The sequence below is a fragment of the Polaromonas sp. YR568 genome, assembly GCF_900116715.1.
In the GTDB taxonomy this organism is placed as follows: Bacteria; Pseudomonadota; Gammaproteobacteria; order Burkholderiales; family Burkholderiaceae_C; genus Polaromonas.
Map to the genome: position 1 here is coordinate 793577 of NZ_FPBM01000001.1, position 53361 is coordinate 846937.

Below are 53361 nucleotides of genomic sequence, written 5' to 3' on the forward strand. Positions count from 1 at the left end.
GCTTCACCGCCCTCCGTCCAGTTGATGATGGCGGGCGTGACAGACGAAGGAGCGGAAGCGGCGGGTGAAACAGGCATCAGGGGCAAACAGGTAAAAGAATAGGAAAACAAGACACAGCCGACTGTTTTAACAGATGGCGTACGCCGGCGCCCCACCTTGCGGCCATTTCAAGACCCCACTACGCCCCAAACGCCACCAAAAAGAAGAAAACGGCCATAAAGGCCGCTTTTCGCGTGTGAGAGATAACTCCAGGGGGGCCGGGGTCCGGCTCCGCCGGCCCCAAGGCGCCCGTCTCCTGCAAGGGGAAAGGAGGCTACACGCAGTGAGCCTCAAGAGGGGTATTCAAACTGTCCATCCGCCACCCAGCGCCCGGATCAATCCCACCGTCGCCAGGTACTGCGAAGTCTTCACCTGCAGCGCCTGCCGCCTGTTGCGCAGTTCGCTGCGCTGGGCGTCCAGCAGCTCCAGTTGGCTCACAAAACCGTTGCGGTAGCGTGAATCCGACAGCACCGTGGCGCGGGTGGCGGAAGCCACCGAGCGCGACTGCGCTTCAGACTGCTCAGCCAACAGGCGCAAAGCCGAGAGCTGGTCTTCCACGTCCTTGAAGGCGACAAGGATCTGCTCGCGGTAGTTGGCCAGTGCGATGTCGAGTTCGGCATTCGCGTTCTGCACACCGGCCTTGCGGCGGCCGCCGTCAAAGATCGGCAGCGACAGCAGTGCGCCCACACCCCAGGCCTGGCTGGATACCTTGAACAGGTCCTTGATCTCGGGCGCGGCATAACCACCGTTGGCCGTGAGCGAGAAGGTCGGGAACCAGGCGGCCTCGGCCACACCCACGCGGGCCTGTGCGGCCTGCATGGTGCTTTGCGCGGCCGACACGTCGGGGCGGCGCTCCAGCACCGTGCTGGGCACACCGGCCGGGATCACCGGCAGCGCGGTCGACCACTCGGTGGGCGCGACGGCAAAGTTCGAAGCCACTTCACCGACCAGCACGGCCAGCGCGTGTTCCAGCTCGGCGCGGCGGCGGTCCAGCGCCAGCGCTTCCGATTCAGTGGCCGCCACCTCGGTGCGCACACGGGCCACGTCCAATTCGGCCACATCGCCTTCCTTGAAGCGGACTTCCGTCAGGCGCAGGGTGTTGCGGTAAGCCTGCAGCGTGTCGCGCACCAACGCGCGCTCGGTGTCTAGCGAGCGCAGGTTCAGGTAGGTCTGCGCCACGTCGGCCTGCACCAGCAGCTGGGTGCTGCGCAGCAGGGCTTCACGCGACTTCGCGTCCAGCGACGCGGCGTCGGAGTTGAGCGACAGCTTGCCGATCAGGTCAACTTCATACGAGAAGTTGGCAGCGGCCGTGACCGTGGTCTGCGCCACGCGGTTGGTGGTGATGTTGCTCTGGCGCACCGCGCCGCCGCTCAGGCCCACTTGCGGCAGACGGTCGGCGTCGGTGGCGCGCAAGATGGCGCGCGCCTGGGCCAGCCGGCCGGCGGCCACTTTCACGCTGTTGTTGTTATTGCCGGCCTGCTCGACCAGTTGGTCGAGCACGGGGTCGGCAAACACCTTCCACCAGGTGCCTTGGGATTGCGGGGCAGTCGGTGTCGCTGCAACGGTGGCGACGTTTTCTTTGTACGCCGCCGGCGCAGCAGGGATGCTGGCCGGGTCAACCGATGCGCTGGTGGCGCAACCGGCCAGCACCAGGGCGGCCAAGAGCGGCAGCAGTGCGGTGCGCAGTTTCGATGTTGTGCGGTTCATGATGAACTCCTGTAACTTGATGCTTGTTGTTATTCGTGAAGCTTGAGGGGCGCTGCGGGCTGTGCATGCGCACCTGCACCACCGGCGCCTGCGAAGGCTTCGATGTGCGGCACTTCGCCATGCAGCTTGAGCGGTCGGTTGCCCGTGAGGCGGCGCAGCGTGACGTAGAACACCGGCGTGAGGAAGAGGCCGAAAGCCGTCACGCCAATCATTCCGGAGAACACGGCCACACCCATGGCGTGGCGCATTTCGGCGCCGGCGCCGGTCGACAGCACCAGGGGCAGCACGCCCATGATGAAGGCCAGCGAGGTCATCAGGATGGGGCGCAGGCGCAGGCGGCTGGCTTCAATCGCGGCCTGCAGCGGCGTACGCCCGGCAAACTCCAGCTCTCGCGCAAACTCCACAATCAGGATGGCGTTCTTCGCCGACAGCCCCACCAGCACAATCAAGCCGATCTGCGTGAAGATGTTGTTGTCGCCTCCGGTCAGCTTCACGCCCAGCATCGCGGCCAGCAGGCCCATGGGAACGATCAGCACGATGGCGATCGGCAAGGTCAGGCTTTCATACTGCGCGGCCAGCACCAGGAAGACCAGCAGCAGGGCCAGCGGGAACACCCACATGGCGGAGTTACCGGCAATGATTTCCTGATACGTCAGGTCCGTCCACTCATAGCTGATGCCGGGCGGCAGGGTTTCGGCAGCGATGCGGGCAACCGCATCCTGCGCCTGGCCCGACGAATAGCCGGGTGCGGCGCCGCCGTTGATGTCGGCCGAGAGGAAGCCGTTGTAGCGCATGGCGCGTTCAGGGCCAAAGCTCGGCGTGACCTTCATCAACGCTGACAGCGGCACCATTTCGCCGGTGGTCGAACGTACTTTCAGCAGGCCGATGTCTTCAGCACGGGCGCGGTAAGGCGCATCGGCCTGGACACGCACGCTGTAAGTGCGGCCGAACTTGTTGAAGTCGTTGGCATACAGGCTGCCCAGGTAGATCTGCATGGTGTCGAACACGTCGGTCACCGGCACGCCAAGCTGGCGCGCCTTGGTGCGGTCGATGTCGGCGTAGAGCTGCGGCACATTGACCTGGAAGCTCGAGAACATGCCGGCCAGCTCAGGCGTCTGGTAAGCCTTGGCCATGAAGGCCTTGGTGGCGGCGTCCAGCGCTGCATAACCGAGCGAGCCACGGTCTTCCAGCTGCAGCTTGAAGCCGCCGGTGGTGCCCAGGCCCTGCACAGGCGGCGGCGGGAACATCGCAATAAACGCTTCCTGGATGCCGCCAAACTGGCCGTTGAGTTGGCCGGCGATGGCGCCCGCGCTCAGGTCTGCGGTCTTGCGCTGGTCAAACGGTTTGAGCGACAGGAACACAATGCCCGAGTTGGAGCTGTTGGTGAAGCCGTTGATCGACAGGCCGGGGAAAGCAATCGCGTGTTCCACGCCGGGCTGCTTCATGGCGATGTCGCTGATGCGGCGGATCACGTCTTCGGTGCGGTCCAGCGTGGCGCCGTCAGGCAGCTGGGCAAAACCGATCAGGTACTGCTTGTCCTGGCCGGGAACAAAACCGCTGGGCACAGCCTTGAAGAGGCCGGTGGTGGCCAGCACCAGCACCAGGTACACGCCCAGCATCACGGCCTTGCGCGAGATCGCACCCTTGACGCCACGGCTGTAATTTTCAGAACCGCGGTGAAAGGCCTTGTTGAAGGCCCTGAAGAAGGGGCCGAAGACCTTGTCCATGCCGCGGGTCAGCGAGTCCTTGGGTGCGTCGTGGCCCTTGAGCAGCAATGCTGCGAGGGCTGGAGACAGCGTCAGCGAGTTGACAGCCGAGATCACGGTCGAGATCGCAATCGTCAGTGCGAACTGCTTATAGAACTGGCCCGACAGGCCGGTGATGAAAGCCAGTGGCACGAACACAGCGATCAGCACCAGCGCAATCGCGATAATGGGCCCGGAGACCTCTCGCATGGCGCGGTAGGTCGCGTCTCGCGGACTCAAGCCCGCTTCGATATTCCGTTCCACGTTCTCCACCACCACGATGGCGTCGTCCACCACAATGCCGATGGCCAGCACCAGCCCGAACAGGCTGAGCGCGTTGATCGAGAAGCCGAAGAGATGCATCACCGCAAAAGTGCCGATGACAGAAATGGGCACGGCCAGCAGCGGGATGATGGAGGCGCGCCAGGTTTGCAAGAAGATGATCACGACCAGCACGACCAACGCCACGGCTTCCAGCAGCGTGTGCACCACGGCTTCGATGGACGAACGTACAAACTGCGTGGTGTCGTAGACGATTTCGTAGTCCACGCCTTCGGGCATGTTCTTTTTGAGCTCTTTCATGACGGCTTGCACGTCATCCGAGATCTGGATGGCGTTGGAGCCCGGCGCGGCAAACACCGGCACGGCCACAGCCTGTTTGTTGTCCAGCAAGGAGCGCAAGGCGTAGTCCGAAGCGCCCAGTTCCAGGCGGGAGATATCGCGCAGGCGCGTCACGGCGCCGCCCTTGTCGGTCTTGACGATGATGTCACCGAACTCTTCTTCGCTTTGCAGGCGGCCCTGGGCATTGATAGACAGTTGCATGTCCACGCCAGGCAGGCCGGGCGAAGCACCCACTACACCAGCAGCGGCCTGGATGTTCTGCTCGCGGATCGCACGCACCACGTCACCGGCGGACAAGCCGCGCTCAGCCACTTTTTGCGGGTCCAGCCAGACGCGCATCGAATAGTCGCCGGAGCCGAACAGCTGCACCTGGCCCACGCCGTTGATGCGCGCCAGGCGGTCCTTGACATTAAGCACCGCGTAGTTGCGCAGGTAGGTCATGTCGTAGCGGTCGTTGGGCGAGAGCAAGTGCACCACCATCGTGAGGTCGGGTGAGCTCTTGATGGTCGTGATACCCAGGCGGCGCACTTCTTCGGGCAGGCGCGGCTCGGCTTGCGAGACGCGGTTTTGCACGAGCTGCTGTGCCTTGTCAGGGTCGGTGCCCAGCTTGAAGGTGACATTGAGCGTCATCAGGCCGTCGGTGGTGGCCTGGCTGCTCATGTAGAGCATGCCGTCCACGCCGTTGATGGATTCCTCCAGCGGCGTAGCCACAGTCTCTGCAATCACCTTGGGGTTGGCGCCGGGGTAGTTGGCGCGCACCACCACGGTGGGCGGCACCACGTCGGGGTACTCGGCGATAGGCAGCGAGCGCAGCGCGATCAGTCCGGCAATGAACATCAGCAGCGACAGCACGCCGGCAAAAATCGGCCGGTCAATAAAAAACTTGGATAAATTCATGGCAATTCTTCTTGTTCAGGTGTGAAGCCGGCTCAGGACTTGGCCGCGACCTTCACGGCTTTTTCGGTGAGCTCGGCCTTGGCGGACATTTCCACCGGCTGCGGCGCCACCAGCGCACCGGGGCGGATGCGTTGCAGGCCGTTGACGACGATGCGTTCGTTGGCGGCCAGGCCAGCCTTGACGACGCGCAGGCCGTTGATGTTGGCGCCCAGCGTGACTTCACGGTAGACGGCCTTGTTGTCGGCGCCCACCACCAGCACAAACTTCTTGTTCTGGTCGGTGCCGACGGCACGCTCATTGATCAGCAGCGCCGTGCCTTTGGTGGCCTGGCCCATGCGGATGCGTGCGAACTGGCCGGGCATCAGCTGGCCATCCTTGTTGTCGAACACGGCGCGGGCGCGCACGGTGCCGCTTCGGGCATCGACCTGGTTGTCGACGAGCTGCAGCTTGCCTTCGAACGGCGTGTCGGTGCTGGCGGCGGTTCCCATCTGCACCGGGATGCGTTCGAGGTTGCGGCTGCCTGAGCCACCATTTCCGCCATTACCGCCTGCGTCTTTCAGGGCCTTGGTCACGACTTGTTCGTCGGCATCAAAGCTTGCGTAGATCGGGCTCACCGACACCAGCGTGGTCAGCACCGGTGCGCCCGGGCCTGCGGCCACCAGGTTGCCCACGGTCACTTCCAGCTTGCCGACACGGCCGGACACCGGTGCGCGCACCTGGGTATAGCCCAGGCTCAGTTGCGCTGTCTGCAAGGCTGCTTGCGCGGCGCGCAGGTTGGCGTCGGCTTCGCCCTTGCCGTTGGTGCGCTCGTCAAACTCGCGTTTGGAAATGGCTTGCTCGCTCCAGAGGCGCTGTGAGCGCTCTTGCTCGCCCTTGGCCTGGGTCACGCGGGCCTGGGCCGCGGCAACCTGCGCGTCGGCGCGCTCGACATCGGCGGCGTAAGGCGCCGGGTCGATGGTCAGCAGCAGGTCGCCTTTCTTGACGAGTGCGCCTTCGCGGAAATGCACGGACTGGATGTTGCCAGCCACACGCGAGCGGATGTCCACCCGCTCTACCGCTTCAAGCCGGCCCGAGAACTCGTCCCAGGCGGAGACGTCGCTTTGCACCACGGTGGCGACCGACACGGGCGTGGCTTGCGGCTCGCCGGGTGCGCCCGACTGGGCACGCGTGCCGGACACACCGAAGATGGCGGCGGTCACGCCGGTCAGCGCCAGCACGGCCAGCGCAATCGCCAGTACACGGCGTTGGGGGGTATGAAGTTTGATCGATGACATGTGAGTTCTCTTGAAAAGTGAATTGACGGATTGATAAAACGAAAAAGAAAAAACGGATTGAAAAAATTAAACGGATCGGCGTAGCTGATAGGGGCGCTGAAACAGGGACTCTAAAACCTCAACTTAAGTTGAGGTCAAGCACCGCCTCAAAAAGCACCAGAACACAAAGGGCTTCTGCCCTGCGGCCCTGCATGGCCGCTGCGACAACGGCTAACGGCCGGGTAAATGGATTGCATAAAACTCCCTCCAGAAAAAAATAGTTGATCGTTATGTGTGTTCAGGAAATGCTCTCAACCTGCGGCGCCAGCGCGCCATTCAAAAAGCCGCTGAACTGTTCGTGCAGGATCGGTCCCCAGGCGGTTTTGCGGCCGGCGGGCTCCAGGTAGCTGCAAGGCCAGCCGGTGGGCACGGGCAGCACGACGTCGCGCGCGGCCAGCCCGGCGGCACGCAACCGCGCGGCATAGGCCAGGGTTTCGTCGCGCAGCGGGTCGTCTTGCGCAGTAATCAGCAGCGTGGGCGGCAGGCCGGCCAGGCGGTAGGCCGAGCCCGGGGCCGCATAAGGGTGGCCGGCATCTTCCAGGCGCGGCAGGTAGTTGTGCCAGCCGTCGGCCCAGGTGCAGCCCACCGGGCCGGCTTCGGCATCGCGCAGCGACGCGGTGGCCAGGCAAGGGTCCAGCATGGGCGACAGCAAAATCTGCCCGGCCAGTGCAGGTTCATGCAGGTCGCGCGCCATCAGCGCCACGGCGGCGGCGATATTGCCGCCGGCTTCTTCACCGGCCACAAACACGGGCGCACCGGCGCCGGCCAGCTTGTGGCGGGACTTGAAGGCCCAGACCAAAGCGGCGTAACCCATTTCAACGGCATTGGGGAAGGGATGCTCGGGCGCCAGCGGATAGTCCAGCGACATCACCACCGCGCCGGCATCGGCCAGCAGCCCGGCCACGCAGGAGCCGCCTTCCAGCGAGCCGCCCACAAAGGCGCCGGCGTGGAAGTGCACCACCAGGGGAGAGGTGCCCTTGCTGCTGCGGCGGCCGTAAAAACGCACGTCCAGCGGCTTTTTCAGCGCCAGCTGGATCTGTTTGTCCACCCAGGGGGGTGTTGTGGCTTTGGCAGCGCCTGAAAGGGCTGGCTGGTGGCTTTTCATCATGATGAACCGCGCGGGGCTCCTGTTTGTTGCAATGCAGCAGAAGATACGCGCCAGCCATCACTTAATAAATAGCCATTCCGTTCATACTTTATTTCACGGGTGCAACAATCGGGGTATGTCGAGGCCCTGAAAGGCAATCTGCAGGGCAAACCACGGCTCCAGCTCATGAAGACTCTTTTGAATGGCATAGGCACGCAGCTTCGGCCTTCCCTGCGGGGCAGGGTCAATGGCCTGCGGGTAATCCCTGACGCGCGTCAGGGCTATTTGGCGCCGGCCGCAGAATGTGTCCAGGCTCGTCACAATCGCCCCTCGCCTTCAGCCCATGCCTGCCTGATGAGGCTGCGTTTACAGACCTTTCGAGCCTTCTGCCGCACCATGGCCAACACAGCCAGGGGGCGAGGCAGGCGGATCACTTAACGCGACACCCGCTGACAACCTTCACCAGGACAGGACTTCCCATGGACAAGTTTTCCGCAATGCAGGCCTTTGTACGGGTCGTGGAAGCCGGCACCTTCACCAAGGCGGCCGACTCCATGGGCATGCCCAAGCCGACCGTGACGCGGCTGATCCAGACGCTGGAGCTGTCGCTGGACACCAAACTCCTGAACCGCACCACACGCAAAGTCACCGTCACCGCCGACGGCGCCGCCTATTACGAGCGCGCCGGCCGCCTGCTGGGCGAGATGGAAGAGCTGGAGTCCAGCATGTCGCGCGCCAAGGCAAGTCCGCGCGGCCGGCTCAAGGTGGACATTCCCTCATCGCTGGGCATGGCGGTGGTGATCCCCGCTCTGCCGGACTTTTATGCACGCTACCCCGACATCCAGCTGGAGCTGGGTGTGAGCGACCGGCCCATCGACATCCTGGCGGAAAACGTCGACTGCGTGATCCGCGGCGGCGAGATCACCGACCAGTCGCTGGTGGCGCGCCGCATCGGCGAGTTCTATTTAATGTCTTGCGCCTCGCCGGCCTACCTCAAACGCCACGGCACGCCTGAGCACCCGAAGCAGCTGGTCGACGGGCATCGGCTGATCCGCTACTTTTCACCGCGCGACGGCAAGCTCTACAACGTGACGCTGCACAAAGACGGCGAGATAGTGGAGATCGAAGGCCACCACCAACTGTCGGTCAATGATTCGAATGCCGGGGTGGCGGCCGCGCTGGCCGGCCTGGGTGTGTTGCAGACGCTGACTTTCCTCGTGCAGCACCACATCAGCAGCGGCGCGCTGGAGCCGCTCTTCAACGGCTGGTGCACCGAGGCCAAGCCCATCCACGTGGTCTACCCGCCCAACCGCCACCTGAGCAACAAGGTGCGCGTGTTTGTGGACTGGATCGCTGAGCTCTTTGCCAAGCATGACCTGATCCAGCGCAAGAGCAGCTTGCCCGCGGCACCGGGCACGAGATCCGGCGCATCCCGCGGCCCGGACTCTCCTACAGCCGCCGTCACCGCCAGCCTACAGCCGCCCGCCCCTGCAAGGGTTAAGGTGAAGGCATGAATTGAAAGCGTTGACCGCTTTCTTTTGATCGCCTTCTTTATCTTGAGAAAGACCTTCAATGCCCAGACTGAAAGCACCCGCGCCCGACGCCGAAAGCCGCAAGGCACTGGAGCAGCGAGCACGGGAAGCCGCCAAGCCCGCGCCGCCGGCGCAAAAAGGCCGCTGGCCCTTTTCTGTGCAAGACAACGAACCCACCGGTGAGGCTGGCGAGGCCGACAGTGATCACGCAAAGCCGGATCAACCCGCGCGGCCGGGCAAACCCAGAAGCTGATGCCTGGGTATATGCAGGTCTAGCGCTTGGGCCAGGCCTTTTTAGCCAGCGTCACTGCCAGCAACACCAAAGCCCCGGCAACCAGGCCCACGACAGCGTCCATCAACAGCGGCGTCAGGGCCGCCACAAACCCGCCGACACCACCCAGCGCTGCCGCTTGTTGCGCCAGCGCCTCGATGGCATGGTGCAAAGGCGCGATGCCGTGCGTCAAAATACCGCCGCCCACCAGGAACATCGCGGCCGTACCGGCCACTGAGAGCCCCTTCATCAGCCAGGGCGCCGTCAGCAAAATGCCGCGCCCCGCACTTCGCTGAAGCCGCTGCAAAGCGCCGCTGCCCTCACGCTGGCTGAGGTACAAACCGCCGTCGTCAAGCTTGACGATGCCGGCCACCAGGCCGTAAACCCCCACCGTCATCAGAAGCGCGATGCCGCACAGCACGGCGACCTGCGTGATGAAAGGGCTGGCCTGCACCGTGCCCAGCGTGATCGCAATGATTTCAGCCGAAAGAATGAAGTCGGTGCGTACCGCGCCTTTGATCTTGTCTTTCTCCAGCGCCAGCAAATCAACCGCCGGATTGGCCAGTGCGGCCGTCAGCGCCTCATGTTCGGTGGCGCGCTCGTGCGCGCTGTGCATGAACTTGTGCGCCAGCTTTTCAAAACCCTCGTAGCAAAGAAAGGCGCCGCCCACCATCAGCAGCGGCGTGACCGCCCAGGGCGCAAAAGCGCTGATCGCCAGCGCCGCCGGCACCAGGATGGCCTTGTTGACAAAAGAGCCTTTGGCCACAGCCCAGACAACCGGCAGTTCGCGGTCGGCTTTGACGCCCGAGACCTGCTGGGCATTGAGCGCCAGGTCGTCGCCCAGCACACCGGCGGTTTTCTTGGCGGCTACTTTGGAGAGTATTGCCACGTCGTCGAGCACGGTGGCGATGTCGTCAATTAATGCAAGGAGACTGCTGGCCATAATTTTTATGAGAGGTAGGAAGACATGCAAGGCTTGCCTTGCAAGATCCGGCGCTGAGCTGTTGTCGTTGTGGCGCACCGGGAAAGGTCGCCTACTGTACCCAAATTTGATGTCGCTCCGCCCACAGAAGCACAGTGCAGCAAAAAGCCGCCCCAAGGCGGCTTTGACCGAACAGGAGCTGAGACGGCTTAGCGCGCCGTCAATCGGCCCAGAATGAACCCGAGCGCCAGCGCTACACCAACCGCCTCAAGCGGTTTTTCCTGCACCCACGATTTCGACGCTTCAAGCACGCGGCCGGGCGCCTCGCTCACCAGGCGCGTCTGGTCGGCAAAACGGTCCGCCACATGGCTGGCGCTGCCGGCCAGCTTGTCGACACCCTGGTGCGCCGCCGAGGAGGCGCGCTCCACCGCGTTGCGTGCCGGCTCGGCGACCTTGTCAATGCCGCTGTGAAGCGCCGCGCCTGCGGATTCGACGCTGCGCTGGATGGGGTTGTCGTTGGCTGGAGATGCTGTGGTTTTGTCCATGATGCTTCTTTCAAAAAAATTCCACACAATGCTGATGTGGCACCCGCGATCAGATTCGGGGCCATCGGGTGTAGTCAACCACTGTAGGCACAAGCGAAGCTGCGGCCTGTGCGCAGCAAGACAGCTTGCATGTAGGACAAGAGAGTGTTGCAAAGGCCGGCCGGTTGTCGGCCCGCACTGACAAAAGAACAGCCGCTTGGCTTGGCGGGCTGCGCTGCATGAGTCCCCATCATCAAGCCTTCACGCCCAAGGAGAATTTCATGCACAGGACTGCCAAACGCACCCCCAAGGCCCCGGTCACCGACAACGGCCAGCCCCGCTATGGCCCGCCCGAAGAGGCCGGGGATGATGATGATGCGCTGGAGTTGCCGGTGGAGCCGGATGAAGGGATGCCTTTGATTCCGGATGATGATGAACGGGTAGTGAATGTTCCGTCTTGATTTGGCTGGGTCTTGTTCCAGCCTGCGCGCTTGTGCCCTTTGCTGAGGACAGCTGGCCGGGGGTTGCCCGGCGGCAACTCACTTTTCTTTGCTTCGCCAAAGAAAAGTAAGCAAAAGAAAGGCGACCCTACTGTCTGCGTCCCTTCGCTTCGCTACGGGCAACCTGCGGTGCTCGGTTCAGGCGGGGTCTCGCTCGAACTCGCCTTCGGCTCAGACAGTCGCGATCCCTGATCCGCCTGAACCTGCGCTCCTCGGCGCAGACAGAAGGGGTGGGGAGATGGAATACCAATACCGAATACCAAACAGCCGAAGAAAGAAACCTGAATACCTGAAGAAACAAGGACTCGCCACGGCGAGTCCTTGTTGGTATTTGTCTTTGGTATTTGGTCCCCGTGCCCGATTGCCCCTTCTGTCTGCGCCGAGGAGCACAGGGCCAGACGGATAAGGGCAAAAACTTGTTTGAGCGAAGCGAGTTGTTTTTGACCCCGTCTGGACCGAGCACCGCAGGTTGCCCGCAGCGAAGCGGAGGGACGCAGACAGTAGGGTCGCCTTTTCTTTGGTGACTTTCTTTTGGCGAAGCAAAAGAAAGTTACTTGCCGCCGGGCAACCCCCGGCCAACAGCCTCAGCAAAGGGCAAGAGCGCGAGAGACCGGAGCAAGACCCGGCAAAAAACTAGTCCACTACCCTCTTAAGCCGAATCTCTTCAAGCTTGGCACTACCAAACGCCACAGTCTTAAGCGAAGGCATCTCCCGCTTGAACCCCGCAGCATGCTCATAAAACCGCAGCGCACGTTCATTGCGCAACAACACCCACAACGTGACCTGCGTGCAGCCTTCTTCCTTCAGGCCTTCGCGCGCGCCATCCCACAGGGCCAGCCCAGCGCCCTTGCCCCAGTGCGCCGGCGCCACATACATGGCCCAGACTTCGCCCACGGTGGACTTGGTACCCGCATCACGCGAACGGTCAAAACCGACAAAACCCACGATCTCGTCGCCGTCGGTGGCTACCAGCAGTTGCGGTTCGCTGAACTCGATGGCTTCGCGCCAGTAGGCCAGGCGTTTTTCGACGGAGATCTTGTTCAGGTAGTCCTCGGGCATGAGGTCTTTGTAGGCGGCTTGCCAGGTGGCGACATGAATCTCTGCGATGGCTTTGGCATCGCGGGGCGTGGCGTGGCGGACGGAATAGCTGGACATGAAAATCTGGGAGTTGGTGCTTGAGGTCGGAAAAAATCCGGCGGAGCGGAATTGTCGCCCAAATCCGCCCCCGGCTGGCAAGACATTTGATCTGTGTCCGCCCGGCGGCAGGCCGATGCCCGAAAGCGGTGCGGGCGTCGGTTACATTCGGCGCACCCTTACATTTACAAGCGCTTGCACACCATGGCCCAACGCCTTCAGTTTCCTTTGCGGATGTCTTTCAAGCTCATTGCCTTCGCACCCCAGTTTCTGGTCGCAGACGCCCACAGCCGGCCCGTTGCCTATGTGCGGCAAAAGCTCTTCAAGCTCAAGGAAGCGATCACGGTTTTCACCAATGAGAAGCAGGACCAGCAGCTCTACCAGATCAAGGCCGACCGCATCATTGATTTTTCGCCGCTTTACCACTTCACCGATTCGCAAGGCATCGCGCTGGGCGGCATCAAGCGGCACGGTGTGCGTTCCATGTGGAGAGCCGGCTTTGACGTGCTGGACAACGGCGTGACGCTCTTCAGCATTAACGAAAAAAGCGTGATGACGCGCTTTCTGGACGGCCTCTTTGGCCAGCTTCCGCTGATCGGGCTGCTGTCGGGTTACCTGTTCCACCCCGCTTACCAGGTGAAACGGCCCGACGGCACCCTGGTGGCCGAGTTGACCAAACAGCCCGCCCTGTTTGAGGGCCTGTTCACCGCCGAGCAGATGGCGCCCGTCAACGAGCGCGAAGAGCAGCAACTGTTGCTGGCGCTGATGACCGTGCTGCTGCTGGAGCGCATGCGCGGCTAACGCTGGCAGCGCAATCCGAAATACCGATGAACGACCCGGCCCAGTTCAGCGTCCGGCTGGCCCCTGAGGGCACGCAGTTCAGCGCCTCGCCCTCCTTGCCTATCCTGCAGTCGGCGCTTTTGGCTGGGGTGGTGATGGACAGCTCTTGCCGCAACGGCACCTGCCGGACCTGCATTTGCCGGCTGGCCAGCGGCGAGGTGGCTTACCGCATTGAATGGCCGGGCCTGAGCGCCGAGGAAAAGCGCGAGGGATACATCCTGCCCTGCGTGGCCTACCCGCTCTCGGACCTGGTGATTCAGCCGGCCGATTGAGCCACAGCCAAACCGGCCGGCGTTGAGGCGCCCTCGCCCAGCGTCCGCTGCATCAACACCGTGTCGACCCACTGGCCGAACTTGTAGCCGACAGCGGCCAGCGTGCCGACCCGCGTAAAACCCAGCGCCTCATGCACACGCAACGAGCCGGTGTTGGCGCTGTTGCCGACCACACCCACCATTTGCCGGAAGCCCAGCGCTTCGCAGTCCTCAATCAAGGCCCGCAGCAAGGCGCTGCCGATGCCGGCCTGGCGGTGGCCGGGCGAGACATAAATCGAGTCTTCCACCGTGTGGCGATACGCCGGCCGCAAGCGGTAAGCGCTGGCATAGGCATAACCCACTACCTCACCCCCCAGCCGCGCCACCAGGTAGGGATAACCGCCGCGAAGGATATCGGCGCGGCGCGACAGCATCTGGTGCGCTGTGGGCGGCTCCAGCTCGAAGGTGGCGAGGTTGGTCGCCACGTAATGCGCATAGATGGCCTGGATCGCCGCGATATCGCCCTCGGAACAAGGGTGGATGGAGACCGCGGTACCGGGGGAGCAGAGAGTGTTTGAAACTTGCATGCCTTGATGGTTGCCCAAGGCCATGCATAAGTAAATATGTCAAATCTTATGATTTTCATTAGAATTTCTTTGTATGCCAACCACCAGCCCCTCCCTCGGCCTGACGCTCAACCTCGACCACCTGCGCACCTACGCGCTCATCATCGAGACCGGCAGCTTCTCGGGCGCGGCTGAAAGGCTGGGCTTGTCGCAGCCGGCTGTGAGCCTGCAGATACGCCAGCTTGAGCAGCGCCTGCGCGTGCGCCTGATCGAGCGCGTCGCGCGCCGGGCCGCGCCCACACCGGCGGGCATTGACCTGCTGGAGCAGATCAGGCATGTGGATTCGGCAGTCGAGGGCGTGATGACGGCCATGGCCGCGCACTCGGCCAACGTCGCGGGCCGGGTCACGCTGGGCACCGGCGCCACGGCCTGCCTGTATTTATTGCCGCACATCCTGCGCTCCCTGCGCGTGCGCTTTCCCAATTTGAGCGTGCTGGTCAACACCGGCAACACGGCCGACTTCGTCAAGGCGGTGGAAGGCAACACGCTGGACATGGCGCTGGTGACCCTGCCCGTGCAGCGCCGCGCGCTGGTGGCCACACCGGTGCTCAATGACGAGTTTGTGGCCGTGATTCCCCAGCGCGAAACCGGCCTGCCCGCCCGCATCACGCCGGCCTTTTTGGCCAAACGCGAGCTGGTGCTCTTTGAGCCGGCCGCCAACACGCGCGTGATCATTGATCAGTGGTTTGCTGCGGCGGGCCACGCGCCCAAACCGGTGATGGAGCTGGGCAGCGTGGAAGCCATCAAGGAAATGGTGGCCGCGGGCCTGGGCTGCAGCATCCTGCCGGCCATGGCCGTCACCGGCCCCGGGCAACACCCCGGGCTGGCGGTGCACCCGCTTTACCCCAAGCTGCAAAGAACGCTGGCGCTCATCATGCGCAGCGACAAGCCGGTCAACAAGGCCATGCGCCAGGTGATATCGGCGATCGAGCAGCGAACGGGAAACTGAGCCGCCAGGCGGTCAACGTACCAGCGTGTCCCAGCTGGCCATGGCGCAGTCGACGATGGCCTGCAGCTCCTGGGCCGAAGCGCCGTCCAGTGCCTGGATAGACAGCCCGTGAATCACCGTCGTGTAGTAGGCCGCGAGCTTCGCCGCGTCCGCCTTGGCAGGCACGTCTTTGTCACGGATGCCGCGCTCTATACGCTGGGCCAGCCCCAGCTGCCCGTCCTTGCGCATCTTCATCAGAAAGCTGCGCACCTCGGCGTTTTCTTCGGCGCCCCGCATGGAGGCCACCACGATCATGCAGCCGGGCGGCGTGCCTGAGCTCACATAGGTGCCGGCATTGATGCGCAGCACCGCCTCGATCGCCGCGCGGGCCGTGGGCTCGTTTTGCAAAGCCTGCGAAAGCGCGATGCACTCCACGCTGTTGTAGTACTGCACCGCTTCCCGGAAGAGCGCCTCTTTGCAGCCAAAGGCCGCATACAGGCTGGGCTTGTTGATGCCCATGGCCTCGGTGAGCTCGCCCATGGACGCGCCCTCATAGCCTTGCGACCAGAAGACCTGCATGGCTTTGCCCAGGGCTTCTTCGCGGTCGAATGCGCGGGGTCTTCCTCGTTCAGTCATGAATATGCGGATTTCGCTGGAAATGTGGTTTTTGTACCAACAGGTAAATAATTATTGAGACTCGGCTTTTTAAAGGCTTTTGGAGGTTACCATGCCAATTTTATACCAATCGGTATAAATTAAATCCACTGAACTCCAACCCCTTCAAACCTCTCTGAAAAAGGAAGCAACATGCAGGATCTCAAAGGCAAGGCCGCCCTGGTCACCGGCGCAAGCCGCGGCATAGGCGCCGCTATCGCAAGGCGCCTGGCGGAACGCGGCGCCGACGTCGCCATCACCTATGTCAACTCGGCAGGCCGCGCAGCGGAAGTCGTCAAACAGATCGAGGCTGCGGGCAGCCGCGGCCTGGCCATCCAGGCCGACAGCGCCGACGTGGCGCCCCTGGTGGCGGCCGTCAACCAGGCCGCCGCGGCCTTCGGCCGGCTCGACATCCTGGTCAACAACGCCGGGATCTTTCCCTACGGCCCGCCTGAAGACGTGACGCTGGCGCAGATCGACCAGACCCTGGCCATCCATGTGCGCGGGGTGTTTGTCGCCTCGCAGGCCGCGCTCAAACACATGGGTGCGGGCGGGCGCATCATTTCCATCGGCTCCTGCTTTGCGCAGCGTGTGCCCCACGGCGGCGTCACCCTGTATTCAATGAGCAAGTCGGCCCTGATCGGCTTTACCAAAGGCCTGGCGCGCGACGTGGGCGCACGCGGCATCACCGTCAATGTGATTGACCCAGGCTCTACCGACACCGACATGAACCCCGCCACAGCCGCCGGCGCCGACGGCCAGCGCGCCCTCACCGCGCTGGGCCATTTCGGCAAACCGGAAGACGTCGCCTCCATGGCCGCTTACCTGGCGAGCGACGAGGCCCGCGTGGTCACCGGCGCCTCGATTGCTGTTGACGGTGGCGCGAATGCATAACGAAAGCGTCTTCGCATGACGGCCGGCTGGGCGTGGCTGCTGGCCGCGGGCCTGTTTGAAATCGTCTGGGCCAGCGCGCTCAAGCACGCCGACGGCTTCAGCCGGCCCTGGCCCACGGCGCTGGGCATTGGGGCGGCCATCGCCAGCTTCTGGATGTTGGCCCTGGCGCTGCGGGTGCTGCCCATGGGCGTGGCCTACGCCGCCTGGACGGGCATAGGCATCATGGGCACCGCCGTGGTGGGCGCGGCGATCTTTCATGAAGCCCTCTCGGCCGGGCAGGTGGCGTCACTGGTGCTGATTCTTGCGGGGGTTGCCGGGCTCAAGCTGTTTTCAGGCTGAACCGGCCCGCCGCACACTTTGTAGTGCGCTTGTCAAACAAATGTGCAAGGATGGCCGGATGCACGACCTGCCTCCGAGCACCGGCGCGGAAAGCCCTCGCAGCCTTCACAGCCCCTACAGCCTCACCCCGGCGCGGGACGCGGCCGCCAGCTTTGCCGAGCTGGAGGAGCTGAAAGCCATTCTGCTGGCCGGCAGCGCGCACTTCGATGTCGCTGTCGTTGCCGAGGCGCACACGCTTTCGCCCTCCTTTCCGCTCTACACCGCCAGCATCGGCTCGGCCGACCCGCTGGCGCCCGCGGTGGGTTTTTTCGGCGGCATCCATGGGCTGGAGCGCATCGGCACGCAGCTCATCCTGCACTACATGCGCGCATTGCTGCACCGCCTGGAGTGGGACGAGCTGCTGCACCGCCAGCTTGAAAAAATACGCCTGGTGTTCATGCCCATCGTCAACCCCGGCGGCATGTGGGCGCACAAGCGCGCCAACCCGCAAGGCGTTGATTTGATGCGCAATGCGCCGCAGCGCGCCGACAGCCGCGTGCCCTGGTTGGCGGGCGGGCAGACGCTGAGCGCGCTGCTGCCCTGGTATTGCGGCCGGCCCGGCACGCCCATGGAAGTCGAAAGCGCCGCGCTGCTACAGGTGGTGCGCGAGCAGCTCGCCACCCGCCCCTTCAGCCTGGCGCTGGACTGCCATTCGGGCTACGGCTTTCAGGACAGCATCTGGTTTCCGTATGCGCGCACACGCAAGCTGCTGGGCCACCTGCCTGAGATGTTTGCGCTGCGGACCATGCTGGAGCAATCTCACCCGCACCATGCCTACAGCTTCGAGCCGCAAAGCAACCAGTACCTGCTGCACGGCGACCTGTGGGACCACGCGTACGACCACGCGCCGGCGGGCAACGTCTTTTTGCCGATGACGCTGGAGCTCGGCTCCTGGCTGTGGATACGCAAGAACCCGCGCCAGCTGTTCTCGCGGCACGGCATCTTCAACCCCATGAAGGCGCACCGCACCAAGCGCGTGCTGCGCCGCCATGCCGACCTGCTGGACTTCCTCACGCGCGCCGCCTTTGCCGTGCCGCGCTGGCTGCCCGAGGGCGAGCAGCGCGCGCAGCTCGCGCGGCAAGCCACGGCCTATTGGCGGCCAAGGCGGGTGCTCTGATGAGCTGGGTGCTGCTCAGGGGCCTGACACGCGAAGCGCGCCACTGGGGCGACTTCGCCGGCCAGCTCGAACGCGCGCTGCCGGGCTCGGCGCAAGAAACCACCCGTGTGCTGGCGCTGGACCTACCGGGCAACGGCGTGTTCCACAAAGAAGCCTCGCCGCCATCAGTGGCCGCGATGGCGGACTTCGCACGTGCGCAGTTGCTGGCGCAGGGCCTGCCCCCGCCCTACCAGTTGGTCGCAATGTCGCTGGGCGGCATGGTCGCGGCCGACTGGGCGCTGCGCTTTCCGGGTGAAGTCGACCGGCTGGTGCTAATCAACACCAGCATGCGGCCGCTGGGCAGCGTCACCGAACGCCTGCGCCCGGGCAACTGGCTGCCGCTGGCCATGGTGGCCGCGCGCTGGAGCGATGCGCCCTACGCCGAGAGCACCATCCACCGGCTGACCTGCAACCGCGCATCACAGCAGGGCGCCGACATCGCGGCATGGACGCACATCCGCAAAGATGCACCCGTGAGCGCCGCCAACGCCACGCGCCAGCTAAGGGCCGCCGCCGCATTCACGATGGCAGCGCCACCACCCTGCCCCACGCTTGTGCTCTCATCCGCCGCCGACCACCTGGTGCACCCGCGCTGCTCCGCCCGGCTGGCCCAGGCCTGGCAGGCCGTGCACCATGTCCACCCCTGGGCCGGGCATGACCTGCCGCATGACGACGCCGAGTGGGTTTGCCGGCGCATTGCGGGCTGGATGGAAGGCATTTGAAAGCTTCTTGAGCGGCTTTTGAGATTGCTCTGTTTTTAATAGCTGCTTACGCCCATGTCTAAAGGGTTGCGGGCATTTTTCCTTGGCAGAAACCGGGTTTTACGGCCAGCCGCTCGCCGCCGGGGCGCGGCTCAGGCAAAATCATTCCTTGTCTATACAAGACATGCTCCATGAACAATCCGCCCATCCCTGCGCCCCAAGCCGCGTTTGAAACCGCGCCTGAGCACACGCAAGCCGCCTCACCCGAAGCGCAAGCCGTGACCGCCAAGGCCAGCGCCGCGCCCACGCGCAACAAACGCATGTGGGCGCTCGCGCTGGGCACGGCCGCCGTCTGGCACCTGGACCCGGCCCTGGGCGAAATGGCCGAGATGATCGGCATGATTGCCTGCGCCGGCAACAAGACCATGGCCAAAGACGCCATCACCGAGATGCGCAACAAGGCCGAAAACTTGCGCGGGCAGATTCCGCCGCTGCCGGCCAGCGCGCTGCTGAAAGTGGTGCGGCGCGCCGAAGCCGCCTGCGGCGCGGTGCTCGACAAAGGCGTGCGCATGAAAGAAGTGCAGGCCAGCTGGGACCAGTTCCTCACCTGCGTGCGCGCGCTGCAAGACACGCGCAAATAGCAAGACGAGCGCTAGCGGTACGGGCTTTGCCGCCGCGCCAGCCCGCCCAGCGTTTGCATCGCGGCTTCGTAGCCATCACTCCACGGGTAACCGTAGTTCAGCCGCAGGCAGTGCCTGAAGTTGCGCCGCGCTGAAAAGATGGGCCCCGGCGCCACGCTGATGCCCTGCGCCAGCGCTGCCTGGTGCAAGGCCAGCGCATCAAAACCTTCGGCAAACTCCACCCACACAAAATAGCCGCCCGCCGGCCGCGACACACGCACGCCCGCCGGGAAGTGGCGGGCCAACGCCGCCAGCAAACTGGAAAGCTGCGACTCCATCGCATGGCGCAACTTGCGCAAATGTTTGTCGTAACCGCCGTACTGCAAATAGTCCGCCACCGCCAGTTGCGCCGGCAGGCTGGCCGACAGCGTGGTCATCAGCCGGAGCCTTTCAATCTGCTGGCCGAAGCGCCCGGGCGACACCCAACCCACGCGGTAGCCGGGCGCCAGCGTCTTGCTGAAAGAGCTGCAATGCATCACCAGCCCCTTGCGGTCAAACGCCTTGGCGGGCAGAAAACCCCGGCTGCCGAAATACAGCTCGGCATACACATCGTCTTCAATCAGCGGAATGTCGTGGCTGGCCAGCAGTGCGACCAGCGCCTTCTTTTTCTCCAGTGGCAAACTGGCGCCCGTGGGGTTTTGAAACGAGGTCATGAACCAGCAGGCCTTGACGGGCCGGCGCTTGAGCGCATCGGCCAGCGCGGCCAGATCCAGGCCGTCTTGCGGATGCACCGGAATCTCCAGCGCCTTCATCTTGAGGCGCTCCAGTGCCTGCAGGCTGGCGTAAAAACCGGGCGACTCCACCGCAATCAGGTCACCGGGTTGCGCCACCGCCGCCAGGCACAGGTTCAGCGCCTCCAGCGCGCCGTGCGTCACGATGAGCTCTTCAGCCGGCTGCGCCATGCCCATGCCCAGGTAGCGCTGCGCGATCTGCCGGCGCAAAGCCTCATCGCCGCGCGGCAGGCTCGCCACTGTGTCGGGCCCCTGCAAAAAGCGCGAGGTGCGCGCCAGCGACTTGCCCAGGCGCTGTAAGGGAAACAGCCCCGGCGATGCAAAGGCCGAACCCAGCGGCACCATGCCCGGCTCTTGCGCCGCGCCCAGCACCGAGAACACCAGCTCACTCACATCGGGCCGTTGCGCCACCGTGGCGGCTGCGCGGGCGGATGCCTTGCCGGGCTTGCCATCCGCCGCGCCGCGCGCCGGCGCCGCCAGTTGCTGCGCGGCCAGGGCCGTCACGTAATAACCTGAGCGCGTCTGCGCCCGCACCAGGCCTTTTTCTTCCAGCTGGTAATAGGCCTTGAAAGCCGTCGATGCGCTCAGCCCGTGCTGGGCCGTGATGGTGCGAATAGAGGGCAGGCGCGTGCCGGGGGCCAGGCGCCCGGTGCGTATGTCGGCGGCCAGCAGCTCGGCCAGTTGTTCGTAGCGCTTCATGAGAATCCGGATGGAAAAATGCGCAGATGGAAGAAACTCATCTGATACTGCAATTTTCTCTGATTTTTCATCTGATACGCTTTTTCTGTCGGCATCTGAGCCTTACGCCAAACGCCCGGCTGGGGCATGATGGCCCCATGCAAAAGCCCCGTTCTGCACAGCCATTGCAGTGCCTTCTCCATCTGCCCCGCCTGTTCGTTGCGCTCGCCACCGCAGCCTGGCTGGCCGCCAGCCCCGCCGCAGCCGCCCCGCCGCCGTTTGAAGACACCATCGCCCAGCGCACCATGGCCTGCACCGCCTGCCACGGCCCGCAAGGCCGCGCCGCACCCGACGGCTACTACCCGCGCCTGGCCGGCAAACCTGCGGGCTACCTCTACAACCAGTTGCTGAACTTTCGCGACGGGCGCCGCCACTACGGCCTGATGACGCAGCTCATCGCGCCGCTCAGTGACGCCTACCTGATGGAGATCGCGCAATATTTCTCCAAACTCGAAGTACCCTACCCCGCGCCCTTGCCCGCCACGGTTGCGCCCGAAGTTGTGAACCACGGCAAGCAACTGGTCATGCAAGGCGACGCCGCACGCCAGGTGCCCGCCTGCGTGCAATGCCACGGCCAGGCCATGACGGGCGTGGCGCCCGGCATCCCGGGCCTGCTGGGCCTGCCGCGCGACTACCTCAATGCCCAGCTGGGCGCATGGAAGGCCGGCCAGCGCCGCGCGCATGCGCCTGACTGCATGAAAGAAGTGGTGTCTCGCCTCACGCTGGAAGACATCAACGCCGTCGCCAGCTGGCTGGCCGCGCAGCCGCTGCCGGCCAGCACCAAGCCGGCCACCTCGCTGCCGCCACTGGCAGCGGGCGCGCAAGGCATTACCTGCGGCAGCGCGCCTGAAGTGCCACTGACTCCAGCCACCACCACAGCACCCGCGAAAGCCCAAAAATGAAAAAGGCTTTCCAAATCCTGCTGGCCCTGGTGCTGCTCACCGTCGCTTTGGGCGCCCTGGTCTGGGCCCTCAATGTGCGCGGCGAGGTCGATGTGAAAACCCCGGTGGCCGCCGCCTCGCCCAGCGACGGCATGGTGGCGCGCGGCGCCTACCTGGCGCGCGCCGGCAACTGCCAGACCTGCCACACCGCGCAGGGCGGGCAGCCCTATGCGGGCGGCCTGGGCATCGCCACGCCCTTCGGCACCGTGTTCACCTCCAACCTCACGCCCGACGACAAGACCGGCATAGGCACGTGGTCGTCATCGCACTTCTGGCGGGCCATGCACAACGGCCGCTCCAAAGACGGGCGTCTGCTGTACCCGGCTTTTCCGTACACCAGCTACACCCAGGTCACGCGTGAAGATTCCGACGCCATCTTTGCCTACCTGCAAAGCCTGCCCGCCGTGGTGCAAGCCAACCAACCGCATGCGCTGCGCTTTCCTTATCAGTCACAAGCGGCGCTGGCCGTGTGGCGCGCGCTTTACTTCAGCCCCGGCGTGTATGAGCCAGACACCGCACGCAACGCCGAGTGGAACCGCGGCGCCTATCTGGTCAAGGGCCTGGGCCACTGCGCGGCCTGCCACACCGCGCGCAATGCACTGGGCGCCAGCGACGAAGGCCTGGACCTGGCCGGCGGCCTGATCCCGATGCAGAACTGGTATGCGCCCTCGCTCACCTCGCCGTACGAAGCCGGCGTGAGCGACTGGGACAAGCAGCACATCGTGAGCCTGCTGAAAAACGGCGTGTCGCCTCGCGCATCTGTCACCGGCCCGATGGCTGAAGTCGTGCAGCGCAGCACCCAGTACTTGAGCGACGCCGACCTGGGCGCGATGGCGCAGTTCTTAAAAGAGCTGCCCGCCTCGCACACCACACCGCCCGAGCCGGCCTCCATCAAGACCCAAGGCGAGTCGGTGGAACGCGCCGCCAAGCTCTACGAACAAAACTGCGCGCAATGCCACGGCGCCAAAGGCGAAGGCATTGCCAACGCCTACCCGGCCCTCGCCGGCAACCGCGCAGTGACCATGGGTCAGGCCTCCAACCTGGTGCAGATCGTTCTCAACGGCGGCTACGCACCCGCCACACAAGGCAACCCCCGGCCCTTCGGCATGCCGCCCTTTGTATTGGTGCTCAACGACACAGACATGGCGCTGATGCTCACGCACATCCGCCAGTCGTGGGGCAACCGCGCGAGCGAAATCACGCCGCTCGAAGTGAACCGCATCCGCGCCAGCACGGGGCGGTAGCCGGGTGCGGGGCGCGCCGCAAGCGCGCCGCTTCTTTCGACTCTTTCATTTCAGACCACGCTGATAACCCACGGTTATGGCTGACGCAGGGTATGTGGGGCTGCCTACCCGCGGCGTTTGCACGTCAAATTTGCCCAGCCCGTTGTGACACCGGCAAGCCCCGCATCAAGACGGGGCCTGGACCGCACGCAACGGGCCGGGTCTGCCGGCCGCAATGCTTTGAAGGCATGTGCCGTCATCACCCCCTTACAACCAGACAACGAGGGAGATGGCCATGCATGCTGCAAGCCGGTTGGGTGGAGGAGACGGAAAACGAGGAGAGCGAGGGGAAAGAGGGGCCGCAAGGCGACGGCCTCACTTCAGGCGGCGCGCAGTGGCGCAGGCCGCGGCCGCCTGGCTGGTGGCCGCCACGCAGGCGCCGGCCATGGCGCAATCGGTGTACTGGCCGCTGCATGTCAACGTCGTGCCCTCAGTTGCGCCCACCACGGGCACGCCGCTGCCGGTGATCTCCAACACCGGCACGGCCACCAGCGCGAAGGACGCGGTCACCGTCCGCTACTCGCTGGCGCCGCGCAAGCTAGGCAGCAGCTTTGACGTGCATGCGGGCCTGGACATCAACAAACTAGGCAACGCCAGCGAGCTGGGCAACACCATGGGCGTGGAGTACGCCTATGCGGTGATGGACGGCCGCGTGGTCTTCATACGCCGGCCCCGCAGCAACCCGTCGGACCCGGCCACCGGCTGCGACGGCATCCTGCCGCCGGGCGGCAGCGCCACCTCCAACGACTACGGCGCCGGCCACCCCTGCGCGCCCAGCGGCGTCGGCGGCGCGCTGGAGAACCAGGTCATCCTGCGGCACGACAACGGCACGGCCACCTTTATGCACCCGGTGCTGGGCGCGTCGCGGCGCTACACCGTCTACAACCACCTCTACTCCATAGGCTCGGCCACCGACGGCGGCGCCACGCTGACCGCCGCCACCAACCTGAACGGCAGCAATGGCACGCTGGTCAGCGGCGGCTCTACCGTGCTGGGGCGCATGGGTTTGTCAGGCGCCAACAATGTGCACCTGCACCTGACCTACCTGGTGGTGCCGACCAGCGTCAGCGAGTCTGCCTACAACGCCGACAACGGCGCCAACGAGCGCTTTGCGCGCAACCCGCTGGAGTTTTTGCCGCACAGCGCGCCGCGCACCGAGAACCTGCGCGCCAATTTCAGCGGCAAAACCGTGCAGCTCGATGTGGCCCAGCAAAACAACGTCTTCATGCGCGCCACCGTGAGCAGCGGCAACATCTACAGCGCGCCGGCCGGCAGCGGCCTGAGCGCGGCCGACCAGAACCTGGTGCGCGCCGGCGACTGCCGCGACCTGGGCATGGCCAGCGCCAGCGCGGGTGGCGCGGCCAGCAGCTTCAAATGCCGCACTGTGGACACGCACGACCTGCTGGCGCAAGGCAGCACGCAGCGCGACACGCAAGAGCAGTACGGCCTGCAGCTCGATGTCTCCAAGCCCTTCTACCAGTCGCCGATGACATCGTCCACGGCCTACAGCTCAGCGCCTTCGGTGTTCCCCAACTCTTATGCGGGCATGGAAGCGGGCGGCGTCTCGGGCGACTATGCCAACACCACCGACGACGTGCTGAAGTCGCGCATGTCCTGGACGGTGATGGACAGCAGCATCAACGGCGGCGTGGCCAACAGCACGACCTTTGCCAACAACGCCACGCGCCAGGCCAATATCTCGGGCACCGGTAACACCACGCGCACCTATGCCAGCGGCTTCACGCCCGACCGGCTGCAGATGTTCGACTACTTCAACAACCGGCTCTATGACGCTGTCGCGGCCGACGACATCCTGGACACCAGCGGCGTTTATTCGCAGTACCTGGCCAACCCGACCTCGGGCCACTACGCCACGCTGCACCTGCTCAATTCGAGCCAGCGCATGCGCGGCATCACCGGCCCTTCGGATTCCATCGTGCGCATCACCGGCTCGACCAGCGTGCTGACCCTGCAGCCGGCCGCCGCGACCACCAACACCTACTACGGCAGCGTCATAGGCGGCGGCGACGTACGCATCGACGGCGCCGGCACCCAGGTGTTTGACGGCGGCACGCACACCTATTCCGGCGGCACCACGGTGGCCGCCGGCGGCTTCACGCTGAAGGGCGCATCGCTGGCCTCGGGCGTGAGCGTGAGCGCCGGCGGCACACAGGCCAGCCCGGCCGCCGTCTTCAAAATGGCCAGCGGCACCGGCGGCAACGCGTCCGTCACCGGCAATGTCACGCTGGCCGCGCAGACCGCCTCGGGCCTGGGCAACGGCGGGCGGCTGGGCCTGGACAGCACCACCCATTCGGTCACCGGCAACTTCACCATGGGCACAGGCTCATCGCTGCTGAGCACGGTCGACGCAGCGGCCAACTTCGGCCGCCTCAATGTCTCCGGCACCGCGCAACTGAGCGGCAAGCTCATCATCCAGGCGGGCAGCGGCGCCGGCAGCGCCGTCACCGCCGGCATGACGCGCACTCTGGTGCAGGCCGGCACACGCACCGGCACTTTCAGCGGCGGCGTGCAGCATGACTACGCCTACCTGGTTCCCACGCTGAGTTACACCGCCAGCTCCGCCATCGTGACCTTCGCGGCGGCCTCTGGCATGGCCGTGCCCAGCTACGCACAGGTGGCCGCCACGCCCAACCAGGCCGGCGCGGGCAATGCCCTCACCGCGCTGGCGCTGTCCGGCTCCAGCGCGCCGCAAAAACTCGACGCACTCACGGCCAGCCAGGCGCGCGAGGCGCTCACGGCCGTCAGCGGCAGCGCGCACGCCACGGCGGCGCGGCAGATGTACCGCATGAACGACTCGCTGGACGAGCTGCTGATGTCGCACGTGCACCAGGGCGGCGCCGGCGGCGCGGAAGCCGTGCGCACATCCGGCCAGCTGAAGTTTTACAGCCGCCTCAAGCCGCCGTCCGCCGCGCCGGTCTCGGCCATGCAGTCGGGTCTGCGCCTGGGCCTGGATGCATCCAGCGCCGCGCCTGCGCTCGACGGCTGGATGGCGGTGGTCAATGCGCGCAACCGCATCAGCGGCGACACCGCCCAAGGCATTGCCGGCGGCGACGTGGACGGGCGCATGCTGCAGCTGGGCATGGACTGGCGCCCGCAGCAGTCCTTGGGCGGCGGTGACCTGTCGCTGGGCCTGTCGGCCGGGAGCGGCCGCGAAAACGGCATGCTGGGTGTCGATACGCTGGACACGAGTTCCTTCAACCTCGCCGGCTACGCACGCTGGTCGCATGACAGCTGGTACGCCGGCGGTTATGCCAACATCGCCTGGCGCAGGCACCGCGTGGACCGCCGCATTGTGTTTGCGGGTGTCGACACAATGGCGCAAAGCCGCTTTTCCAGCTTCACGCCCAGCCTGCGCCTGGAGGCCGGCCGCAGCCTCAGCCTGTCGCCGGCCTGGCGCGTCGAGCCCTATGCCAGCCTGCGCCAGACGGTGATCCGCCAGGACGCGTATGTAGAGCAAGGCGGCGGCGGTTTCTCACTGGCGGTGGACGGCCGCACCGACAAGCCGCTGGAGCTTTCCGCCGGCGTGCGCACCGAGTACAAGCTGCACGATTCCCCGCGCAAAAAGACCACGCTGGATGCCGGTCTGGCCGTGTCCCAGCTCAAAGGCGGAAACCCCGGCAGCCTGGGCCTGTCTTTCGCCGATGCGCAAGGGGCGGCCGCCTTCACGGTGCAGGGTGCACCCACCGCCAACACCGCGCTGGAGCTGAACCTGGGCATGAAGATGCAATGGACGAACAGCCTGACAGGCAGCGTGGGCTACTACCGCAAATGGGTCACGGGCAACAATGCCAGCTCGCTGATGTTCAAGCTCAACCGGAGTTGGTAGCGGCAAAGGGAAAGAACTAAGGGGGTAGAGGCCGGTCAGCCGCCCTCCCCGCCCTGATCCTCATCATCGCGCCTGTCCAGCAACTCGCGCAGCATGCGCTCCGGGTTCTGCAGAAAATCGCTCATCACCTGGTAATGCTCCGTGTCGCGGTACGCGATACGCGCCAGGCCGTCCTTGGTGCAGGCATAAATCCAGGCATCCGGGTAGGCCATCAGGATGGGCGAATGCGTGGCGATCACGAACTGCGACCTTTCCCGCACCAGGTCGTGCATGCGTGATAACACGGCCAGCTGGCGCTGCGGCGACAGCGCGGCTTCGGGCTCATCAAGGATGTACAGGCCGTCCGGCCCGAAGCGGTGCGTCAGCAGCGACATGAACGATTCGCCATGCGACTGCTCGTGTAGTGAGCGTGAACCGTAAAAAGTGATGACAGGCGGGCCGAAGGACGGCTCCGCGTCCAGGTTCTCGATCTCGGTTGCCACATTAAAAAAGCTTTCGGCGCGCAGGAAGAACCCGGTCTTGGGCCGCTTGAAGCCCTTGGCGATGCGAAGGTATTCATGCAGCACCGAATGCGACACCCGCGTATCGAAGCGGAAGTTCTTCGTGCCGCCTTCGGCATTAAAGCCCAGCGAGATCGCAATGGCCTCCAGCAGGGTGGACTTGCCCGAGCCGTTCTCCCCCACCAGAAACGTCACCTTGGGATGCAGGTCGATCTGCTCAAGCGTGCGCACGGCCGGCAGACAAAACGGGTATGCGGCGAAAGACTCGACCTTGTCACGCAACAGGGTGACGCGGCTGGCGAACTGGCTGGAGATAACGGTCGGCATGACGGAAGTTTAGAGGCACAAAGCGCTATCCGTATGCGTTCCGAAAGTCCTCCCGGCATCTAATCGCCATTCGGATTTTTTTGGTCTGTTTACCGCAATCGCGGTTTGCAGTTTTTTTGTGCTGATGAACCCAAAGATGAACAACAAGGTAATCAACAAACTGTCAATAGAAAACCGCTTCATCGTCAATGCTGAACAGGTTCGAAGAATAGCGTGCGGCCAACTGGGCTGGGTCGTTGAATACGACGACGCCGGAGTGCGCTGGCTCAACAAGTACATCAATACTCTGAGAGGAATCGCCAGCGAGGAGAGCAAGGAAAAACTGACAGACAGCCTGGGCGCGTTTCTGGGTGAATGTATTTGCCGCACATTCAACGGGCAGTGGGTCGAATATCCAAAAGGCGAATGGATGGTCCGCGTTGACCCAGGCGTGTCGGTCTATCCGTTTAGAAAGGCGAGAAAACAACTGGCCGGCGAAGAGACAAACTCCGTTGCCGATCTTTTCGACGCCATACCGGCCATGCGGACGAAACTCACCGCTTCACAGAACGCAGACGACGAAACCAGGGGCAAGGCGCGCAGCCAGCCCTGGTGGAAGTTCTGGTAAGAACGCCTGCACGCCAATCTTTTCATCGAGGCAGGATGCCCCGGCCGGCCCCGGCCATGGCATCGGCCCCTTCAAACCAGCGACATGAATGTCAACAGAACAATCGATCAGCCTGCTATCGCAGTTGTGCGAAGAACTGGGCTTTTGCTCCGCCTTGCGCACGATTTCAAGATTTCCCCCGGACGCCATGGCCGGCCCCGGCGAGTTCGTCGATGCGGTGTTTGCCGCTGAAAACCTGAGCAAGGAAGCCGACGAGCGCCTGGCCGGACAAGTTCGCGCCGTGGTGGACAAGTATTTTGTGATGTGGCAAAAAGCTGAGGAGGTTTCATCTGTCGATCCGGCGAGCTAGCATCACTACATCATGGCTGCCGCTATTGCATAAAGACAGTTACACGCCGCTCTACACCTATGTTCACATGACCCCACAACAAAAGAAGCGCCTCAGCTACGCGAAAGATCGCCGCAATACCTTCGGTGAAAACAGCAAAGCCTCGCGCAAGGGAATTCCGCTTTCCAAGGCAAGAGGCATTCGCTCTGAGCGTCACGCGCAAGACCACACACTGGCGCAAGCGCTACGGACGGTCGATCCAGACCAACTTGATGCGCTTGAGAACAAGGTGCGGTCGACCGGGCCGCGTGATTGGCGCAAGTCGGCGGATCAGCCCTTGGGTGAAGTGCTGGCTCGCCGCAAGAGCCGACGGAGCGAGAATGAAGCCTGACAGATTAATCGCCACAGTTGTTCAATCGAGTGGCAGTCACATCAAACCTTAAACATCATGGGTCACTTTGTCACCGGCCTCGTCGCCAAACCTGAAAAGCTTGAGTCCTTCGCTCGCAAGCACTCATTGCATGCCCCTATCACCTTGACTCAGAGCCTTGCCATCTTGCCGCTTCGGCCCGAAGACATAGACTCAATTCTTCCGCCCCCGCTCACGGCTCACCCTGATGGATTCAATTACCTTTGTGAGCAACTGGTTCGCGAGCTAAGTATGGCTTCGAGCCGCGGTTCTCTTATGTACTTCGAAACCGAGTACTTTGGTGGGGAGGGTGCGCAAGGCGCCACAGTATTTCGCGACGGCACGATCGTGCTTGGCCCTAAGTCGGCAGAAACAGGCCCCATCAACGAAGCCCTGGCTTTACTTGGTGTTCGAGTAATAGCCCCTGCGCGTGACGAATTCGAGACGCTTGGTCTTGATCGTCACCGCCATACCGAAGATTGGCTGGGGTCTGACGCGTGAAAACGGCTGTGAACTTTTCCATTGACAGACCTTACCGTCGCCATTGAACCGATTACCGCCTATGCGACCACTCACGCGCGCCGCCACCCTGTTCCTGACCGCCATCCTATTGGCCGGCTGCGCAACCTTGTCCGAGCCACGCTGCGCCAGCAATGAGCAGCGCCTGGTCAGTGATCTTTTGTATTTCGGCACCGCCAAGCCGGGCGGCATCGTGAGCTCTGAAGAGTGGTCTGAGTTTCTGCGCGGCACAGTCACACCGAAGTTCCCCGAGGGCCTGTCGGCGTGGCAGGCGTCCGGCCAGTGGCGGTCTGCGGCCACCGGGGCGATCGTCAGTGAGGCCTCGCATGTGCTCAACCTGGTTCACCCTGAAACGCCGGCGGCCGAGGCGGCTGTTCAGGCCGTCGTGGCCGATTACAAATCGCGCTTTCAGCAGGAGGCGGTTTTGCGGGTCAAGAACACGGCCTGCGTTTCTTTCTAGCGGGGTTGCCAGGCCACGCTGCTTCAAGACGCGGAACCCGAAGGCGGCGTGACCATCCGGTCCCGCCGCGACAGCGACGGAAACAACCTGAACCACGCCGCAGCCACCAGCAACGTGCCCACCCCGCCCGCCACCACCGAGCCCACAGGCCCCAGCAGCGCAGCCGTGGCGCCGGATTCGAATTCGCCCAGCTGGTTGGAGGCGCCGATAAACACCGAGTTGACGGCGCTGACGCGGCCGCGCATCTCATTCGGGGTTTCGATCTGCACCAGGGTCTGGCGCACGACGACGCTCACCATGTCGGCGCCGCCGGAAATCGCCAGCACCAGCAGCGACAGCACAAAGCTGGTCGACAGGCCGAACACCATCATGCAGACGCCGTAAAGGGCGACGGCCGACAGCATGGTGGGGCCGACGCGGCGCTCCAGCGGCCAGCGGGTGAGCAGCGCCGACATCAGCAAAGCGCCGGCGGCGGGCGCGGCGCGCAGCAGGCCCAGGCCCCAGGGCCCGACATGCAGGATGTCTTTGGCAAACATGGGCAGCAGCGCGGTGGCGCCGCCCAGCAGCACGGCAAACAAATCGAGCGATACGGCGCCCAGCAGGGCTTTGCGTTGCCAGACAAACTCGACACCGGCCAGCAGCGTGCGCAGCGTCACCGGCTCGCGCGGCGGCGGCACGTGGTCGTAGCGCAGCACGGCAATCAGCACGCAGCCTGTGGCAAAAAGAAATGCGCAGCTCGCGTAGACCGCGGTGGCGCCGGCGACAAAGATCACGCCGCCCAGCGCCGGCCCGCCAATCACGGCAGTCTGCATGCCGGCAGAACTGAAGGCCATGGCGCGCGGCAGCATGGCGGGCGGCACCAGCACGGGTGTGAGCGCCTGCTGCGCCGGCATCTGGAAGGCGCGGGCCACGCCCAGCATGACGGACACCCCCAGCAGCAGCTCGCGCGAGGCCCAGCTGTGGTGGGCGCCCCAGCCTTCGGTGGCGGCAACGAGGATCATCGCCACCGTGGCCTGGGTGACAAGGCAGCCGGCGATGATGCGGCCGCGGTGCACCCGGTCGGCCACATGGCCGGCCACCAGCGTCAGCAGAAGCGCCGGCGCGAACTGGTAAAGGCCTACCAGGCCCAGGTCCCAGGCGCTGCCGGTCAACTCATACATATGCCAGCCGACGGCCACCATCAACATCTGGTTGCCGGTGGTGCCGAAAATCCGGGCGAACCACATGCGCATGTAGGCGCGCTGGCGGGTGAGTTCTTTGAAAGAGTGTGTCGGCATGCGGGGTGTGAAGCTTAACAGCGGCATGTCAACGCAATGCTTCTGGGGCCTTGCGGCGGTGCCTGCGAGCGTTTTGAGCGTGTCTTGAGGGTGTTTGCAGGCGTTTTGGGGTGCTTCTCGCGCTATTAATTCAGGAGCTGCTTGCGCTAGTTCCATATGGCTTTGATGCCGATTTGATGCCGATTTGATGCCATTTTTGGCCGATTTTTTCCTCTTTTTTTGACCTGAAAGGCCGTCAGCAAGCCTTCAGCCATCTTTTTTGCCACTTAGTTTCTTTTACGAACCAAATAAGTTGCTTAAAGAAACTTAATTCACTATCATTCGGCCACAGGCCCGACGCTCCAGGGGGCTGTTTTCAACGGTCTTTCAAGGTTTTTCAAAGTTTTTGATTCCTCTTTTTGAGCCTCTTATGCCCCGTTTCAAGCCGTCCGAATCCCTCTGCTCCGTCGTCCGCTCGCTCGATTTGCTGGGCGACCGCTGGACCTTGCTGCTGATCCGCGAAGTCGTGTTCGGCACGCGCCGCTTTGACGACTTTGCCGCGCACCTGGGCATTGCCCGCAATGTGCTGTCGACCCGGCTGGCCAAGCTGGTCGAGGCCGGCGTGCTGATGCAGGAGCCGTTGCAGGCTGAAGGCCGCCGCCAAGGCTACCGGCTGACGGAAATGGGCGAAGACCTGCTGCCGGTGCTGATGTCGCTGATGCAGTGGGGCGACCGCTGGCTGCAAACGCCCGAGACCATTCCCATCCGCATCGTGGAGCGCGCCACCGGCAAGCCCCTGCCCGCGCTGCGCGTACGTAACGCGGCGGGCCAGGTGCTGGCCCTGGCCGACCTGGACTGGGAGCCGGGCCCGGGCGCCGGCAACCCGCTGATGGCGCCGCTGGTAGCCGCGTACGAAGCCCAGCGCCGCACCGGGCCCAGGCCTGTGCCAGAAGCCGTTGATGAAGATACCCCCACTCCTGTACGCCGCAAAAAGGCCGTCAAGCTATGAACCTCTACTTCCGACTGATCTGGACCTGGCTGCGCGCGCGCATGAAGCCCGCCATCACCATGGGCGACACCATCACCATGCGGCTGCGCGTCTGGCCCAACGACCTGGACGTGAACGGCCACATGAACAACGGCCGCTACATGACCATCGTCGACCTGGCGCTGATCGAGTACTTCACCCGCGCGGGTTTTTTGCCGGTGGCGCTCAAGCGCGGCTGGCGGCCCATGCTGGGCGGCAGCATGATTTCCTTTCGCCGTGGGCTCAAGCCTTTTACCGTCTACACGCTGCGCTTTTCGATGGAATGCTGGGACGAGCGCTGGAACTACATGCGCTTTGAGTTCGAGCGCCAGGGCCAAAGCATGGCGGTGGGCTACACCAAGGGCGCCATTGTCGGCAAAGACGGCATCGTCAGCAGCCACGACACCCACGGTGCGCTGGGCGAGCGGCAGGCTTCGCCGGCGTTTCCGGCGACCGTCAGCGCGTGGATAGAGGCTGACCGGCTGATCAGGGGCTGAGCCTCGTGAACGCATCCCCACTCGCCTTGGCCGTCGCTGTCATCTTCACCTTCCTCGGCCTGGTGCACGTGTACTGGGCGCTGGGCGGGCGTTTGGGCCTGCAGGCGGCGTTGCCGCAGCTGCCGGTGCAGCCGGGCAAGCCACAAATGGCGAATGCCTTTGACCCCCGGCGCGGCACCACGCTGGCGGTGGCGGCAGTGCTGATCAGTGTAGGCGCGGCCGTCGGCCTGCGCGGCGGGCTGTTCAGCGCGCCTGTGCAGCATGGCGCGCTGCAGGCCGTGCTGGCGGGCGTGGCGCTGGTGATGTTCGCCCGCGCCGTCGGCGACTTCCGGCTGGTGGGCTTTTTCAAGCGCGTCAAGGGCTCTGCCTTTGCGCGCATGGACAGCTGGGTGTATTCGCCCCTGTGTGTGGCGCTGGGCCTGGGTGTAGGCTGGACGGCGATCTCCTGATATCCCTTATTAGGGTGGGCTGCCCAAGGAGGGCGCGCCTTGCCTGGCATGACAGCTACGCCAGTTAACATGGCGGCATAACAACAGCCAACCCACTGGAGGATTTATGCACCGCATCGTCATCGTCGGAGGGGGCGCCGGAGGCCTCGCGCTGGCCACGCAGCTGGGCAAGCGCATGGGCAAAAAAGGCCTGGCCGAAATCACCCTGGTCGACGCCGCCCGCACCCATGTCTGGAAGCCGCTGCTGCACCAGCTGGCCGCCGGCAGCTATGACACCCACGCCGAAGAAATCGAATACCTCGCGCAGGCCCGCTGGAACGGCTTCAAGTTCCGCCTGGGCAGCCTCACCGGTGTAGACCGCCAGAACAAAACCCTGCAACTGGCCGCCAGCCACGACGAAGCCGGCCGCGAAATCACACCCGCCCAGCAGCTCGGCTACGACACGCTGATCATTGCCGTCGGCAGCCAGACCAATGACTTCGGCACGCCCGGCGCGGCCGAGCACACCATCAAGCTCGACAGCCCGCAGGCGGCCAAGCGCTTTAACGACCGCCTCATCAACGCCTGCATACGGGCGCAGACCGTGCCGCGCGTGGCCGGCAGCGGGCGCCTCACCGTCGCCATCGTGGGCGGCGGCGCCACCGGCGTCGAGCTGGCCGCCGAGCTGCATGCCGCCGCGCGCGTGCTGGCCAATTACGGCTTTGACCACATTCACCCCGAAAAAGACCTGCAGATCGTGCTGGTCGAAGCGGCGCCGCGCCTGCTGGCCCAGTTGCCCGAGCGCCTGAGCGAATCCGCCATGCGCGAGCTGCGCAAGCTGGCCATCGAGGTTCACACCAATGAAAAAGTGATTGAAGTCACCGCCGACAGCCTGAAAATGGCCAGCGGCAAGGTGGTTTCGTCCAGCATCACCGTTTGGGCCGCCGGCGTGAAGGCCGCCGACTTTTTGCGCACCCTGGGCGGCACGCCCGAGGGCGGCGAGGCGCTGGAGACCAGCAAGCTCAACCAGCTGGTCGTCAACGGCAACCTGCAAACCACGCGCGACGCCAGCATTTACGCCTTTGGCGACTGCGCCGCCTGCCAGCAGCCCGACGGCACCTGGGTGCCGCCGCGCGCGCAGGCCGCCTATCAGCAGGCCATGTACCTGGCGCGCTCGCTGCCCGACCTGATCGCCGGCAAAACCGTCACGCCCTTTGTCTTCAAGGACCAGGGTTCGCTGGTGTCGCTGTCGGAATATTCATCGGTCGGCAGCCTGATGGGCAGCCTGACCAAGGGCAGCTTTTTTATCGAAGGCCAGCTGGCCAAGTTCATGTACTGGGGCCTGCACAAGCAGCACCAGCTGGCGCTGGGCGGCTTCAAGAAGACGGCGCTCATCACGCTGTCTGAAATGCTGGACCGCACCTATCGCCCGCGCATCAAGTTGCACTGATAATCAGCATTCATACCTTATCAACTCACTGGAGGAACCATGGCAAAAGGACAGCAAAACAGCAACAAGATGGTCAAGAAGCCCAAGAAGGACACCTCGCCGCCCAAGACGGTGTCGCCCGACGCGGTGCGCCCGACCATCGTCACGCAGGTGATCCCGCGCGGCAAGATCAAGGACAAATAAAGTCTTGATGGCCGACTCCGGCGACTTGCCTGAAAAGCTTTCTGTGGAAACCCCGGCTGGCGCTCCCGCGCAGCCGGGTAATCCGCTGCACGGCGTCAAGCTCGAGGCCATCGTCACGGCCCTCTCAGACCACTACGGCTGGGAAGAGCTGGGCCGGCGCATCAACATCCGCTGCTTCACCAGCGACCCCAGCGTCGCCTCCAGCCTGAAGTTTTTACGCAAAACGCCCTGGGCACGCGAGAAGGTGGAAAGCCTGTACCTCTTCATGCTGCGCGAAGTCAAACGCAACAGCCCGCCGGTTCATAACTTTCCACCGCCCAAGCCCAAGGCTTGATCCGCTTGAGTCCTAGAGAGGATTCGCGAACAAGAGCATCATGGCGATTCCTACTCCGATCAGGAAGTTGGCATCGATCAGCCCCGCCAGCAGAAACATCTTGACCTGCAGCGGCTCCATCAACTCGGGCTGGCGCACAGCGCCCTCCAGAAACCGCCCTCCCATCGCTCCGATACCCATACAGGCGCCGATAGCGCCCAGGCCGATGATCAGTCCACATGCAATGGCAATGGCACCTGCGTCAGTCATGATGTTTTCTCCTTTGGTTTAAAACTTGTTGCGATGACTGAATCATGAAGGCAGGCCCGCCGCAGAACAATTACCCCGCAGGTAATGTCGTCGCTACTTCGCTTACCCCGGTTATTGCGGGTGTAAAGCTGCTGCACGCCGATGAATCCCTGCTGGTGCTGGACAAGCCCGCCGGCCTGCTCTCGGTGCCAGGGCGTGGTGAAGACAAGCAGGACTGCCTGAGCGCCCGTGTGCAGGCAGTCTTTCCTGACGCGCTGATCGTGCACCGGCTCGACCAGGCCACCTCAGGCCTGACGCTGATGGCCCGCGGCGCAGCCATGCAGCGCGCGCTCAGCCGGTCGTTTGAAACACGTGAAGTCAGCAAGCGTTATGTGGCGGTGGTGAGCGGCCACTTGCCTCCGTCAGATGATGAAAACGGCTGGGGCTTGATAGACCTGCCCATCATCGTCGACTGGCCAAACCGCCCGCTGCGCATCATCAACACCGAACGCGGCAAACCCAGCCAGACCCGCTGGCGCGTGCACTCGCACGATGCTGCCGCCAACACCACGCGCGTAGAGCTTGAGCCCATCACCGGGCGCTCACATCAACTGCGTGTGCACCTCAAGGCATTGGGCCATCCGATTTTGGGCGATGCGATGTACGCCCCTGAAGCGGTGCAGGCTGCCGCACCGCGGCTGCTGCTGCACGCCGCGGTGCTGCGATTCACACATCCGGCCAGCGGCGTGACCATGTCGTTTGAAAGCAAATCGGGGTTTTGATTCGGGCGTGGGGCTATGAGCGCTGCCGCACTTCAATAGCCCAGCGGAAACCACACCCCACGTTGCGTCACGAGGCCCATGTTAGGCAGCACATGGTTCTCATCCAGCGTACGAACATCGATGTCTTCAATGACCGAGCAGGCGGGCAACGCTTGATTGAAGACGCGCTCTTTGAGTAGATGAAGCGCATCGTCATGGCTATACGCCGTGACGCCACAGCCTGCCGCCAACACGGAAAAAGGCGGGAGGCTGTCGAAAGAGAACCAGAAAAGGTGAAGAAGGCGACTCACGAGAATTAGTTTTTGATTGAAGGCGTCATTGAACCGCCGGCCACACCGTTGCCCGCCTGTCGTCCCGTTTATTGAATCAAGCTGGCCGCCTCTTTGGCCGCCTTCAATACGGCATCCCACTCAGGGAGTTGAATGTATTCAGCGTCAGACAGCTTCGTTCCATACTTCTGAAAAATCATGTCTATCGCATCCACCAGCTTTGACACCGTGCCGGCCTCCTCATCGCTGCGCAGTATCGTTCCTATAGTTGATGCCGGGTCCGTGGCCAGCCGGGTGTCGTCATAGATATAGTGAACAGCATAGTCAAACTCGTCGTGCTCCGTTGCTCCGTCCGACTCTCCAAGAACCCAGACCCTTTGTTGGTATTCAACATCGGAAAGTGCTTGCAAATGCTGGATCAGTTCAGTCCGCATTTCCGGGTACTTCACGTCAGCCATGGTTTCTCCAACTCCTTTTTGAGATTCATAGCCTCCGTCCCCAAGGGCAATCAAAACGCCCGCTTCCATCCCATTTCTCAGCGCCGCCTCGGCTTCAGTAAATGTCAGCTCGCCACCTATCGATTCAACATACTGCTGCAAGCGCCAGGCATCAAGACGATTGGGGTTCTCTATGTCGACGTGCACATCAACAACCAGGTTCGGTTCCGGGCTTCGACGCCGGAACATCACGCCAACGCCATGTCTGAGGCCATCCCACATCTGGCCATCTACAGAGAGCTCCACCTTAAACGGAGTACCCACTAAAGATCTGTTCCTGGAAAATTCAGGATGCAACGATAAAAGACGCTCGACCAGCCGACGCTGCAAAGCCACCAGTCCAGAGACAGTTGTCAGTTCAACCATATTTTTTATTAGCGATGTAGCAGGGTTCGGTGCAATTCAACAAACCTTGATCACTTCTTGCGCGTCCCTTCCAAAGCCTTGCCCAGCATGGGAACCAGGAGCCAAAAAACCCCAAAAAATAGCAACTGCAAGGCAACGGAATGGACCCAGACGTCAATAAAGTCAAACCCGGGAATGACTCCCTGAAGAATTGAAAAAATCAACATGAAGGCCGCATACAAAACGGCCACTGCCTGGAGTCTTTGATAGGTAGACATACCTGCTTATTGTTGAATGCCACTGCAATGGACTGAGTTGGACCAGCAATCTCTATCGCGACCTGCCTCACGGAAGCCACGCCTTGGCCCATAAGTTTCACATAAAGAACAACCCGATCGCCACGACAGCTGCAGCACCTAAGAGCAACACGGCGCCAACAATGATCAACCCATCTTGCGCACTCAATTCACGCCAGCCTGATTTTTTGACCCTCGCGATGGACTCATCGACAGCTTGAACCAGAACATCAATCATTGCTTTTCGTCCAACTCTGACACCCATTCACCGAGGAGCGAGCTCAATCGCCTCCGGATCAACAGCAATGGAATGTATTTCCGAAGTTCCGTCTGACCGAACCCAAGTCAGGCTGACCCAGACCAGTCCATCATCGTAAACGTCAAACACCTCGACCGTCTTTCCAAGCATCGATGACACATCAGCAAGCGCTTCCTCCGCGAGTCTTTGGAGTATGGAGGGACGAATGGCCAGGAGACGAACCCAATCCCCCTGCTTGACGACTTGATGGTTGCGGTCTAAACCAGGCTTATTCATTTTTTCTACGTTGGATTGCGGGGAGGCATATCGCGAGATTTCTATCAATGACCGACAACTGAGCAACATCATTTTGATCGCCATCTCTCATGAAAAGATTGCCATCAAGATGACGACCCCTATTCCGACAACGATATCAATGACCAACCAGGTTCCCCATCCCCACTTCGGCGAATCACTCATCTTTTTATCCTCACCCATTAGTCGTCAGCCTTCCAAACGATCAGCTACCTGGGCCACCTTCTTGACACACAAGGCAAATACTCCTTGCGTCCGCCCTCAACGAAATCTGACATCTATGGTGCATGCGCCCCGAAGCTCCACAGTGCCAGCGTCATCAATCGCTTCACGCACCAGAACTGGCCGCATAGCAAGCCCAGACCAACCATCACTATTGGCCCACGTTTCATGCCGGTTTGGAGGAGGATGATTCCCGCAACAGCAACGCTCACAATGCAAAGCAAAGATAAGTAGTGATAGTACCAATGGCTTGACCAAAGCGCCTCGTAGACCACGGCGGTGAGTATTGAAGACGCGGCAAAAGGTCCCCATAGAATTAAAGCGGCTCGGAGCTTATTCACTTTTCAGTCGGTTTATGTGAGGCAGGTGTTTGCGGCTTCGGTAATCAGGAGTAGTTCCCGCGTTATGAGCCCCCTCTTCTCAGAAGGTGTGGACATATGGCAGGCAGCCGCAATTAGTCTCTTGTGCTGGGCAAAGTTTGCCACCGCTCAAAGGTACTCTTGAGATCCGCAAGAATAACTTCCAGGAAAGCTATGTCGTTACTCATGTCGGCGATCTCATCTTCTGTCAAGATTGATCTGTCATTGGCTTCAGCCAGAGACAACTTCAGCTTCAACTCCAGAGCAGAAATGATCTCGTAAAGCTGCTTGTATGAAACAGCGATTGTTTTCATAGTTGAATGCCGTTGAAATTTGATGCGTTTACCATGCACCCATGATACAAACCACTCACCTCACCCTCATCACAGGCGCCTCGCGCGGCATGGGCTTTTCCATGGCGCGTCAGTTGCTCACCGCCGGCCACACGGTGCTTGGCATTTCGCGCACTGCCGTGCCCGAGTTGGACGAACATGCGCGGCATGTGGGCGCAAACGTGCTGCAATGGGAGCACGATCTTTCGGACAGCGGCTCACTGAATGACAAGCTCGAACACTGGCTGAAGGATTCGCAGGCCAAGGCGCCGTGGGCCAGCGTGACGCTGATCAACAACGCGGGCGTGATCCCACAGATCGGCTCACTGGACCAGATTGGTGAAGACGACCTTGCGCGGGCGTTGCGCGTCGGGCTGGAAGCACCCATGCAAATCACCGCCGCCTTTTTGCGCGCCACCGATGGCTGGCAGGCGCCGCGCAGGGTGCTCAATATTTCGTCCGGCCTGGGCCGCCGCGCGATGGCTTCGCAAGCGGCCTACTGCGCGGCCAAGGCCGGCATGGATCACTTCACGCGCTGCCTGGCGCTGGAAGAAGCGCTGAAGCCCCATGGCGCCAAGGTTTGCTCACTCGCGCCCGGCGTGATCGACACCGGCATGCAGGAGCAACTGCGCGCGGCCGACCCGAAAGCGTTTCCGGATCGGGATTCGTTTGTGGGGCTTAAGACAGGCGGATCGTTGACCTCGCCCGAAGATGCAGCGGCGCGCATCCTGGCTTTCCTGGCGCGCCCAGACTTCGGCGCCAACCCAGTAGCCGACGTCAGAGACTAGCCCCGAGGTCTTCCACCAGCAGAGGCCGCGGAACCGGCTTCGCCGGGCCGCAGGCCTCGCCCCCTGCAAGGGGGGAACGGGCTACACGAAGTGAGCCCGGACGGGGGTGTTCAATAAATCTCGGGCACGACGATGTTCTGCGGCACCGGGTTGCGCACATAGTCTTCATGGCGCACACGATCAGGCAGCACGATGGCCGGGTGCTCGGTTTCCTGATACGGCATTTGCTCGAGCAAATGGTGGATGCAATTGAGGCGGGCCTTTTTCTTGTCGACGGCCTGCACCACCCACCAAGGCGCTTCGGGGATATGCGTGCGCTCGAGCATGATTTCCTTGGCCTTGGTGTATTCCTCCCAGCGCCGGCGTGACTCTAGGTCCATGGGGCTGAGCTTCCACTGCTTGAGCGGGTCGTGGATGCGGCCGAGGAAGCGCAGGTGCTGCTCTTCGTCGGAGATGGAGAACCAGTACTTGATGAGCTGGATGCCGGAGCGGCCCAGCATCTTTTCAAATTCAGGCACGGTGCGGAAAAATTCTTCGTACTGCTCGTCGGTGCAAAAGCCCATGACGCGCTCAACGCCGGCGCGGTTGTACCAGCTGCGGTCAAACAGCACGATCTCGCCGGCGGCGGGCAGGTGCGACACATAACGCTGGAAGTACCACTGCGTGCGTTCGCGGTCGTTAGGCGCCGGCAGTGCGGCCACGCGGCACACGCGCGGGTTGAGCCGCTGGGTGATGCGTTTGATGACGCCGCCCTTGCCTGCTGCGTCGCGCCCTTCAAAGAGGATGACGACCTTGTGGCCGGTGGCGACCACCCAGTCCTGCAGCTTCACCAGCTCGGCCTGCAGGCGGAACAGCTCGCGGAAATACTGGCGGCGGTATTCCTTGTCTTTGATCTCGTCTTGCGCGCTGCGCTCGTCGCCTTCACCGGTCAGCTCGGCGACGGTGCGGTCTTCGAGTTCCATCTCCAGCTCTTCGTCGTAGCTGTCGATCAGGTCATTGCGGATACGCCGCATCAGTTCTTCGTCGCTTGAATCCAAGGGTTTCTCCTGCAGGAACCGAAAGCCGGTCTACGTGCAGCCTACGCCACCAACATGGCAGTTTGATGAAAAAAGCCCCGGCAGGCCGCACTGGCATTGCATCCGGCTGATTTGCCGCGGCTGCCGCCGCTACTTTTTTGATAGCTGCCTGCGCCTTCCATTCGGGGGCTGCAGGCGATTTCGGTATCAGGCCTTCTTGAGAATCTGGTAAATCTCGTCCTTGACCTTGAGCCGCCTTTTTTTCAGGTCTTCCAGCCCTTCGTCGGTGATGGCGCCCACGCCCTGCTCGTATTTGATGATGGCGTGGTTGTCGGCGTCGTACTGGGCAAAGAGGGCCGCAAAGTGCGGGTCCGACACCTTGAGGCTGCGCATTTTCGGCAGGTATTCCGGAAACTCGTGCGCCAGGTCATGATTCAGCAAGTCCATGGGAAGCTCCTTCGTGTAGCCGGTGAACGCCGCGAAAACTCCGCGGAGAGGGACAGCTTAGTCCCGAACCACCAGCACCGGCAAGTGGGCATGCGACAGCACCTGGGCCGTGACGCTGCCCAGCACCAGCTTTTCAAGCCCGCGCCGGCCGTGTGAGCCCATGACGATAAGGTCAGCGCCTACCGACTCGGCGGTGTCGAGGATGCCGCGGTAGATCGCATGGCCTTCCACGACGGAGCCGGTCGCGGTGACGCCGATGGCCTGGAAAGCTTCTTTGGCGGCCTTGATGGCCTCGTTGGCTTCGGCCGTGGCAGCGCCCAGGTATTCGGCCTGGCCGTAGGCAAAGTCAGTGCCCACCCCGGTGAAAGCGTAGGGGTCTATGACGTAGATGACCGTCACCTCGCTCTTGAAAGCCTGCGCAACCGCCACCGCATTGCCTATGGCTTTGCGCGCGGTGTCTGAGCCGTCTACCGGAACCAGGATGTGCTTGTACATGATGGAATCTCCTTGAAAGCCATGGACAGATTCTGCGGCACCGGCCCTTGGCGGGTCAAATGCCGGCCATGGCAGCCCCCGGCGGGGCGTCACCATGCATCATTTATAAGGGATAGAGCCCGAGGGGTGCGTCAGACAAGGCCGCGTGGGCTACCCGAAAAGCCCCGGGGAGCCCCGCGCGCAGGCGCGGGGCAGCAGGCTTTATTCAGCCTTGATGTTGGCCGACTTGGCCAGCTGGGCATAGCGCGCCAGATCGACCTTGATCAGCTTGGAGAGGGCCGCGCCGTTGCCGGCAAGCGGCTCAACGCCCGCGCCGGAAAGGTTTTCTTTCACGGCTGCCTCGGCCAGCACTTTTTGCACGTCGGCATAAATTTTGGCGACGACTTCAGGCTTCATCTTGGCCGGGCCCATGAGCGCGTACCAGATGGAGAAGTCCAGCGGCTTCAAGCCCTGCTCTTCAAACGTGGGCACCTGCGGCATCAGCTGGTAACGCGTGGCGGTGGACACGCCGATGGCGTTGAGCTTGCCGGTCTTGAGGTGCGGCGCGGCGAGGTTGGCGCTGAGGATGGCCAGTTGCACCTGGCCGCCCACCACGTCGGTCAGGGCGGGCGCGCAGCCCTTGTAGCCCACGTTGGTGGCGTTGATGCCGGATTTTTGCTTGACCAGCTCCATCACGAAATGCTGGGGCGTGCCGACACCGCAGGAGCCGTAGTTCAGCGCCGTTGGGTTGGCCTTGGAATACTCGACCACTTCCTTGAGCGTCTTGAGGTTGGTGCTCTGGTGCGAGACCAGCGCGATCGGCGTGAGGCCCAGCAGCATGATGGGCGTCAGGTCTTTTTCGGGGTCGTAGTTCAGCTTGCCGTTGACGGCCGGGTTGACGACCATGGTGCTGTTTTGCAGCAGCAGCGTGTAGCCGTCGGCCGGGGCGTGCACCACCGCTTCAGTGCCGATGTTGCCGGAGGCGCCCGCGCGGTTGTCGACCGCCACACCCTGGCCCCAGATGGCCTGCAGGCGTGCGCCGATCTGGCGCGCCAGGATGTCGGAGCCGCCGCCCGTGCCGTAGGGCACGATGATGCGCACGGCGCGGGAAGGGTAAGCCTGTGCCAGCGCCTGCGTGGCGCTCAGGCAGCTCAGGGACATCACGGCCGCCAGGGCCAGGAGTTTGGGAAATTTCATGGTTGCCTTTTCAGTGGTGACCCGCGTTACAGGAATAAGGGGCTTACTCTACCGCCCCGATGCTGCGGCTCCAGAGCTCCCAGGGCCGCATGACCTGGCCTTCGTTGGTGTTCATGGCCTTGTCGGCTTCTTCAGGCGTCAGGAATTCAATCGGGCCCAGCGCGTTGGCGGTGAGCTGCAGTTTGGCGTTTTCTTCCGCGTACACGGCGCGGTACACAGCGCGCTCCAGCGAAGGCGCCACCACGGTCGAGCCGTGGCCGCGCATCAGCACGCAGGTGTGCTGGCCCAGCGCTTTGGCCAGGTCTTTGCCCAGGCCCATGTCACGGATCAGCAGGTCGGTGTTGCCGCTGTTTTCGCGGATTTCATAGAGCGACGAGCCGCTGCCCAGGAAACCGCTCATGTGAAAGATGGGGCGCAGGCGCTGGCCGGTCACGCCGAAGGGAATCACGCTGGGCGAATGGCTGTGCACCACCGCCATCACGTCGGGACGGGCGCGGTAGATTTCGCCGTGGATAAAACGCTCCAGGTAAGAGCGCAGTGTGGACTCGCCCACCAGGTCGCCGTTGAGGTCATAGGTCAGGATGTCTGCCTTCTTGACCAGGCCCGGCGCACGGTTGCAAGACAACAGGAAATGGTCGGGCGACTTGTCGTGCCGCACGCTCACGTGGCCGAAACCGTCGACAACGCCCTGGTCGTACAGGATACGGTTGGCAATCACCAACTTTTCAATGAGGGCTGGATCGGCTGCGGCAAGTGTCATGGTGTTTCCTGTAGGTGCGGTTTCAGAGGGTCCGGGCTGGGCTAATTTTAATAAGTATACATATCAGTTAAGACATTTTCCAGACACCCTCTTTGCAAAACCAAAGGGTAAACCCGCAGCCCCGGGAAGCACCTCTCAGAGCCCCGGTTTCAGGGCTCGATCTTCACGCCCTTCCAGAACGCGATATGGCCTTTGATGTTGTCGGCTTCGGGTTTGGGGTCGGGGTAATACCAGGCGGCGTCGGTATTCATTTCACCGTTAACCAGCAGCGAGTAGTAGCTGGCCTGGCCTTTCCATGAGCACATGGTGTGGTGGTTGCTGAAGGTCACGTAGTCGCGGTTGAGCGAGCTTTCGGGGAAGTAGTGGTTGCCTTCGACCACCACGGTGTCGTCGCTTTGCGCAATCACTGCGCCGTTCCAGATGGCTTTCATGGGTCTTTCTTTCTGCTCAACGTGGATGTTGAGGCTGCGGGTGTGGATCGATCGGTTGATCGGTTAATCGGGGAAGGAAGAATCAGGACTCCATGCTACCTCTGTGCACAGGCCCCGGCCGGCACGGGGGTTTATCAGGTTTTCCCGGGACGCATGACGCCCAAAAAAAACGCCGGTGACAGGCACCGGCGCTTTTGTGGGCACGCTACATTCCCGCAGCGTCAGTCGTGGCCCTTGCCGTGTTTTTCCTTGTGCTTGTGCTCGTGTTTTTGCTTGTGCTTGTGTTTGCCGCGTTCGAATTCATCGTCGCCGTTGACCTTCACAAAGTACACCGGCTGGCCGCAGGCGTTGTATTTGGCGCAATGCTTGGACCACTTTTTGGCATGACCGGGCGGCACATGCAAATACATGGGCGGCTGCTGCACCACCACCGCCGGGCGCTGGATGATGACAGGCTGCGCGTAGATCAGCGGCGGAGGCGGCGCATTGCCGATTTCAATGCGGCCGTAGACACCCGGCGTCAGCGCGCCTTCAACGGTGGCGTTGGCATAAGGCCCGGTGGCCATTGCCGCGCCGGACCACAGAGCGGACAGCGCAACAAGGCCAGCCGCAATCAAGGGAGTTTTAAGAGTTTTCATGGGGGTTCCTTCCTTCATTTTTGTTGTGGGCCGCGAACGGGGTCGTTCCCCATACCAGCAGGGGCCGCGGAACCGGCTTTGCCGGGCCGCAGGCGCAGCGCCCCCTCGGGGGGCAGCGCATTACACGAAGTGAAAAGCGTGGGGGCTACTTCAAGCCAGACGCAGGTTCTTGCCTTCAACAATCACCTTCGAGCCCACAGGCACCGAGCTGGAGAGCTCCATATTGCGCGTTGAGCCGTCGTCCATGCGGACGCGGATTTCATACACGGTGACCTTCTTCATGTTCTTTTCGATCTGGTTGCCGGCAAACGCGCCGCCGGCCACGCCGAGCACGGTCATGGCCGTCTTGCCGTTGCCGCCGCCTACCTGGTTGCCCAGCAGGCCGCCCACAACGCCGCCAGCCACGGTGCCCAGGCCAATGGTGGTGCCACCAACGTCCACGCCGTTGACTTTGCCCTGGCGCTGCACGGGGGTGACGGCTTCAACCGTGCCGCAGCTTGCGCACACATTGGCGCGGGACGACTGCGCCACTACAGGGGCGGCGCCGGTATGGCTGGTCGTGGCCTTTGCAGGGGCCGGTTGTTTCACGGTGTCGGGGGCCAGTTTGGCGACTTGTGTTTTTTCAGTTTCAGCAAGCTGCTGGGGCGTGCCGGGTTGGGCGCCTGAGGTATTGACGACCAGCGCGGCGGCCAGCGCCAGAACAGTCACGCCCAGCACCGCCACGATGGCGACGAGCGCCTTGCTGTGCTGCATGCGCTGGCTGAAGCCGGGTTGGGCCGGTTGAGTGGTTGAACCGGGAACAACTTGATTGTTGGTATCCATGATGGATCTCCTTCTGTGTGAGACCCAGTTGTAACCACGCCATGGGATACATCGTGTAGGACGACGTGACATTCGTAAGGAAAGCTTTCCGCACACATTGCAAATCGTGCGGTTTTTCGCGTTTACAGAGCCCTTTATCTGGCGCTCACCAGGCTTTCACCGCGTCTTTACACGCCCCTTTGGCCTCTTTTGCGCCTCTTTTGCGCCTCTTTCGTGTTCTTCAGACGCCGCCGTGGGGGTGGGTTGGGTCCACCCACAGCACGGTGTCGGGCTTTTCAACCGGTTCGATGTCCAGGTTCACGGCGACCGCCTCGCCGTCGCTGCGGCACAACACGCACTCCAGTACCTCGGTGGGGCTGGCGTTGATTTCCTGGTGCGGCACATACGGCGGCACATAAATAAAGTCGCCCGGCCCGGCTTCGGCAGTGAACTCAAGGTGCTCGCCCCAGCGCATGCGGGCCTTGCCCCGTATCACATAGATCACGCTTTCCAGGTGGCCGTGGTGGTGCGCACCGGTCTTGGCGTCGGCGTGAATAGTCACCGTGCCGGCCCACAGCTTTTGCGCGCCCACGCGGGCAAAGTTGATGGCGGCCCGCCTGTCCATGCCCGGCGTTTGGGCCGTGTTGCTGTCGAGCTGATTGCCGGCGATTACGCGCACGCCGTCGTGCTTCCACGGCGGGTCGACCTGACCGTGGGCATGAGGGTGTGTGTGCCCCGGCCCGTGGGAATGGTCGTGGTCGTGCGGGTGATGGGGAAGCGTGGGGTCTTTGCTCATGCTGCCAGCGTACACCACAGCCCCGCATACCGTCCAGATTTGCGCCCAGGTTCAGTCCAGCACCACCACATGCCCCCGCTGCGGGTCGATGCGCCCGCCGTGCATGTCGTCGATCAGGGTTTGCGCCGCCGCAAAGCCGCGGTGCTCACGCACCTGCATCCAGGGGTCTTTCGCGTCACTCACGCGGCGGATAAAAGCCAGTTGCGCTTCGTTAAAACGCTGGTTGACCACGGCATGGCCCCAGTCGGCATTGCGCTTTTTGATCTGCACCGGCGCGAAGTAAAACTTGGGCTCGGGGCCGGGCATGTCGAGCGGCCGCAAAAATTGCGTGTTCTGCGCCGAACCGGCGTAGCAGTCATACACCAGCGATTCGCCGAAATGTTTATGCACCGCCATGCGCAGGCTTTCATCGCCTGAGAAGTCCACATACATCGTGGGTTGGCTGCGGTCGATTTTCGTCAGGTCTTCGTAGCCCACTACCTCGGCGTAACAACCCAGCCCTTCAACAAAGCCCTTGTTACGCGCCGAGGTCAGCGCGATCCGCTTGATGTGCGGATACGCCTCCAGGCAAAACGCCGTGCCGTAAGCGGTTTTGCTGGACGCGCTGGACACCACCATCTGCACCGCGCCAAAGAAGGCGTTGTCTTGCAGAAAATCAGCCAGCATGAACGACGTGATGAAAAGCGGGCGCACCAGCATCTGGTAGTTCTCGTCTTCGGCGCGGTAGGCGGCATCGGCGCTGCAGCGCATGTACTGGTTGTAGGCCGAGGTCAGCGTTTTGCGGTGCGCGGCACCGTCGTAAAAGCCGCGCTCCGTCACGCGCTCGGGCTGCACACGCAGGTGGCTGGCGATAGGAAAGTAGCCGTAAAAGCGTTCGCCCACTTCCACACCCGGCACGCCGGAGCTTTCGACATCGGCAAAACCCCAGACCGGCATGTGGCCCCAATCAGCCTCGCCGGTCGGAAAGAAATCCCAGTACTGCATGGCCTCGCCAAAGGCGGCGTAGGTGATGTTGTTGGTGGTGACGGCCACGCGGCGGATTTTCAGAATGGCCTCGCCGGGGGTACCCGGCATGTCACCTGCGGGCTTTTGTTCGTCTACCCGGGTGTGATTCAATGCATTTTTGCGTGTGAGCAGTCGCTTCAACGTAGCGGGTTTATTCATGGCGTCTTTCCTTCAGCAAGTAGCAATCAATGTATAGCCGCCGCCCTACTCCCGGGTTCGGAAAACCGCAAGCCGCCGCAGCGCCGGCCGCAGCGGCCGCCAAGCCCCTGAAACGCCCCACCCAGGCACGGGCGGTGTTCACCGTGCAGGCGATTTACGACGCCTTTGTTCGGATTTGGCGGCGTGACGGCTGGGCGGGCGTGAGCACGCGAGCGGTGGCACTCGAAACCGGTGTCTCGGTCGGCACGCTGTATGACTACTTCCCCAACAAGGCCGCACTGCTGTCGGGCTACGTGCGGCATTGCATGGAGCAATTGCTAAAGGCCGTTGAAGAGCAGGCAGTAGCGCCGGCGGGGCTGAGCGCCGAACAAAGGCTGCGCGCCCTCATACGCCTGGCCTGCGGCGTGAACACACCCGAGTTGCCCTGGTTTGACGCCGGCATGCTGGCGATGGAGTCAGACATTGCGGAAGGCAAGCACCACCGGCGTGTGCATGAGGAATTGCTGGCCGCCTGGACGCGGGTCTTTGAAGCCTGCACCGACCTGCCCCGCAAGCCTTCACCCGCGGCGATTCAGGCCATGCACCTGTCGGTGTGGGGCGGGCGCCGCTACGGCTTGCTGCTTGGGCTGAATGAAGCCGAAGCCGCCGCGTGGGCCGATGAGATGGCGCAGCTTTGCCTGCTGCGCATCAGGGCTGAATAAACGAAGCGTTTATTGCAGGAAGTTTTCAGGGCGTTATTTGTAGCGCTCACGCGCCAGCGCCGCGCCTGCGCCCAGCGCCTCCAGCTTCTTCAGCGCCACTGCCCGGTCCATGGGCGCCAGGCCGCAATTGGTGCAGGGAATCAGGCGGTTGCTGGGCACGTATTTGAGCGCCTTGCCGATGGTGTCGGCCACCTGCTCGGGCGTTTCGATTTCATCGCTGGCCACGTCGATTACGCCGACCATCACATCCTTGCCCTCAAGCAACGCCATCAGGTGCGGCGGCACATGTGAGTGGTAGCACTCCAGGCTGACCTGGCGGATGGTGCTTTTGGCCAGCGCCGGAAACACGGTTTCGTACTGCCGCCATTCCTCGCCCAGGGTTTCCTTCCAGTCGGTGTTGGCCTTGATGCCGTAGCCGTAGCAAATGTGCACGGCGGTTGTGCAGGTCAGGTCTTGCGCCGCGCGCTCCAGCGCCTTCACGCCCCAGTCGGCGGCCTCCTTCATATAGACATTGAAGGCAGGCTCATCAAACTGGATGATGTCCACGCCGTCGGCCTGCAGGGCCAGCGCTTCCTGGTTGAGCAGCTCGGCAAAGGCCATGGCCAGCTTGACCTTGTCGCCGTAGAACTTGTCGGCCACGGTGTCGACAATGGTCATTGGCCCAGGCAGGGTGAACTTGATTTTTTTGGTGGTGTGCGCCCGCAGCAAGCGTGCTTCAGCGGCATGCACACGGCCTTTGAGTTTGAGCTGCGACACCACCTGCGGCACCATGGCGTCATAGCGGTTGTCGCGTATGCCCATCTTGACCTTGTGCTCGAAGTCGATGCCATCGACCTGCTCGAGAAAGCCGTGCACAAAATGCTGGCGCGACTGCTCGCCGTCGCCAATCACATCCAGGCCCGCGTCTTCCTGCGCCTTGATCCACAGCAGCGTGGCGTCGGCCTTGGCTTGCTTAAGCTCGTCGCCTTCGGTTTTCCACTGCGGCCAAAGCTTTTTGGTTTCAGACAGCCAGGCGGGTTTGGGCAGGCTGCCGGCAATGGCAGCGCCAAAGAGCGGTGTTGCGGGAGGGTTTTGCATTTGGGTATTCCTTGTCTCGATGTTTATTGTTGGTAGCCGGTTCTCAAATCTCAGAAAAACTCCCGCGCCAGCAATTCATACGAGCGCCTGCGGGCGGCGGGGTCGTGCGTCCAGGTGATCACGACCAGCTCGTCAACCCCCAGTGTATTAGCCAGCGCCCTTAATTTGGCGGCAACTTGCGGGCCGCTGCCGACCAGCGCATTGGCCCGGAGCCTGTCGGCCTCGGCCTGCTCGGCTGCGGTGTAGGGTCGCAGCGCCACCTCTTCGGGCGAAGGCAAGGCCGCCAGCGCGCCGCGGTTGCGGTCTATCTTCCAGCGCTCGCGGCCCGAGAAGTGGTGCCAGGCCTCGGCCTCGGTGTCGGCCGCCAGTGCCCAGACGCACAGCACCGCCTGCGGCATGGGGTGGCGCGGGCTGGGCCGGTAGGTGGAGCGGTAAATATCCAGCGCCTGCCCGGCGCCCTGCCCGTCGGTGATGAAGTAGGCAAACGCATACGGCAGGCCATAGTGGGCGGCCAGTTGCGCGCCGTAGTCGGAGCTGCCCAGCATCCACATCTCGGGGGTGGTCGGGCCCATGGGGTTGGCGGTAACGCCGCGGCCGGGGTGGCCTTCCGGCAAATCGATACCGGCCAGCCAGGCTTGCAGCTCGCGCACCTGGATGGGGAAGTTCTCGGCCGACTGGCGCGGGTCGCTGCTCAGCAGCCGCGCGGTGCGCATGTCCGAGCCCGGCGCACGGCCCACGCCCAGGTCTATGCGGCCCGGCGCCAGGGCTTCCAGCACACGAAACTGCTCGGCCACCTTGAGCGCCGCATAGTGCGGCAGCATGACACCGGCGCTGCCCACACGGATGCGGCTGGTGGTGGCGGCAATGGCGGCCATCAACACCTCGGGCGCGGAGCCGACGATGCTGGGGTGGCTGTGGTGCTCACTCACCCAGAAGCGCTTGTAACCCAGCGCTTCGCAGTGGCGGGCCAGTTGCAGGGTTTCACGGATGGAGGCGTCTTCCGTGCGGCCGGTAACGGCGACGGACTGGTCTAGGACGGAGAGGCTGATCATGGTCGAGTCACTATAGCCAGACGGCTTAAATCCCGCTGGGCCGGGGTTACCTCAGGCGGCTCTGTTCCCGCTCTGTTCCAATACAGGGTTCGTTCCCGTCCAGACCCGAGATAAAGAAGTACACCTTATGGCACTCAAAGCCACCATTTACAAAGCTCAATTGGCCCTGTCCGACATGGACCGCAATATCTACGCCGACCACAGCGTGACGATTGCGCGCCACCCCTCGGAGGCTGATGAGCGCATGATGATCCGCCTGCTGGCTTTCGCGCTCAACGTGCCGGCCGACGACAAGAAGGGCAACCTGGAATTTGCCAAGGACTTGTGGGATGTGGACGAAGCCGCGCTCTGGCACAAGGACTACACCGAGCAGATCCTGCACTGGATCGACGTGGGCCAGCCCGACGACAAACGCCTGATGAAGGCGGCAGGCCGCGCCGAAAGAATCAGCGTCTACAGCTTTGCCAGCAGCACGCCGGTCTGGTGGAAAAACATTGAAACCAAGCTGACGCGTGCGGCCAACCTCGTGGTCTGGCAGATCGATGCCGCCGAAAGCCAGGCCCTGGCCAAGCTGGCCGAGCGCAGCATGCAGTTGCAGGTGACGGTACAGGACGGCACGGTGTGGATGAGCACGGCGCTGGGCTCGGTGGAGATCACGCCGCGCCGGCTGACGGCGGCCGAGTCTTAAAACCTAGGACGCCTGGGAGGGCGCATCCTTTGCGTCTTTTACGTCTTTGGTTTCCTTGGGAGCCTGGTGCTGATAAGCCGGCAGCTCCGCACCACAGTGATAGCAAAAATCAGCCTCCGGCAGGTGACCCTCGGTCAGGCACTCATGGCAGGTGCGTGTGGTCGGCATGGGAAGTCTCTGCATGCGCCGCTCGGCGGCCATTTCTGCGGTGACGATGCCGGTGGGCACCGCCAGGATGCCCCAGCCCAGCAGCATCATGAATGACGAGATCAGCCGGCCCAGGTCGGTCTTGGGCGTGATGTCGCCAAAGCCCACAGTGGTCACGGTGCTGATGGCCCAGTAGACCGAGGTCGGGATGCTGGTAAAGCCGTTGGAAGGCCCTTCGACCACATACATCACGGTGCCCATCACCAGCACCATCATCACCACGGCTGACAGAAAAACGAGAATCTTGCGTCCGCTGGCGGCCAGCGCCCGGCCCAGCGACTGGTATTCGGCCACATAGGCGGCCAGCTTGAAGATACGGAACACGCGCAAAAGGCGCAGCACACGCACGTCGATGAGCGCGTGCAGCTCCGGGAAGAACAGCGCCAGGTAGGTCGGCAGCACGGCGATCAAATCGATGATGCCGAAGAAGCTGGTGGCGTATTGCAGCGGCTTTCTCACGCAGGCCAGGCGTGCCAGGTATTCGGCAGTGAAGAGCAGCGTGAAAATCCATTCGACTACCGCGAATGCCCGGCCGTGCGAGGCGTGGATGCTTTGCACGCTGTCGGCCATCACCACCGCGATGCTGACCAGGATGAGGACGATCAGCGCCTTGTCAAAGAGCCGGCCGGCGCGCGTGTCGGCCTCAAAGATGATGGTGTACAGGCGCAGCCGCCAGCCGGCGAGCGGCTTGTCGTCAAAGTCTTCAATCGTGGGTGGAGCAGGTTTGGCCATGTGCTGATTATTTGCCAGTTCAGCACCATAACCGACCTGGAGGGCGATTTACCGCCCAAACCAGTTCACTATGCTTTTTATAGCTGCTTACGCCATTTCTACGAGGCTTGCAGGCACTTTCCGCTGGAAGAAAGGAACCCCTCAGGCGGGCTTCGCACCCTGCTCAGCCTCCTGCAACGCACGCCACATGACCTTGCCCGAGCCGCTCTTGGGCAAAGCATCCACAAACTGCACAACGCGCGGGTATTTATAGGCCGCCATGTTGTCCTTGCACCAGTTGATGATGTCGTCTTCCGTGGTCTGCCCTTTGGCCGCGGCGCGCAGCACCACCACAGCCTTGACGGTCTCGCCGCGGTAGGCATCTTTGGTGCTGATGATGCAGGCCTCCTGGATGGCCGGGTGCTTGAACATCAATGCCTCGACCTCAGCCGGCCACACCTTGAAGCCCGAGGCGTTGATCATGCGCTTGAGCCGGTCGGTGATGAAAAAGTAACCCTGCTCGTCCATGCGGCCCAGGTCGCCGGAGCGGAAGAAGCGCTTGCCGTCGAGCTCGATAAAGGCGTCGGCCGTGGCGTCGGGCCGCTTCCAGTAGCCCTGGAACACCTGCGGCCCGCTCATGATGATTTCACCCTGTTCGCCCTGCGGCACTTCCTTGAGTGTGATTGGGTCGATGATGCGCGCATCGCAACTCATAAAGGGCACGCCCAGGCATTGCTGCTTGGTGGCGTCATAAGGGTTGCTGTGCGAGGGCGCGGCGGTTTCCGTAAGGCCGTAGCCTTCGGCAAAACGCAGGCCGTATTGCTCCCACAGGCGCTGGGCCACGGCCTGCGGCATGGCCGCGCCGCCGCCTCCGATGTAGACCAGGCTGCTCAAATCAAAGTTTGCAAAGTTGGGGCTGCCCAGCAGGTCTATCACCATGGTGGGGATGTTGGTCCAGTGCGTAACGCCCCAGTGCGAGATCAGCTTGCCGGCCAGCTCGCGGTCCCAGCGCGGCATGATGACCAGCGTGGCGCTGCCGTAGATGGCTGCATGCATGACGGACACCATGCCCGTGATATGGAACATAGGCACGACCGACAGCGTCACGTTCTCAAACGTGCTGTTACCCCACAGGCAACTGGCCACCGCGTTGTGCATGATGCTGGCGTGCGTATGCATGCAGCCTTTGGGCAGGCCGGTGGTGCCGCTGGTGTAAGGCAGCACGGCCAGGTCTTGCGGTGTGGCGGTATGTACAGGTAACTCGC

General features: G+C 63.0%; 63 protein-coding genes (2 of these 63 only partly in view). 29 read left to right on the forward strand and 34 right to left on the reverse strand.

Annotated elements, in window-relative coordinates; genetic code table 11:
- The 5 genes from BM408_RS03795 to BM408_RS03815 all read right to left on the reverse strand — a co-directional run.
- Nucleotides 1-77 carry the 5' portion of a methyltransferase gene (locus BM408_RS03795; RefSeq protein WP_092127365.1) on the reverse strand. 1171 nt of this gene lie to the left of the window's left edge, so the window shows 77 of its 1248 coding nt (coding positions 1-77); its start codon is at nucleotides 75-77; the stop codon falls past the left edge of the window.
- A 265-nt stretch (nucleotides 78-342) separates the two neighbouring features.
- On the reverse strand, nucleotides 343-1746 hold the full coding sequence (locus tag BM408_RS03800) for an efflux transporter outer membrane subunit (RefSeq protein ID WP_092126981.1): 1404 nt from the start codon (nucleotides 1744-1746) through the stop codon (nucleotides 343-345).
- 29 nt (nucleotides 1747-1775) lie between these two features.
- Complete coding sequence (locus BM408_RS03805; RefSeq protein ID WP_092126983.1) at nucleotides 1776-5009, reverse strand: efflux RND transporter permease subunit; 3234 nt, start codon at nucleotides 5007-5009, stop codon at nucleotides 1776-1778.
- Nucleotides 5010-5041: 32 nt separating this feature from the next.
- Complete coding sequence (locus BM408_RS03810) at nucleotides 5042-6283, reverse strand: efflux RND transporter periplasmic adaptor subunit (RefSeq protein WP_092126985.1); 1242 nt, start codon at nucleotides 6281-6283, stop codon at nucleotides 5042-5044.
- Between the two features lie 277 nt (nucleotides 6284-6560).
- Nucleotides 6561-7427: an alpha/beta hydrolase gene (locus tag BM408_RS03815; protein WP_092127367.1), complete on the reverse strand. Its 867-nt coding sequence runs from the start codon at nucleotides 7425-7427 to the stop codon at nucleotides 6561-6563.
- Nucleotides 7428-7888: 461 nt separating this feature from the next.
- On the opposite strand from BM408_RS03815, the gene BM408_RS03825 reads away from it, so the two are divergent.
- Nucleotides 7889-8923 carry a LysR family transcriptional regulator gene (locus tag BM408_RS03825; protein WP_254774694.1) on the forward strand — a complete coding sequence of 345 codons (1035 nt, stop codon included), beginning with the start codon at nucleotides 7889-7891 and terminating at the stop codon, nucleotides 8921-8923.
- Between the two features lie 58 nt (nucleotides 8924-8981).
- Complete coding sequence (locus BM408_RS03830; protein ID WP_092126989.1) at nucleotides 8982-9194, forward strand: hypothetical protein; 213 nt, start codon at nucleotides 8982-8984, stop codon at nucleotides 9192-9194.
- Between the two features lie 19 nt (nucleotides 9195-9213).
- Here BM408_RS03830 and BM408_RS03835 read toward each other — a convergent pair whose 3' ends face one another.
- The gene (locus tag BM408_RS03835) at nucleotides 9214-10155 is read right to left on the reverse strand and encodes a DUF808 domain-containing protein (protein WP_217649409.1); all 942 of its coding nucleotides are present in this window, start codon (nucleotides 10153-10155) and stop codon (nucleotides 9214-9216) included.
- Nucleotides 10156-10343: 188 nt separating this feature from the next.
- Nucleotides 10344-10679, reverse strand: coding sequence for an ElaB/YgaM/YqjD family protein (locus BM408_RS03840; RefSeq protein ID WP_092126991.1), 336 nt, complete (start codon nucleotides 10677-10679; stop codon nucleotides 10344-10346).
- A 260-nt stretch (nucleotides 10680-10939) separates the two neighbouring features.
- Between BM408_RS03840 and BM408_RS03845 the strand changes: the two genes are divergently transcribed.
- A complete protein-coding gene (locus BM408_RS03845; protein ID WP_092126993.1) occupies nucleotides 10940-11119 on the forward strand; it encodes a hypothetical protein in 180 nt (59 codons plus the stop codon).
- Nucleotides 11120-11791: 672 nt separating this feature from the next.
- Here BM408_RS03845 and BM408_RS03860 read toward each other — a convergent pair.
- Nucleotides 11792-12313: a GNAT family N-acetyltransferase gene (locus tag BM408_RS03860; protein WP_092126995.1), complete on the reverse strand. Its 522-nt coding sequence runs from the start codon at nucleotides 12311-12313 to the stop codon at nucleotides 11792-11794.
- A 183-nt stretch (nucleotides 12314-12496) separates the two neighbouring features.
- On the opposite strand from BM408_RS03860, the gene BM408_RS03865 reads away from it, so the two are divergent.
- Together BM408_RS03865 and BM408_RS03870 are read left to right on the forward strand one after the other, a co-directional pair.
- Nucleotides 12497-13093 carry an LURP-one-related family protein gene (locus tag BM408_RS03865; RefSeq protein WP_092126997.1) on the forward strand — a complete coding sequence of 199 codons (597 nt, stop codon included), beginning with the start codon at nucleotides 12497-12499 and terminating at the stop codon, nucleotides 13091-13093.
- 26 nt (nucleotides 13094-13119) lie between these two features.
- A complete protein-coding gene (locus BM408_RS03870; RefSeq protein WP_092126999.1) occupies nucleotides 13120-13404 on the forward strand; it encodes a 2Fe-2S iron-sulfur cluster-binding protein in 285 nt (94 codons plus the stop codon).
- Here BM408_RS03870 and BM408_RS03875 read toward each other — a convergent pair.
- Nucleotides 13389-13970 (reverse strand): GNAT family N-acetyltransferase, encoded by a 582-nt coding sequence (locus tag BM408_RS03875; RefSeq protein WP_254774695.1) that lies wholly within the window; start codon nucleotides 13968-13970, stop codon nucleotides 13389-13391. The genes BM408_RS03870 and BM408_RS03875 overlap by 16 nt on opposite strands.
- 73 nt (nucleotides 13971-14043) lie before the next feature.
- On the opposite strand from BM408_RS03875, the gene BM408_RS03880 reads away from it, so the two are divergent.
- Nucleotides 14044-14958, forward strand: coding sequence for a LysR family transcriptional regulator (locus BM408_RS03880; RefSeq protein WP_092127003.1), 915 nt, complete (start codon nucleotides 14044-14046; stop codon nucleotides 14956-14958).
- Between the two features lie 12 nt (nucleotides 14959-14970).
- Here BM408_RS03880 and BM408_RS03885 read toward each other — a convergent pair whose 3' ends face one another.
- Complete coding sequence (locus BM408_RS03885; RefSeq protein WP_092127005.1) at nucleotides 14971-15573, reverse strand: TetR/AcrR family transcriptional regulator; 603 nt, start codon at nucleotides 15571-15573, stop codon at nucleotides 14971-14973.
- A 171-nt stretch (nucleotides 15574-15744) separates the two neighbouring features.
- Between BM408_RS03885 and BM408_RS03890 the strand changes: the two genes are divergently transcribed.
- From BM408_RS03890 to BM408_RS03910, 5 genes are all read left to right on the forward strand, one after another.
- Nucleotides 15745-16485: an SDR family NAD(P)-dependent oxidoreductase gene (locus BM408_RS03890; protein WP_092127007.1), complete on the forward strand. Its 741-nt coding sequence runs from the start codon at nucleotides 15745-15747 to the stop codon at nucleotides 16483-16485.
- Nucleotides 16486-16500: 15 nt separating this feature from the next.
- Nucleotides 16501-16824 carry a DMT family transporter gene (locus BM408_RS03895; RefSeq protein WP_092127009.1) on the forward strand — a complete coding sequence of 108 codons (324 nt, stop codon included), beginning with the start codon at nucleotides 16501-16503 and terminating at the stop codon, nucleotides 16822-16824.
- A gap of 58 nt (nucleotides 16825-16882) precedes the next feature.
- Entirely contained in the window at nucleotides 16883-17980 is a 1098-nt protein-coding gene (locus BM408_RS03900) for a M14 family zinc carboxypeptidase (protein ID WP_092127011.1), read from the forward strand.
- Nucleotides 17980-18741 carry an alpha/beta fold hydrolase gene (locus tag BM408_RS03905; RefSeq protein ID WP_175541668.1) on the forward strand — a complete coding sequence of 254 codons (762 nt, stop codon included), beginning with the start codon at nucleotides 17980-17982 and terminating at the stop codon, nucleotides 18739-18741. Before BM408_RS03900 ends, BM408_RS03905 begins: the two co-directional genes overlap by 1 nt.
- A 170-nt stretch (nucleotides 18742-18911) precedes the next feature.
- Nucleotides 18912-19361: a hypothetical protein gene (locus BM408_RS03910; RefSeq protein WP_092127013.1), complete on the forward strand. Its 450-nt coding sequence runs from the start codon at nucleotides 18912-18914 to the stop codon at nucleotides 19359-19361.
- A gap of 11 nt (nucleotides 19362-19372) precedes the next feature.
- Here the strand turns inward: BM408_RS03910 and BM408_RS03915 are convergent, their stop codons facing one another.
- Complete coding sequence (locus tag BM408_RS03915; protein ID WP_092127015.1) at nucleotides 19373-20830, reverse strand: aminotransferase-like domain-containing protein; 1458 nt, start codon at nucleotides 20828-20830, stop codon at nucleotides 19373-19375.
- A gap of 137 nt (nucleotides 20831-20967) precedes the next feature.
- Here BM408_RS03915 and BM408_RS03920 point away from each other — a divergent pair, with 137 nt between their 5' ends.
- The 3 genes from BM408_RS03920 to BM408_RS03930 all read left to right on the forward strand — a co-directional run bounded on the left by BM408_RS03920 (nucleotide 20968) and on the right by BM408_RS03930 (nucleotide 26940).
- Nucleotides 20968-21771 (forward strand): c-type cytochrome, encoded by an 804-nt coding sequence (locus BM408_RS03920; protein WP_092127017.1) that lies wholly within the window; start codon nucleotides 20968-20970, stop codon nucleotides 21769-21771.
- Complete coding sequence (locus tag BM408_RS03925; protein WP_092127019.1) at nucleotides 21768-23054, forward strand: c-type cytochrome; 1287 nt, start codon at nucleotides 21768-21770, stop codon at nucleotides 23052-23054. The genes BM408_RS03920 and BM408_RS03925 overlap by 4 nt, the downstream gene beginning before the upstream one ends.
- A gap of 373 nt (nucleotides 23055-23427) precedes the next feature.
- Nucleotides 23428-26940: an autotransporter family protein gene (locus BM408_RS03930; protein WP_175541669.1), complete on the forward strand. Its 3513-nt coding sequence runs from the start codon at nucleotides 23428-23430 to the stop codon at nucleotides 26938-26940.
- A 35-nt stretch (nucleotides 26941-26975) separates the two neighbouring features.
- On the opposite strand, the gene BM408_RS03935 is transcribed toward BM408_RS03930, so the two are convergent.
- The gene (locus BM408_RS03935; RefSeq protein ID WP_092127023.1) at nucleotides 26976-27767 is read right to left on the reverse strand and encodes an AAA family ATPase; all 792 of its coding nucleotides are present in this window, start codon (nucleotides 27765-27767) and stop codon (nucleotides 26976-26978) included.
- A gap of 136 nt (nucleotides 27768-27903) precedes the next feature.
- Here BM408_RS03935 and BM408_RS03940 point away from each other — a divergent pair, with 136 nt between their 5' ends.
- The 5 genes from BM408_RS03940 to BM408_RS03955 all read left to right on the forward strand — a co-directional run bounded on the left by BM408_RS03940 (nucleotide 27904) and on the right by BM408_RS03955 (nucleotide 30090).
- On the forward strand, nucleotides 27904-28374 hold the full coding sequence (locus BM408_RS03940; RefSeq protein ID WP_092127025.1) for a hypothetical protein: 471 nt from the start codon (nucleotides 27904-27906) through the stop codon (nucleotides 28372-28374).
- An 88-nt stretch (nucleotides 28375-28462) separates the two neighbouring features.
- Entirely contained in the window at nucleotides 28463-28723 is a 261-nt protein-coding gene (locus BM408_RS03945; RefSeq protein WP_092127027.1) for a hypothetical protein, read from the forward strand.
- A gap of 67 nt (nucleotides 28724-28790) precedes the next feature.
- A complete protein-coding gene (locus tag BM408_RS22650) occupies nucleotides 28791-29093 on the forward strand; it encodes a hypothetical protein (protein ID WP_139237296.1) in 303 nt (100 codons plus the stop codon).
- Between the two features lie 57 nt (nucleotides 29094-29150).
- Nucleotides 29151-29612 (forward strand): hypothetical protein, encoded by a 462-nt coding sequence (locus tag BM408_RS03950; RefSeq protein ID WP_092127029.1) that lies wholly within the window; start codon nucleotides 29151-29153, stop codon nucleotides 29610-29612.
- 61 nt (nucleotides 29613-29673) lie between these two features.
- Nucleotides 29674-30090: a DUF3574 domain-containing protein gene (locus BM408_RS03955; protein ID WP_092127031.1), complete on the forward strand. Its 417-nt coding sequence runs from the start codon at nucleotides 29674-29676 to the stop codon at nucleotides 30088-30090.
- A 23-nt stretch (nucleotides 30091-30113) separates the two neighbouring features.
- Here the strand turns inward: BM408_RS03955 and BM408_RS03960 are convergent, their stop codons facing one another.
- The gene (locus tag BM408_RS03960) at nucleotides 30114-31367 is read right to left on the reverse strand and encodes an MFS transporter (RefSeq protein ID WP_175541670.1); all 1254 of its coding nucleotides are present in this window, start codon (nucleotides 31365-31367) and stop codon (nucleotides 30114-30116) included.
- Between the two features lie 409 nt (nucleotides 31368-31776).
- Between BM408_RS03960 and BM408_RS03965 the strand changes: the two genes are divergently transcribed.
- From BM408_RS03965 to BM408_RS03985, 6 genes are all read left to right on the forward strand, one after another.
- Entirely contained in the window at nucleotides 31777-32355 is a 579-nt protein-coding gene (locus tag BM408_RS03965) for a winged helix-turn-helix transcriptional regulator (protein WP_092127033.1), read from the forward strand.
- Nucleotides 32352-32870 (forward strand): thioesterase family protein, encoded by a 519-nt coding sequence (locus BM408_RS03970; RefSeq protein ID WP_092127035.1) that lies wholly within the window; start codon nucleotides 32352-32354, stop codon nucleotides 32868-32870. Before BM408_RS03965 ends, BM408_RS03970 begins: the two co-directional genes overlap by 4 nt.
- A 5-nt stretch (nucleotides 32871-32875) precedes the next feature.
- Nucleotides 32876-33319, forward strand: coding sequence for a DUF3995 domain-containing protein (locus BM408_RS03975; RefSeq protein ID WP_254774696.1), 444 nt, complete (start codon nucleotides 32876-32878; stop codon nucleotides 33317-33319).
- 106 nt (nucleotides 33320-33425) lie between these two features.
- Nucleotides 33426-34748: an NAD(P)/FAD-dependent oxidoreductase gene (locus BM408_RS03980; protein WP_092127039.1), complete on the forward strand. Its 1323-nt coding sequence runs from the start codon at nucleotides 33426-33428 to the stop codon at nucleotides 34746-34748.
- Between the two features lie 39 nt (nucleotides 34749-34787).
- On the forward strand, nucleotides 34788-34931 hold the full coding sequence (locus BM408_RS22880; RefSeq protein ID WP_175541671.1) for a hypothetical protein: 144 nt from the start codon (nucleotides 34788-34790) through the stop codon (nucleotides 34929-34931).
- Nucleotides 34932-34938: 7 nt separating this feature from the next.
- A complete protein-coding gene (locus tag BM408_RS03985; protein ID WP_092127041.1) occupies nucleotides 34939-35265 on the forward strand; it encodes a VF530 family protein in 327 nt (108 codons plus the stop codon).
- Nucleotides 35266-35277: 12 nt separating this feature from the next.
- Here BM408_RS03985 and atpE read toward each other — a convergent pair whose 3' ends face one another.
- Nucleotides 35278-35514, reverse strand: a complete 237-nt coding sequence (gene atpE / locus BM408_RS03990) for a F0F1 ATP synthase subunit C (protein WP_092127043.1) — start codon at nucleotides 35512-35514, stop codon at nucleotides 35278-35280.
- A 44-nt stretch (nucleotides 35515-35558) separates the two neighbouring features.
- Between atpE and BM408_RS03995 the strand changes: the two genes are divergently transcribed.
- Nucleotides 35559-36275, forward strand: coding sequence for a pseudouridine synthase (locus BM408_RS03995; protein ID WP_092127045.1), 717 nt, complete (start codon nucleotides 35559-35561; stop codon nucleotides 36273-36275).
- Nucleotides 36276-36307: 32 nt separating this feature from the next.
- Here the strand turns inward: BM408_RS03995 and BM408_RS22655 are convergent, their stop codons facing one another.
- The 6 genes from BM408_RS22655 to BM408_RS04015 all read right to left on the reverse strand — a co-directional run bounded on the left by BM408_RS22655 (nucleotide 36308) and on the right by BM408_RS04015 (nucleotide 39130).
- A complete protein-coding gene (locus BM408_RS22655) occupies nucleotides 36308-36565 on the reverse strand; it encodes a hypothetical protein (RefSeq protein ID WP_139237297.1) in 258 nt (85 codons plus the stop codon).
- Between the two features lie 68 nt (nucleotides 36566-36633).
- Nucleotides 36634-37407: an SCO4402 family protein gene (locus BM408_RS04000; RefSeq protein ID WP_139237298.1), complete on the reverse strand. Its 774-nt coding sequence runs from the start codon at nucleotides 37405-37407 to the stop codon at nucleotides 36634-36636.
- Nucleotides 37408-37457: 50 nt separating this feature from the next.
- Nucleotides 37458-37664, reverse strand: a complete 207-nt coding sequence (locus tag BM408_RS04005; protein ID WP_092127049.1) for a hypothetical protein — start codon at nucleotides 37662-37664, stop codon at nucleotides 37458-37460.
- Between the two features lie 97 nt (nucleotides 37665-37761).
- The gene (locus tag BM408_RS22885; protein WP_175541672.1) at nucleotides 37762-37920 is read right to left on the reverse strand and encodes a hypothetical protein; all 159 of its coding nucleotides are present in this window, start codon (nucleotides 37918-37920) and stop codon (nucleotides 37762-37764) included.
- A 27-nt stretch (nucleotides 37921-37947) separates the two neighbouring features.
- Complete coding sequence (locus BM408_RS04010) at nucleotides 37948-38301, reverse strand: hypothetical protein (protein WP_092127051.1); 354 nt, start codon at nucleotides 38299-38301, stop codon at nucleotides 37948-37950.
- A 610-nt stretch (nucleotides 38302-38911) separates the two neighbouring features.
- Nucleotides 38912-39130, reverse strand: coding sequence for a hypothetical protein (locus BM408_RS04015; RefSeq protein ID WP_092127053.1), 219 nt, complete (start codon nucleotides 39128-39130; stop codon nucleotides 38912-38914).
- 41 nt (nucleotides 39131-39171) lie between these two features.
- Here BM408_RS04015 and BM408_RS04020 point away from each other — a divergent pair, with 41 nt between their 5' ends.
- Complete coding sequence (locus BM408_RS04020; RefSeq protein ID WP_175541673.1) at nucleotides 39172-39936, forward strand: SDR family NAD(P)-dependent oxidoreductase; 765 nt, start codon at nucleotides 39172-39174, stop codon at nucleotides 39934-39936.
- Between the two features lie 110 nt (nucleotides 39937-40046).
- On the opposite strand, the gene ppk2 is transcribed toward BM408_RS04020, so the two are convergent.
- The 10 genes from ppk2 to BM408_RS04070 form a co-directional block, all read right to left on the reverse strand.
- Nucleotides 40047-40949, reverse strand: a complete 903-nt coding sequence (gene ppk2 / locus BM408_RS04025; RefSeq protein WP_092127377.1) for a polyphosphate kinase 2 — start codon at nucleotides 40947-40949, stop codon at nucleotides 40047-40049.
- Between the two features lie 210 nt (nucleotides 40950-41159).
- Complete coding sequence (locus BM408_RS04030; protein WP_092127055.1) at nucleotides 41160-41399, reverse strand: YdcH family protein; 240 nt, start codon at nucleotides 41397-41399, stop codon at nucleotides 41160-41162.
- 57 nt (nucleotides 41400-41456) lie between these two features.
- Nucleotides 41457-41894, reverse strand: a complete 438-nt coding sequence (locus BM408_RS04035; RefSeq protein WP_092127057.1) for a universal stress protein — start codon at nucleotides 41892-41894, stop codon at nucleotides 41457-41459.
- A 201-nt stretch (nucleotides 41895-42095) separates the two neighbouring features.
- Complete coding sequence (locus BM408_RS04040; RefSeq protein WP_092127059.1) at nucleotides 42096-43070, reverse strand: Bug family tripartite tricarboxylate transporter substrate binding protein; 975 nt, start codon at nucleotides 43068-43070, stop codon at nucleotides 42096-42098.
- Nucleotides 43071-43113: 43 nt separating this feature from the next.
- On the reverse strand, nucleotides 43114-43830 hold the full coding sequence (locus BM408_RS04045) for a class II aldolase/adducin family protein (RefSeq protein WP_092127061.1): 717 nt from the start codon (nucleotides 43828-43830) through the stop codon (nucleotides 43114-43116).
- Nucleotides 43831-43979: 149 nt separating this feature from the next.
- Nucleotides 43980-44261, reverse strand: coding sequence for a DUF427 domain-containing protein (locus BM408_RS04050; protein ID WP_092127063.1), 282 nt, complete (start codon nucleotides 44259-44261; stop codon nucleotides 43980-43982).
- A gap of 221 nt (nucleotides 44262-44482) precedes the next feature.
- Nucleotides 44483-44899, reverse strand: coding sequence for a hypothetical protein (locus BM408_RS04055; protein ID WP_092127065.1), 417 nt, complete (start codon nucleotides 44897-44899; stop codon nucleotides 44483-44485).
- A 150-nt stretch (nucleotides 44900-45049) separates the two neighbouring features.
- A complete protein-coding gene (locus BM408_RS04060) occupies nucleotides 45050-45721 on the reverse strand; it encodes a glycine zipper 2TM domain-containing protein (RefSeq protein WP_092127067.1) in 672 nt (223 codons plus the stop codon).
- 220 nt (nucleotides 45722-45941) lie between these two features.
- Complete coding sequence (locus BM408_RS04065) at nucleotides 45942-46496, reverse strand: cupin domain-containing protein (protein ID WP_092127069.1); 555 nt, start codon at nucleotides 46494-46496, stop codon at nucleotides 45942-45944.
- A gap of 51 nt (nucleotides 46497-46547) precedes the next feature.
- The gene (locus tag BM408_RS04070; RefSeq protein ID WP_092127071.1) at nucleotides 46548-47660 is read right to left on the reverse strand and encodes a DUF2855 family protein; all 1113 of its coding nucleotides are present in this window, start codon (nucleotides 47658-47660) and stop codon (nucleotides 46548-46550) included.
- 29 nt (nucleotides 47661-47689) lie between these two features.
- Between BM408_RS04070 and BM408_RS04075 the strand changes: the two genes are divergently transcribed.
- Nucleotides 47690-48361, forward strand: a complete 672-nt coding sequence (locus BM408_RS04075) for a TetR/AcrR family transcriptional regulator (protein WP_092127073.1) — start codon at nucleotides 47690-47692, stop codon at nucleotides 48359-48361.
- A gap of 33 nt (nucleotides 48362-48394) precedes the next feature.
- On the opposite strand, the gene BM408_RS04080 is transcribed toward BM408_RS04075, so the two are convergent.
- Together BM408_RS04080 and BM408_RS04085 are read right to left on the reverse strand one after the other, a co-directional pair.
- Complete coding sequence (locus BM408_RS04080; RefSeq protein WP_092127075.1) at nucleotides 48395-49438, reverse strand: methionine synthase; 1044 nt, start codon at nucleotides 49436-49438, stop codon at nucleotides 48395-48397.
- Nucleotides 49439-49488: 50 nt separating this feature from the next.
- Nucleotides 49489-50487: an LLM class flavin-dependent oxidoreductase gene (locus tag BM408_RS04085; protein WP_092127379.1), complete on the reverse strand. Its 999-nt coding sequence runs from the start codon at nucleotides 50485-50487 to the stop codon at nucleotides 49489-49491.
- A gap of 130 nt (nucleotides 50488-50617) precedes the next feature.
- Here BM408_RS04085 and BM408_RS04090 point away from each other — a divergent pair, with 130 nt between their 5' ends.
- The gene (locus tag BM408_RS04090; RefSeq protein WP_092127077.1) at nucleotides 50618-51178 is read left to right on the forward strand and encodes a YaeQ family protein; all 561 of its coding nucleotides are present in this window, start codon (nucleotides 50618-50620) and stop codon (nucleotides 51176-51178) included.
- A gap of 3 nt (nucleotides 51179-51181) precedes the next feature.
- Here the strand turns inward: BM408_RS04090 and BM408_RS04095 are convergent, their stop codons facing one another.
- Together BM408_RS04095 and BM408_RS04100 are read right to left on the reverse strand one after the other, a co-directional pair.
- Nucleotides 51182-52117 (reverse strand): ion transporter, encoded by a 936-nt coding sequence (locus BM408_RS04095; RefSeq protein WP_092127079.1) that lies wholly within the window; start codon nucleotides 52115-52117, stop codon nucleotides 51182-51184.
- Nucleotides 52118-52258: 141 nt separating this feature from the next.
- Nucleotides 52259-53361: the 3' portion of a long-chain fatty acid--CoA ligase gene (locus tag BM408_RS04100; protein ID WP_254774697.1), read on the reverse strand. 655 nt of this gene lie beyond the right edge of the window; 1103 of the gene's 1758 nt are visible here — the last part of the coding sequence; the start codon falls outside the window, past its right edge — the gene reads right to left on this strand; the stop codon is at nucleotides 52259-52261.

Bases quoted from the DNA above. Each gene is read 5' to 3' on its own strand.
- BM408_RS03800 (WP_092126981.1), bottom strand. From the start codon at position 1,746: ATGAACCGCACAACATCGAAACTGCGCACCGCACTGCTGCCGCTCTTG.
- BM408_RS03815 (WP_092127367.1), bottom strand. From the start codon at position 7,427: ATGAAAAGCCACCAGCCAGCCCTTTCAGGCGCTGCCAAAGCCACAACA.
- BM408_RS03995 (WP_092127045.1), top strand. From the start codon at position 35,559: ATGAAGGCAGGCCCGCCGCAGAACAATTACCCCGCAGGTAATGTCGTC.
- BM408_RS03830 (WP_092126989.1), top strand. From the start codon at position 8,982: ATGCCCAGACTGAAAGCACCCGCGCCCGACGCCGAAAGCCGCAAGGCA.
- BM408_RS03925 (WP_092127019.1), top strand. From the start codon at position 21,768: ATGAAAAAGGCTTTCCAAATCCTGCTGGCCCTGGTGCTGCTCACCGTC.
- BM408_RS04010 (WP_092127051.1), bottom strand. From the start codon at position 38,301: ATGGCGATCAAAATGATGTTGCTCAGTTGTCGGTCATTGATAGAAATC.
- BM408_RS04070 (WP_092127071.1), bottom strand. From the start codon at position 47,660: ATGAATAAACCCGCTACGTTGAAGCGACTGCTCACACGCAAAAATGCA.
- BM408_RS04015 (WP_092127053.1), bottom strand. From the start codon at position 39,130: ATGAAAACAATCGCTGTTTCATACAAGCAGCTTTACGAGATCATTTCT.
- BM408_RS03940 (WP_092127025.1), top strand. From the start codon at position 27,904: ATGAACAACAAGGTAATCAACAAACTGTCAATAGAAAACCGCTTCATC.
- BM408_RS03890 (WP_092127007.1), top strand. From the start codon at position 15,745: ATGCAGGATCTCAAAGGCAAGGCCGCCCTGGTCACCGGCGCAAGCCGC.
- BM408_RS04050 (WP_092127063.1), bottom strand. From the start codon at position 44,261: ATGAAAGCCATCTGGAACGGCGCAGTGATTGCGCAAAGCGACGACACC.
- BM408_RS03845 (WP_092126993.1), top strand. From the start codon at position 10,940: ATGCACAGGACTGCCAAACGCACCCCCAAGGCCCCGGTCACCGACAAC.
- BM408_RS03910 (WP_092127013.1), top strand. From the start codon at position 18,912: ATGAACAATCCGCCCATCCCTGCGCCCCAAGCCGCGTTTGAAACCGCG.
- BM408_RS22885 (WP_175541672.1), bottom strand. From the start codon at position 37,920: ATGATTGATGTTCTGGTTCAAGCTGTCGATGAGTCCATCGCGAGGGTC.
- BM408_RS03960 (WP_175541670.1), bottom strand. From the start codon at position 31,367: ATGCCGACACACTCTTTCAAAGAACTCACCCGCCAGCGCGCCTACATG.
- BM408_RS03980 (WP_092127039.1), top strand. From the start codon at position 33,426: ATGCACCGCATCGTCATCGTCGGAGGGGGCGCCGGAGGCCTCGCGCTG.
- BM408_RS03900 (WP_092127011.1), top strand. From the start codon at position 16,883: ATGCACGACCTGCCTCCGAGCACCGGCGCGGAAAGCCCTCGCAGCCTT.
- BM408_RS03920 (WP_092127017.1), top strand. From the start codon at position 20,968: ATGCAAAAGCCCCGTTCTGCACAGCCATTGCAGTGCCTTCTCCATCTG.
- BM408_RS03950 (WP_092127029.1), top strand. From the start codon at position 29,151: ATGGGTCACTTTGTCACCGGCCTCGTCGCCAAACCTGAAAAGCTTGAG.
- BM408_RS04040 (WP_092127059.1), bottom strand. From the start codon at position 43,070: ATGAAATTTCCCAAACTCCTGGCCCTGGCGGCCGTGATGTCCCTGAGC.
- BM408_RS04060 (WP_092127067.1), bottom strand. From the start codon at position 45,721: ATGGATACCAACAATCAAGTTGTTCCCGGTTCAACCACTCAACCGGCC.
- BM408_RS03895 (WP_092127009.1), top strand. From the start codon at position 16,501: ATGACGGCCGGCTGGGCGTGGCTGCTGGCCGCGGGCCTGTTTGAAATC.
- BM408_RS03870 (WP_092126999.1), top strand. From the start codon at position 13,120: ATGAACGACCCGGCCCAGTTCAGCGTCCGGCTGGCCCCTGAGGGCACG.
- BM408_RS03945 (WP_092127027.1), top strand. From the start codon at position 28,463: ATGTCAACAGAACAATCGATCAGCCTGCTATCGCAGTTGTGCGAAGAA.
- BM408_RS03935 (WP_092127023.1), bottom strand. From the start codon at position 27,767: ATGCCGACCGTTATCTCCAGCCAGTTCGCCAGCCGCGTCACCCTGTTG.
- BM408_RS22880 (WP_175541671.1), top strand. From the start codon at position 34,788: ATGGCAAAAGGACAGCAAAACAGCAACAAGATGGTCAAGAAGCCCAAG.
- BM408_RS04000 (WP_139237298.1), bottom strand. From the start codon at position 37,407: ATGGTTGAACTGACAACTGTCTCTGGACTGGTGGCTTTGCAGCGTCGG.
- BM408_RS04055 (WP_092127065.1), bottom strand. From the start codon at position 44,899: ATGAAAACTCTTAAAACTCCCTTGATTGCGGCTGGCCTTGTTGCGCTG.
- BM408_RS03885 (WP_092127005.1), bottom strand. From the start codon at position 15,573: ATGACTGAACGAGGAAGACCCCGCGCATTCGACCGCGAAGAAGCCCTG.
- BM408_RS03805 (WP_092126983.1), bottom strand. From the start codon at position 5,009: ATGAATTTATCCAAGTTTTTTATTGACCGGCCGATTTTTGCCGGCGTG.
- BM408_RS03965 (WP_092127033.1), top strand. From the start codon at position 31,777: ATGCCCCGTTTCAAGCCGTCCGAATCCCTCTGCTCCGTCGTCCGCTCG.
- BM408_RS03985 (WP_092127041.1), top strand. From the start codon at position 34,939: ATGGCCGACTCCGGCGACTTGCCTGAAAAGCTTTCTGTGGAAACCCCG.
- BM408_RS03915 (WP_092127015.1), bottom strand. From the start codon at position 20,830: ATGAAGCGCTACGAACAACTGGCCGAGCTGCTGGCCGCCGACATACGC.
- BM408_RS03835 (WP_217649409.1), bottom strand. From the start codon at position 10,155: ATGGCCAGCAGTCTCCTTGCATTAATTGACGACATCGCCACCGTGCTC.
- BM408_RS03880 (WP_092127003.1), top strand. From the start codon at position 14,044: ATGCCAACCACCAGCCCCTCCCTCGGCCTGACGCTCAACCTCGACCAC.
- BM408_RS22650 (WP_139237296.1), top strand. From the start codon at position 28,791: ATGACCCCACAACAAAAGAAGCGCCTCAGCTACGCGAAAGATCGCCGC.
- BM408_RS03825 (WP_254774694.1), top strand. From the start codon at position 7,889: ATGGACAAGTTTTCCGCAATGCAGGCCTTTGTACGGGTCGTGGAAGCC.
- BM408_RS04065 (WP_092127069.1), bottom strand. From the start codon at position 46,496: ATGAGCAAAGACCCCACGCTTCCCCATCACCCGCACGACCACGACCAT.
- BM408_RS03955 (WP_092127031.1), top strand. From the start codon at position 29,674: ATGCGACCACTCACGCGCGCCGCCACCCTGTTCCTGACCGCCATCCTA.
- BM408_RS04080 (WP_092127075.1), bottom strand. From the start codon at position 49,438: ATGCAAAACCCTCCCGCAACACCGCTCTTTGGCGCTGCCATTGCCGGC.
- BM408_RS03905 (WP_175541668.1), top strand. From the start codon at position 17,980: ATGAGCTGGGTGCTGCTCAGGGGCCTGACACGCGAAGCGCGCCACTGG.
- BM408_RS04075 (WP_092127073.1), top strand. From the start codon at position 47,690: ATGTATAGCCGCCGCCCTACTCCCGGGTTCGGAAAACCGCAAGCCGCC.
- BM408_RS03840 (WP_092126991.1), bottom strand. From the start codon at position 10,679: ATGGACAAAACCACAGCATCTCCAGCCAACGACAACCCCATCCAGCGC.
- BM408_RS03970 (WP_092127035.1), top strand. From the start codon at position 32,352: ATGAACCTCTACTTCCGACTGATCTGGACCTGGCTGCGCGCGCGCATG.
- BM408_RS03810 (WP_092126985.1), bottom strand. From the start codon at position 6,283: ATGTCATCGATCAAACTTCATACCCCCCAACGCCGTGTACTGGCGATT.
- BM408_RS04030 (WP_092127055.1), bottom strand. From the start codon at position 41,399: ATGGACTTGCTGAATCATGACCTGGCGCACGAGTTTCCGGAATACCTG.
- BM408_RS04045 (WP_092127061.1), bottom strand. From the start codon at position 43,830: ATGACACTTGCCGCAGCCGATCCAGCCCTCATTGAAAAGTTGGTGATT.
- BM408_RS04005 (WP_092127049.1), bottom strand. From the start codon at position 37,664: ATGTCTACCTATCAAAGACTCCAGGCAGTGGCCGTTTTGTATGCGGCC.
- ppk2 (WP_092127377.1), bottom strand. From the start codon at position 40,949: ATGCGGCGTATCCGCAATGACCTGATCGACAGCTACGACGAAGAGCTG.
- BM408_RS03865 (WP_092126997.1), top strand. From the start codon at position 12,497: ATGGCCCAACGCCTTCAGTTTCCTTTGCGGATGTCTTTCAAGCTCATT.
- BM408_RS04020 (WP_175541673.1), top strand. From the start codon at position 39,172: ATGATACAAACCACTCACCTCACCCTCATCACAGGCGCCTCGCGCGGC.
- BM408_RS03860 (WP_092126995.1), bottom strand. From the start codon at position 12,313: ATGTCCAGCTATTCCGTCCGCCACGCCACGCCCCGCGATGCCAAAGCC.
- BM408_RS04090 (WP_092127077.1), top strand. From the start codon at position 50,618: ATGGCACTCAAAGCCACCATTTACAAAGCTCAATTGGCCCTGTCCGAC.
- BM408_RS04035 (WP_092127057.1), bottom strand. From the start codon at position 41,894: ATGTACAAGCACATCCTGGTTCCGGTAGACGGCTCAGACACCGCGCGC.
- BM408_RS03875 (WP_254774695.1), bottom strand. From the start codon at position 13,970: ATGCAAGTTTCAAACACTCTCTGCTCCCCCGGTACCGCGGTCTCCATC.
- BM408_RS04095 (WP_092127079.1), bottom strand. From the start codon at position 52,117: ATGGCCAAACCTGCTCCACCCACGATTGAAGACTTTGACGACAAGCCG.
- atpE (WP_092127043.1), bottom strand. From the start codon at position 35,514: ATGACTGACGCAGGTGCCATTGCCATTGCATGTGGACTGATCATCGGC.